Here is a 57,671-nt window from a genome sequence, read left to right as displayed (position 1 = left end):
ATGGCCGGGGAGTCGTTGACTAACGGCGCCCAACTGACCCAGTGGTCGGATTTGAATCTGAACAACCAAAAGTTTTACTTGGAGTCGCTATAGCTTTACTTAAACATTAACTTTCCACTAACTTCCAACTATGAATCCGCATAAATTTGTTGTCCATTCTAAAATGGAGGGATTTATGTGATGAAATCAAAAATTCGACTGGCGTTTACTTTGCTGTTGATCGGTTCGCTTGTCGGCTTGTCCATACCGGCTTACGCTTATAATTTGGTCGGGACCTGGAGCTCCGGAACCGTCGTGAAGAACGATTCCGCGCACAATGTAGAATACGGCAGGATGCTAAAGCTGTCCAACGGCAATTGGTTGTCGGTTTATTCCGTCTATTTAACGAACGTTCAGCTTGAAATCGCCAGAAGCACCGACAACGGCCGCACGTGGACGCCGATCGGCAGCATATCGGATCCCGGCCGGGACGTGGACAACGGCATGCTTGTTCAGTTGCCGAACGGCGACGTGCTTGTCGGCTCGCGATCGGTCATATGGGGGACCTCCTACCAGCTTAAGGTTTATAAAAGCACGGACTTGGGCGCGACCTGGAGCTATTTAAGCACGATCGATCAGAACAATGGATCGCCCGGCAGCTTGAGCAACCCGGATAAAGGGATGTACGAACCTCATTTTTATTTCCTCGATAACGGGAATCTCGCGGTCATGTACGCGAATGAAAAACATGTAACGGAAACCCCCTCCTACAGTCAAATCATATCCCAGCGCGTGTCGACGGATTACGGCGTCACCTGGGGCAACGAAATTTGGGTCGCATGGGATCCGAACAACGCGGCCGCAAGACCCGGCATGCCCGTGTGGACCAAGATGAACAATGGACAGTATATGGTCGTCTTTGAAGTATGCGGGACCGACAACTGCAACATTCATTACAAAACCTCGATGGATGGAACGACCTGGTCAAGCGGGATCGGCAGAACGATCCCGGGCCAATACTCGGCGCCCTTCTTGCTCTCTTTGCCCGACGGTCAGCTTGCCGTTACCTCCAACAGCGGCAATCTTTCCTTCAGCGACGACTACGGCACTTCGTGGTATTTGAACGGAGCTGCGCCCTGGACCCCGTTCGGCAAGGCCTGGAGCAGCCTTTATATGACGGGCCCGAATGAGATCGCCGCCATGACGAGCGTGGACCAGGGAAGCTATCGAAGCAATGTTCAGTTGAAATTCGGCACATTCGTCAGTAAAGGCTATGTGAAAAACGCCGGATTCGAGGAAAACGCCGGTCAAACGCCAAATGGCTGGAGCGTGTCCGGTCCCAATCCTTCGGCTAACTTCGTCGAGGCGTCCGGCGTGCCGGGCGGTAGCCAAAATGGCGCTTATCATAACGCCATGTGGAGCGCAACGCCTTATGAAACGTATGTCTGCCAAACCGTCGACCATTTGTCGAACGGCAGCTACAACATAAGCGCATGGACGGAATCGACCGGCGGATTGGCCATTTCCCAGATGGAGATCAGCAACTACGGCAGCTCCGTCAACGTACCGATACCGACCGGCACGTCGAGCTACCAGCAGATCAACTCGGGCCATATAAACGTGACGACGGGAAGCGTGAATATATGCTTTCACGCCAAATCGACGACAGGCAATCAGTGGATCCGAATCGACGACGTGAGCCTTCAAAAAAAACCAGGGCTTTGAATCGAACGACATCAGCGGCTGGTACGTGGCCGGCGCGAATCCCGATTTCAATTTCCCCGAATCGTACGGAGGCAGCCACAGCGGCTCGTATCACGATGCGATGTGGAGCGCGTCGCCTTTCGAAACTTGGATTTACAAGGACTTCGATCATGTGCCCAGCGGTACGCATACGATCACCGCATGGACAGAATCGACGGGCGGTTTGGCCATCAACCGGATGGAAGTCAGCGAATACGGAGGCGCCGTGAACGTCTCCGTTCCAACGGGAACTTCCAGCTATCAGCAGATCAGCAGCGGGACGATTAACGTAACGACGGGTAAAGTGCGCGTAGCCTTCCACGTCAAATCAACGACCGGCAATCAATGGACCCGAATCGACGATGTATCGTTGAATTAATGTCGCCGGACCATCCGCGACGGTAATCATTGTGACCGGCTCCCGATTCGTTCTTCGGAACGGACGGGGGGCTTTTTTGTGTTCTATCAAAGGGCGGGTAATGTAAACCATTTGTCAGCCCGTAAAAATAATATAAGCGATTGCCTTCCGCGCTTTCGCTATAATGGTCTCAGCGGGCATACAGCGTTGCGCGACAAAAGGAGATCTTAAAATGAAAAGCGCTTTCATTTTGTGGCGAAAATCGATTTTCACCCGTCTGATTCTCACGTTTATGTTGATCATCTCGCCGATTTACCTGGTCGGCTTTATGATTTACAACTGGGGGATCGCCAGCATGAAGGATGAGCTGGAAGGCACGATGAGGTCGCAAGTGAACTTCTACGGAAGCAATCTGGACACGGAGATTCAGCGCGTCAATGCCTTGTTGTTTAATTCGCTGTACGACAGCAATCTGACCGATCTCTCCAATCTCATCACCAAGATGTCGGATTACGACATTTACCATTCCGTCAACAATCTGCAGCAGCGATTGTTCGTCTTGCAGAACAGCAATATTTATGTGAAGGACGTGACTGCGCATATTCCCTCCGCGGATATGATCGTTTCCTCCAATACCGGTATCGGCGCCTTGGATCCGGCGGCGCTGCGGTTTTTTAATAGCGCGCTGACAGATTCGAAATCTCAGCTCATCTTCTACCGCGACGATATTTATTTGCGGGCCTTGCTTCCTCTGGATAAGGACTATCGGTTGGACAAGCGCGTACATCTGTTGACGGCGACGCTGTCCGTCGATCGAATCCGTGCAGCATTGAGTCAGTTGGAGACGCGGGAGGGCAGCGGTGCCGCATTGCTGCTGCCGAACGGCCGGCTGATCGCGAGAGAGACGGCCGATTCCGGCTTCGTCGATCATTTAAAAACCGCTGTCGAGGCAAGGTTGGGGGCGTCGCAGAGCGGGTCGTTTCAACTGAAAAACGAGGGGAAAAATTACTTCGCCGTGTATATCCAATCCGAATACTTGAAGACGGCTTTGGTTCAGTATGTTCCGAACGAGGCGCTGACGGACAAGGCCGATCGATTCAAGACGATCTTCGTCCTCTTTTTCAATTGCCGCGGTTATGATCGTCGTCTTGTATATGTTGTCCGCCTTCAAGTTTATTCAACAGCCGATGCTGAAGCTGATTCGGGTGCTGCGACAAATGGAAAAGGGCAAGCTTGACGTCGAGATCACCCACGCGCGCAACGATGAATTCGGATTTCTTTTTCAGCGGTTCAATGGCATGATGCGCAACCTTAACCATCTGATCGACCAGGTGTACAAGCAGCAAATTCTTGCGCAGCAGGCGGAGCTAAAGCAATTGCAGTCGCAGATCAATCCGCACTTTCTGTACAACACGTATTTCGTCCTCTACAACATGGCGATGACCGAAGATTACGACAACGTCAAGCTGTTCACCCACCAGCTCGGCTCATATTTCAAATACATTACGCGAAACGCCGCGGAGGATGTGCCGCTGCATGTCGAGGCAGACCACGCCAGGACTTACTGCGACATTCAGAGCCTGCGCTTCTACAACCGCATCGTCGTCGAATTCGGCGATCTCCCGTCAAGCTGCCGGGATCGACTTGTGCCACGGCTCATTCTGCAACCGATCATCGAGAATGCGTTCGAGCACGGCTTGGCCGACAAGAAGAGCGGAGGACTTCTTGCCGTCCGTTTCGAAGAGGAAATTGAAAACGGGAGGTTCTCAATTTCGGTGGAAGATAATGGTCCGGCGGTAACGGATGAGAGAGTGAGGGAATTAAACGGCATGCTGTCGATCGGAAGCGCCGACGCGATCGAGATGACCGCGATCGTTAACATTCATCGCCGACTGCGGCTCAAGTTCGGAGAGAATAGCGGCCTGGGTTTTCGTCATGGAAGCCATGGAGGGGTCCGAGTGATCATTAACATTCAAGAACGGGAGGCGACAAGCGATGAAACGACTCATGATCGTCGATGACGAGCCGTTTATCGTCAACGGTTTGTACGAGTTTATGCTGCTGGGGTCCGGACTCGAGCTTGACGTATACAAAGCTTACTCGGGCGACGAAGCGGCGGAGTGGCTGCAACGCACTAAAATGGATATTGTTATCTCCGATATCCGGATGCCTTCCATGAGCGGCCTGCAACTGCTCGAGCTGATCCGCAGAAGATGGCCGCATTGCAAAGTCATTTTACTGACGGGCTACAACGAGTTCGATTATGTCTATCAGGCGATTCGACACGACGGGGTTCGTTACTTGCTGAAGACGGAAGGGTACGATCGCATACTCGAATTTGTCCGGGCAGCCGTCGCGGAAATCGACGAGGCCCGCAAATCGGAGGATCTCGTCTCTACGGCCAATCGGCAGATGAAGCTTGCGCTTCCCGTTTTGCAAAAGGACTTCTTTGCGGGCCTGCTCCGCGGAGCGCCTTTTTCGACGGAGCAGCTCTCTGGCCAGTTTCGACAGCTGTCGCTGCCGATGAACGCGGGACGGGAAGTGCACCTGACCTTGGGCCGATTGGAGCGTGTCAATCAGGCGGAAAGCGCCTATCAAGTTAAAATGGCGGCTGAACGATACATGGGCCATGGATTCGCTTCCGCCTTTTTTTGTGGGAGAAGACGGCATGCTCGTATGGTTGCAGCAACCGTTAGCGGCCGACAAGGGCGAAGTTGCCGAAGAGGAAATCGGCGGGATTGCGCAGCTGAAAGGCATGCTGGAGCTTGTGCTGGAGATGTGCGAGGAAACGTTCGGTATATCGGTCCATTTTATCGTGGACAGCCATGCCGTCTCTTGGGATCAAATCGCCAAGCGCTATTCGGTCCTCCGGGCGGCAAGCGGCAGCCTGCCGGTCGTCGGCGGCAGGGGAAGCATCGCGGAATACCCTTTTGCGAATGCTGCCCGGACGGCTGCGGGGGAAAGCGAGCTGCTCGAAACGATCATGCGGCACGTGAAGCGGCTGGATTTGCTCGGCAGCTTTCTGGATACGGGGCGCAAAGACGAATTTCTATCTTTGCTGGAGGAGCTGCTGCTAAGCGCCGAGAAGGCTCAGGCATGTCATCTGACGCATGCAGCGCTCGGCATTTATTTTCCATTGTCGCTGCTCGTGCAGTCCCATATCCACACTTGGAACATGGAAGAAAGGCTGAACGGGGCGCCGGATGTTTATATTCAAGCGCTTCATCATCCGGCAGCCGCGCCGAATCGGACTTCGGAGGCGTTTCGTCATATCGCTCCGCTGCTTTTTGAATGGAGGCAGAACGCGCAGACCAGTCATGCGCATACGGCGATCGCCCAAGTGCAGGAATATTTGCTATCGCATCTGGACGGCGATCTGTCTCTCGTGCGGCTTGCGGAAGTCAGCCGGCTCAATCCGTCGTATTTATCCCGACTGTTCAAACAAGTGACGGGCGTTAACCTCAACGTCTACATCCAGGAGGCACGGATGAACAAAGCGATAGAGCTGCTGCGCGAATCAGACTTTAAAGTGTATGAGATCGCCAGAATCGCAGGCTTCGAGTATGCGCCCTATTTCACCAAGACGTTCAAGAAACACTTCGGATTTAGCCCGCAGGAATACCGAGATCGTATGGCGAGCGATGTCAATCGAATATAAGCAAGTCAAAAAGTTATGCGTTTTCAAAGCGAGCGCCTCCTGCCATAATTCGGACCATGGAGCAGCGGACTCACTCCAAATCCAGGAACGCGGGGGGATTGAAATTGAACAACGAGAAATGGAAAAAGGGAACGGGAATCGGGATGGCCGCGATTTTGCTGGCATTGACGGCGTGCAGCGGCGGCGATAATCCGGGCGGTAACGAAGGTGAGGGACAGCGCTCGTCCGGAAGCGCGGCTGCGGGTACGACGCAAGCCTCGGGGGCGGCTGAGGCGAAGGCCGACCCGCTCGGGAAATACGATTCGCCGATCGCGGTGACGACCGTCAAATCGCTGGACGACGGATCGATGAAATTCCCCGAAGGGGAAACGATAGACAACAACTTGTGGACGCAAGGCTTTGAGAAGGACCTCGGAATCAAGCTGAAGGTCGAATGGCTGGTGCCGGACAATCAATACGAGCAGAAGCTGAACGTGATGATCGCTTCCGACGATCTGCCGGACATCACGATGGTGAACGCGGTGCAGCTCAAGCAGCTGGTCGACAACGATATGGTGGCGGATTTGACCGGCGCGTACGCACAGTATAAGTCAGAGCTCGCGGATCAAATCATGACGGCCGATGGCGGAATCGGACTGAAGCAGGCCACCTTCGACGGCAAGCTGATGGCGATTCCCCAGATGAACGGCGCATCGGATTCCGCGCCGATTCTGTGGATTCGCAAGGATTGGCTCGATCGGCTGGGGCTGGACGTTCCCAAGACGATGGATGAGCTCTACGAGGTGTCGAAAGCGTTTACGGAAAACGATCCGGACCAAAACGGCAAAAAGGACACTTACGGTCTTGCCCTCGAAAAAGGGTTGTTCGGCGGCGAATTCGTGCTGAACGGCTTTTTTTAACGGCTACCATGTCATGACCGGCTCGCCGGGCAATCTGCTTTGGAACAAGGGCAGCGACGGCAAGCTGATCTTGGGCTACGTGCAGCCGGAAGCGAAAACCGCGCTGGGCAAATTGGCGGAGATGTACAAGTCCGGATACATCGAGAAGGACTTTGCGGTCAAGGACGTCGGAAAAGTGGGCGAGTCCGTCGTTTCGGAAAAAATCGGCATGTTCTACGGGCTTCACTGGAACGTCTTCTCCCCGCTGCCGAGCGCCGTGCAGAAAAATCCGGCTGCCGACTGGCGTCCGTACCCGATTCCGACGGCAGGCGGCACGGTTACCGCCGAAAATTTGCTTGGCGTAACGAATTTCTTCGTCGTGAAAAAAGGGGCCAAACATCCCGAAGCGGCGATCAAAATACTCAACTACTTCCTGCAAAAACAAAACCCGCTTAGTCCGGACTACGATCCAAGATATCATAACGGCCCGCAATATCCGGAAGGCTCCCATAACGAATACAAATATTCGCCGATCTTCGCGTTCCATCCGCAGCAAAATATTTTAATTCACAAAGGCTACGTGGAATACGGCAAAGCGCGGGATCCCGAAGTGCTCAGCGCCTGGAACCGGGGCAGCCAGCCCGACATCGAGCTGCTGGAGAACGGCTACAACGGCACGGACGGCGAAGGAAAAGCGGCCGGCGTCAAAACGGAAATATGGCCGGGCTGGATGTGGTCGGGGCCGATCGGCGCATACAGCGTCGTAAACGGCTACCTGGAAAATAAACAAATCGTCGAACCGCTATTCTACGGCGCGCCGACGCCGACGATGACCGCCAAACAATCGACGCTGGAGAAGCTGATTTTGGAAAATTACACGAAATTCATTATGGGCGTCCGACCGATCGGCGAATTCGAGCAGTTCGTAAAAGACTTCGATTCCCTCGGCGGCGCGGACATCGCAAAGGAAGTCAACGACTGGGCAGCGGCGCAATAATCGCACAAAGTCGGAGGAGGGCGTCTATGCGCCGCCTCCCATCGACCCGGAGAGGATGTTACAGATGAAGAAAGGCTACGCGAGCCGGATGTGGGCGCGCGAATGGCCGATGCATCTGATGATGCTTCCGGCCGTACTGCTCATCGTTTTATTCAGCTATATTCCGTTTGCGGGACTTGCGATCGCATTCGAGCGTTTTAATCCGAGCAAAGGTTTTTTCGGTTCGCCGTTCGTCGGGTGGGACAATTTCGAATATGTCGTGAAGATGCCGGGGTTCGGTCAAGTGCTGTGGAATACCGTCTACATCGCATGCATGAAAATCGCGGGGGGATTGCTCGTTCCGGTTGCGTTCGCGCTGCTGTTAAACGAAGTGGTGAGCACGAAGTTCAAGCGAACGGTGCAAACGCTCATTTATTTGCCTCACTTTTTATCGTGGGTCATTCTCGGAGGCGTACTGACGGACATCCTGTCGCCGTCCGGCGGACTCGTGAGCAGCTTGCTTGGCTGGTTAGGAGCCGATCCCGTCTTTTTTCTCGGCGACGAGAAGACATTTCCCTATGTGCTGGTCGTTACGGATATATGGAAGGAATTCGGTTTCGGCACGATTATTTACCTGGCGGCCATTACGTCGATTAACCCGGTGCTGTATGAAGCGGCCCTATGCGACGGCGCAAGCCGCTGGCGGCAGGTATGGCATATCACATTGCCGGGCATGGCGCCGATTATCGTGCTGATGATGACGCTCAGTCTCGGCAATGTGCTGAACGCCGGCTTCGATCAGGTATTCAATCTTTACAGTCCGGTCGTGTACCGCACCGGCGACATCCTCGATACGCTGGTTTACAGGCTAGGGCTCGTCGATGCGCAATACGGCGTGGCGACCGCGGTCGGTTTGTTCAAGTCCGTCGTTTCGTCCTTTTGCATCGTCGTCTCGTATATCTGCGCTTATCGATTTGCGAATTATCGCATTTTTTAATAGAAGGAAGAGGATGGCATGAACCGGACCGGCATGGGAAGATCCGCCTTTCAATTGCTCAACTACGCCCTGCTTGCTTGCGTCGCGATCGCCTGCGTGGCGCCGCTGGTCAACGTGCTGGCCATATCGCTGAGCGAGAGCGCCTATGCGGCGGCCGGCAGCGTGAAGCTGTGGCCGGTGCATTTTACGATAGAGTCCTATATCTACGCTTTCCAGGACAAACTGCTGCTCCCCTCCTATTGGATATCCGTTCAAAGAGTGGCGCTCGGCGTCGCGATCAATATGTTTCTGACGATTCTCGTGGCTTATCCGCTCTCGAAGGAGGTTCGGGAGTTTCGATTGCGGACGTATTACGTCTGGCTTCTGTTTATTACGATTTTGTTCAACGGCGGTCTAATTCCCTGGTATGTCACGATCCGGCAGTTAAACCTGATGGACTCCTTGTGGGCGCTTATCTTGCCGTCGGCCGTACCGGTATTCAATTGCATTTTGCTGTTGAACTTTTTCCGGCAGCTGCCCAAGGAGCTGCAGGAGTCCGCCCATGTGGACGGAGCGGGACACTGGACGATCTTATGGCGCATCATGGTGCCGCTGTCGAAGCCGGCGCTGGCGACGCTCGTGCTGTTCGCCTGCGTCAACCATTGGAACGCCTGGTTCGACGGGCTCATTCTGATGAAGCGGCCGGAGCATTATCCGCTTCAGACGTATTTGCAGACGAAGGTGATCAGCTTCAACGCCAATGCGCTCCTCGGCGCGACGAAGGAGGAGCTGGAATCGCTGATGGCCGTATCCGACCGTACGCTCAAGGCGGCGCAGATCTTTCTGGCCGCGCTGCCGATCATGTGCGTTTATCCGTTTCTGCAAAAGTACTTCGTGAAAGGCATTGTGATGGGAAGCGTGAAGGAATGAGCGGAGGAGAAGACATGACACATTCTGCGAGAGATGCACGACAGCATGAAGCCGCGCCGCTCGTATTCCATGCGAGCGAATTCGGCGCCAGAGGGGACGGCGTCACCGATGCGGGACCGGCCATACGCGCCGCGATCGCGGCTGCGATCGCCACGGGCGAAGAGGCGGAGGTGAGACTGGGACGCGGGCGCTACCGCGTAGCGAGCGGACACGGCAACGAAGCGGCAATTCGCATCGCGGGTGCAAGCAAGCTGGTCCTGACCGGCGAGGGCGACGACACGGTTATCGTCGTGTGCAATCCGATGGCCGGCGGCATCGAAGTCGCGGACAGCGGGGACGTTCTCGTGCAATCGCTGGCCGTCGATTACGATCCGCTGCCTTATACGCAGGGCACGGTGACGGAGGTGAACGGGGCCGCAGGCTGGTTCTCGTTTCGGGTAGACGCGGGCTACAGGCAGCTCGACGAGCGAAATTTTCACGAAGCGGAAGCGCGTTTTGGCTTGCTCGTCCGAGGGGCGGGCGGACCGGAGCCGCGTTACGGCCCGCATCCGCTGATTGATCTGACCTGGGAGCGGGTGAGCGCGGACGAGTGGCGCGTGAAAGCGCCCGATCGTAAGATGCTGCTGGCTTCGGGCATGCGCCCTGGCGACAGGTACGCTCATATGGCGAGGCGGCATTCCGAGAGCGCGATTAACTTCTGGCGCACGGAAACAGCATCCGTACGCGACGTCACAGTATATGCCGGACCCTCGCTGGCTTCGATATGGGGACAGAACGGCGACGTTGACATCGACGGCTTGCGGGTGGAGGTTCTCCCCGGCTCGAACAGACTGCTGTCCGCCAACGGAGACGGCATTCACAATTTGAACACGCGCGGACGATTGGACATTCGCAACTGCGCCTTTTCCGGTATGGCCGACGATGCCATTAACATCCACGTACGGGCGGGAACGGTGCGAGAAGTTCCTGCTCCGAACGAGCTGCTCGTGCATGGCGGCTTGTTCGAAGCAAGAACCGGCGACAAGGTACAGCTGTATCGTCCGCGAACCGGATGCATCTTGGCAGAGGCGACGGTGCTGCATGCCGCTGCGCGGCCGGACGGCTTACATGCGATTCGGATGGACCGAGATATAGCGGGCTTGCAAGCAGGCATTGGGCTGCACGACGCCGACCACGTCTACAATTTGTCCGCTTGCGGCCGCGGATTCGTCGTGCGAGGCAACCGGTTCGGACGGCACCGCGGTCGCGGTATTCTCGTTCGCAGTCCGGACGGTACGATCGTAGACAATGAATTTCTCAACGCGGAAGGCTGGGGAATCGCCGTCCAGCACGAGCCGGATTGGGAGGAAGGACCCATCGCGCGGAATCTGACGATAACAAGGAACACGTTCACAGGGGATGACGACAATGTCATGGCGTCCGTTCATATCGCCGCCGGCACGCCGGCCGGGATTTCTGAAGCGAATTGGGGCAAACCGATCACAGGCATTTTGATCAAGGACAACCGGTTCGTGCAGCCGCGCCGTCCGCTCGTTCATATTCAATCGGCGGCAGACGTTGCGGTGCGTCATAATGTCATGATCGGCGCATTGCCGGAGGCGCGATTCGGCGTTCCCGCGATTACGACCGCAAATGCGCAGGGAATCGATGACGGGGAGGCATGGCGCGAATGAATCCCGACGTTTGGCGTCATCGCGGGCCGCTTGCGAAGCTGCGCGAAAAGCTGAAATCTGGTGCGGCGACGATCGGCTTTCTCGGTGGTTCGATTACCGAAGCGGCACCGGGATATAACTGGCCGGAGAAGGTGCTGGCCTGGCTGACGGAGACGTATCCCGCCGTCCGCTTCACGGTCGAGAACGCCGCGATCGGCGCGACCGGCAGCGATCTGGCCTGCTTTCGCGTCCGGCGGGACATCATCGACCGACAATGCGATATCGTTTTCGTCGAATATGCCGTCAACGACCACTATGCGGACAAGGAAATCCGCAAGCGCGCACGCGAAGGACTGATTCGACAACTGCTGGCATGGGGCGAAGCCGATATCGTGCTCGTCTATACCTATTTGCAGGCGATGTACGCGGATATGTCGGGAGGCAGGGTGCCGGATTCGGTAGCCGAGCTGGAGCAGTTGGCCCGTCATTACGGGATCGGCTCGATCTGGGCGGGGCTGTACGCCTTCGAGGAAGTTCGCAAGGGTCGCATGGATTGGGACGAATGGCTGCCTGACGGCTTGCATCCGACCCACCGGGGGAAGCTTGAGCTACGCGCAAGCCGCGATCGCCTATTTGGAGCGCGAGCTGCAGCCGGAAGACGCGGATAGCAGCGGCGTAAGTCCGGGCGAGTCCGGTAATCGCGCGTCGACAACCGGCATGATGCCAGCGCCGTTAAACGACAAACACTGGGGTCGCGTGTCGCAGCTTTCCTTCGCGGATGTCGCGACGGAAGGGCCCTGGACGATCCGGCGCAGCAGCCGCAGCGTCTGGATCGACCGGATGCTGGCGACGTCCGCCGTCGGAGCGAAGCTGAGCTTCGCGTTCGAAGGGACGGGGCTGGCGCTCGCGTTCGACTTCGGCAAGCGTTCGGCCGATTTTCGCTACCGGATCAATGGGGGAGAGCCTGCCGTGCATGTCTTCGATCGGCAGGACTGGTGTCCGGACGAAGGGATGTTCCAGCTGGCCGTCGTGGCCGGCGATCTGCCGTCCGGCAAGCACCATGCGGAGCTGGAGGTCGTACATGGCGACGGACCCGGGTGCACGGGTACGCGGTTCAAACTGGCCTTCATCGGCGTCATACAGGAATCGAGGTGAAGCGCGGAAATGCAGGATAAAGGGTACGCAGGAAAGATTTACGGAAACGGCCTCGATGCGAGGATTGCCTACCCGCTAGGCGGGCTGGGAGCCGGGATGATTGCGCTGGAAGGGACGGGCGCCTTGTCTCATTTTTCCCTCCGGCATAAGCCGGATCTTCGACACAAGCCGATGACGTTCTCGGCGATAACGGTGCGCGGCGATAACGCGGTCGCCAAAGTGCTTGAAGGGCCGATACCGGCGCGCGCGATTTACGATCTAAGGGACGGCCCGCACGGCGGAGCCGCGGGCGGGCAGAACGGCCGGAATTACGGGCTGCCGAGAATGGCCGAGAGCGCGTTTGCAGCCCGCTTTCCGTTCGCAGAAGTGAGGATGAGTCACCCGTCACTGCCTGTGAATGTCGTATTGACGGGCTGGAGCCCGTTCGTGCCCGGCAATGCCGACGATTCCTCGCTGCCGGCGGCGGCGCTGGAATACCGGTTCCATAACGTCACGGACAGGCCCGTCGAACTGGTCTATTCGTTCCACGCCCGCAATGTGATGGCTTGCGGAGAAGGCGAAGCATCCGCCAGCCGGATCGACGGCGGCTTCGCGCTCGTTCAGGACGGCACGCCGGGCAGGCCATGGACGGAGGGGCGTTTCTGCGCCGCGACCGATCATCCCGGCGCCGTGACCGATACGGCTTGGTTCCGCGGGGACTACTGGTTCGATACGCTGACCATGCTGTGGCGAAACATCGAGGGTGCTGCCGCCGATCGGCTCCCGCAAGGGAGCGGAAAGGGCGGGAAGGGCGCCAGCCTGTATGTGCCGCTGTCGCTGCAGCCGGGAGAGAGCGTCACCGTACGGCTGCGGCTCAGCTGGTTCGTGCCGGCGTCGGGCCAGCGTCACGGCGAGTTTGCCGATGCGGCCGATCCAGGCTATTACAAGCCGTGGTACGCATCGGCGTTCGCGGACGGCGAGACACTGGATCGGTATTGGCGCAGCGAATACGACCGGTTAAGGTCGAAGACGGCAGCATTCTCGGACTGCCTCCACAGTTCGGGTCTGCCCGGGGATATCGTGGAAGCCGTATCGGCCAACCTGCCGATCCTTAAATCGCCGACGATGCTGCGGCAGTATGACGGCAGGGTATGGGCCTGGGAAGGCTGCTTCGACGAGGAGGGAAGCTGCTATGGGACCTGCACGCATGTCTGGAATTACGCGCAGGCGCTGGCGCATCTGTTCCCCGGCCTTGAGCGGGAAATCCGGCGCACCGAATTCACGGAGGGGCAGGATGAAGCGGGACACCAGAGCTTTCGCGTGCCGCTGCCGATCGCGCCGTCCGCCCACGCGGAGCAGGCTGCGGCGGACGGACAGCTGGGCGGTATCATGAAGCTGTACCGGGAATGGAGAATCGGGGGAGATACCGATTGGATGCTCGCGTTGTGGCCGAAGGCGAAGGCGAGCCTGCAGTACGCGATTCGAACGTGGGATCCCAGGCGCACGGGCGTGCTCGAGGAGCCGCATCACAACACGTACGATATCGAGCTGTGGGGGCCGAACGGCATGAGCGCCTCGCTGTATTTGGGCGCGCTGAAGGCGGCGGCATCGATGGCCGAAGCGGCTGGCGAATCCGCCGAAGAATACGAGACCTTGTACGCCAAAGGCCGATTGTATGCCGAATCGGCGTTGTTCAACGGCGAATATTTCGAACAGCAGGTTCGATGGAAAGGCTTAAACGCCGAGCTTCCCCAGGTGGGGCACAAGGCGAACAACGTCGATTATTCCGAAGAAGCCTATGAGATCTTCCTGCGGGAAGGCCCGAAGTATCAATACGGCGCGGGCTGTCTTGCCGACGGCGTGATCGGATGCTGGCTGGCCGCGGTATGCGGACTCGGAGATATTCTCGACCCGGCGAAGGTCGCCAGTCATTTGCTCAGCGTGTACCGCTACAATTTTAAACCGGACATGTCGGAGCACGTCAATCCGCAGCGTCCGGGCTTCGCGCTGGGGCAGGAGGGCGGATTGCTGATCTGCACGTGGCCCAGGGGCGGAGAGCCGACGCTGCCGCTGCAATACAGCAACGAAGTGTGGCCGGGATTGGAGTACCAGGTCGCTTCGCATCTTATCTATTTGGGCTATGAGGAGGAGGGGCTGTCGATCGTAAGGGCTTGCCGTGCCCGGTACGACGGACGCGTACGCAACCCGTTTTCCGAGTACGAATGCGGGGAATGGTACGGCCGGTCGCTATCGTCTTACGCGCTGCTGTGGGCGTACGGCGGCATCCGCTACGATGCGGTCGACCGGACGCTTTACGTGAGACGCGCTGCGGCTGAAAGGGACTTCTCCAATTTCATCTCGACGGCTTCCGGTTACGGAACGGCGGGCGTGAAGGGCGGCCGGCCGTTCGTCTCTTGCGCGGCGGGCGACATTGCGGTCGATCGCGTCGAATGGTATTGAAATCATACGGGAGCGTGAAGCGGGATGAGAGCATGGGTAAAGGGAACGACGGTCAGATGGTCCGTGGCGCTGCTGCTCGTATGGCCGATTTTACTGATTCAAAACTTTTCGAATGAACGATCCGCCTATGCCGATCCTTCCTCGGATGCCTACGTGAATTATGACGCCGGTACCGGTACATGGACGATGGGCACCGCCGCGGTCGAAAAGAAAGTACGGTTGAACGGCGCAGGCCAGTTCCTGCAAACCAGCTTCAAGAACAAATTGACGAACCGGGAGTACGTGCAGGGAACGCAAAATTCGGACGAATTCCAGATTAAGATCGACAGCATGGTCTACAACGGCTCCTCGACCGGATGGGTATACGATTCGCATGCCGTATCCACGCTTTCACAGGGAGAAAGCCAGCTCCGCATCACGATGCATAACGCCATCGTAAAGGTCCAACGTTATTATGTCGTCTATCCTTTCACCGGAGCGATCCGGGAATGGTCGGAATTCCAGAACGTGTCGGGCAGCGCGCAGCTCTTTTCCTCGCCGTACATGTTCAAGCAGCGGCTGATGCAAAACGATCGAGCCGATATCGATCTGCAGTACATGACGGGGGGAGGCAATTTTACCGGATCGGGTATGCTGAAAACGGTGCCGATGACGGGCAGCTACAGCCGAATCTTCGATTCGTACGATGCGCCAGAGGTCACGTCCGTCGACGGACACACCCAGAACGCGATCGGCACCTATGAGCAAGGCACTTCGGTCTACGACTCGTTGTTCGTGCTTCGCAACCGGTCGTTGTCCGAGGGCGTCTGGCTGTCGTTCGATTATAACGGGCATTGGCTTGCGCAAATCAGCGAGAGCGGCACGCCAATCAATCTGAGCGGCTATGCCAGCATGACCGATTACTCGGTCGCGAACAATGCCTCGATTCAGGGCCCGAAGAGCATCATCGGCGTATTCAGCGGCGATCTGGACGACATGGGCAATACGATCCTGGACTACACTTACCGCTATCTGTGGGATTATACCCGCGGCTCGGGCGGCGGCTCCTGGCAGAACCGGATCAGCCCGCAAATGCCGAACGCTTTCGAATCGGCCAACTACGCCCGATATGGCGGGGGGGACTGTCGTGCATGTCGACGACAACTGGTACGATCGCAAAGGCGACTGGAACGAGGCGCTGTCGGGCGAGAGCTTCGCCGATCTGAATGCATACGTGCAGAAGAGCGGCATGAAGATGAGGGTGTGGTCGCCGTTCTGGCATGCGGATTACGGTTCGGAGGTCGTCAATGACCATGTCGAATGGCTCGTCGACGGCGACGAGGTGACGTTCTACGGCCTCCATCTGAATCTGGCCAACGAAGACGCGTACCAATGGATTCTCGGCAAAGCATCGTTGAAGCAGGCGGAATGGGGCGCTTACGATTGGCGGTACGACGGAGCGCCTGCCTGGAAGACGGGCGGCAGCGACAACGACATGCTGCTGCAATCCCAGAACTTTTTCCGGCTGCTAAAAGCGTTTAAGGATGCCAACCCGCTGGCGACAATTCACGGTTGCGCCTCCGGCGGGGAGATCCTGTCGATGGAAGCCTTGCGGTACGTCGACGCGCAGCAATTGACGGACGGACTCGCCTATCATTATGCAGGGTACTATCAATCGCTGAAGCTGCCCCTGTCGAAACTCGGCCACAGCTTTTATTCGGAACCCGACATCGATGCGGATTTTACGACCTCGGAGCCGAAAAGCGCGGCGGCGAAAGAAAGATACCGCAAATTCGTGGAGATGCAGCGCTATATCGGCACGCAGGGCGTAAACGGCAGATGGAGCAAGGTGTTCCGCCCGACGATGGCCTCGGGAGATGCCACGTACATGCTGCAGACGACAAACGGCGATCTGACCAAAGCGATGATCATGTTCAGCGGATATGCGCCGTACTTTAACAGTAATATTACGGTATATCCAAAAGGGCTGCTCGATGCCACGAGCTACACTTTGAGTTGTCCGAAGGGAAGCTGCGTGTCACAGACCCGCTCGGGCAGCTATTGGAAAACAACGGGCGTATCGCTGACGAATCTGCAGGCCGGCGAGACTATATTTTTTAATATGACCGATTATCCGGGCGCCGGAACGGACGCGGCGAACCCGACGGCGCCAAGCGGCGTTACGGTAAAAAAAAGCATCGTATATGGGGAAATACGGCGTCGAGCTGAACTGGAACGCAGGAACGGACAACCGGATGCTGTCTTACTATGAGATCGAACGAAATGGCGTCGTCGTCGATAAAGTCTCGGTCGGTACGTTTGATTTCCTGGAAAACGGCGCTGCCGGCGATACGTACCGGGTCCGAAGCGTCGACGGCGACGGCAACGTCTCCGGTTATGCGACGGCGTCCTTGCAGGCGGGCGGCCCTGCTGCGCCCCCTCAGCCGGTCATTCCGGACCGCTACGAATTCGCAACCGGCTTCGGCTCTTCCCAAGGCGGCAACCAATGGGCGTATCAGCAGCAGTACGCGCCGTTCGCCGGCTACAATTATTTGACGAATCTTTTCTGGGACAGCGCCAACGGCCGATGGAAGGGGAACGATACTTACCCGCTGGTGGCGCCGGGCTGGGTTCATCCCGGCGATGCATATAATCCCGTCATCAAGTGGATCGCGCCCAAGGACGGAACCGTCCGGGTGACGGGTATCGTGTCGCTAAGCCAGTCCGGGCAAGGCGGTGACGGCATCGTCGCCCGCATCAAAGGTCCGACCGATTCCCCGTATACGATCGGAGATCTGTGGGGACCCCATACGCTGGCCGGCAACGATACGGCCGGCATCAGCCACGATCTCGTCGTGCAAGTAAAGAAAGGACAGGCGCTTTTCTTCGTCGTGAACAAAAACGGCAACTCTTATTTCGACGGCACCTACTGGAACCCGGTCGTGACCTACGGAACCTTTTACGACGCTTCATCCGGATTTTCTTCAACGCAAGGCAGCGGCGGCTGGTTCTATCAAGAGTGGAACGGTAGTGCCTATGCCAATCTGTCGACCTACAACGTTGGTTCGGCCACCTGGCAAAGCGCCGGAACGGATCTGCTGGTTGGAGCGAACTTTCAGCATCCCGACGCGAACGATTCGGTGCGCAAGTGGGTTGCGCCAGCCGGCGGGACGATCGACATTACCGGCACGGCGAAGATGTATCAATCCGGGGGGAGACGGCGTTATCGTCACCGTCAAGAAAAACGGTACGACGATATGGGGGCCCCAGACGATCGCGGGAACCGACACGACGACCGGCGTCAGCCACAATATCACGACGACCGTAACAGCGGGCGATGCCATCTATTTTATCGTCAACAAGAACGGTACGAAATATTTCGATTCAACTGTTTGGGATCCGATGATCCGGCTTTATTCCTGATCATCCAAAGCAAGCAGATTCCAGTGGGCTAACCTGCTTTTTGTATCTTTATTTGTTTTATTTTTGATTTCCGCATGGTATCTTGAGGATGTTCCTCGCAAGGGGGAATGGAAGGGGGAGATGCCGGTGGGATTTTCAATGGTCGGGACCTTGATCGCCGTCTTTATGCTGCTTCCCAGCCTTGTATTTTTTACCTGGTTTCCGCCCATCCGGGTGCCGCATGGGCTACGGGAGAGCAATCGAATATTTACGATCCTGGAAAAGGCCGGTCAGGTCGGCTCTCTGGTTTTCCTGGCGATCTCAAAGGACTTCTTTCCGCCTAGCCATGGCAGTACGATCGTTATGCTACTGATGGTCGTTTGCATCGTAATTTATTACGGCCTATGGTTCAGATATTTAAAGGACGGGCAATCCTTCGCTTCTTTGTATAAACCTTTTATGATCGTACCCATACCCTTGGCGGTATTCCCCGTGCTGGCCTTCGGCTTCGCAGCCTGGTGGGGACAATGCGTCTGGCTGGGCGTCTCGACCGCACTGCTTGCGATTGGGCATTGGACTGTTAGTTACACGATTTATAGACAATTGTGAACGGGACCGCAGGAGCCGATTTAAAATAAATGTGCCGCAGAGATTTCCGATCTCTGCGGCACATTTTATTTTAGGACGTCAATTCAAGCAATGCTTTCGCATTCCCGTCGCGGAAATCGCTCCCGCTACGATTTAAAGTTTGAATGCATCAATTGGATTTATTAATTAGTCAATCGCTTCCATGGAGACGTACAATGGAATAAAACCTACTGAAATAATAGGAATATAAAGCGAATAGGAGAGAAACGTAATGGCGAATCGCAGACAGGTCAAATTCGGCGCGGCGCTTCACGGCGTAGGCGGCAATGTGAGCGGGTGGAGGCATCCCAAGATTCAAGCGGATGCAAGCGTCAACTTCGATCTTTACAAGAGCTGGACGCGCAAAGCCGAGGAGGGCAAGCTTGATTTTATTTTTATCGCGGACGGCTTGTTCATCAATGAGAAGTCGATTCCGCACTTCCTGAATCGCTTCGAGCCGATCGCGTTGCTGAGCGCGCTCGCTTCGCAGAGTGCTAATATCGGACTTGTCGGGACGTTGTCGACGACCTACAGCGAGCCGTTCACGGTCGCGCGCCAATTCGGCACGATCGACAAGATCAGCGGCGGCAGGGCCGGCTGGAACATCGTCACCTCTCCGCTCGAGGGAACGTCCGCGAACTTCAACAATAAGGCGCATCCCGAGCACGACCAGCGCTACGAGATCGCGGCGGAATATCTGGAAGTTACGAGAGGTTTGTGGGACTCCTGGGAGGATGACGCCTTCGTTCGCGACAAGGAGACCGGCGTATTTTTCGAGCCGGAGAAGCTGCATACGCTGAATCACTCGGGCCGGTACTTCTCCGTCAAGGGGCCGCTTAATATCGCACGTTCTCCGCAAGGCCAGCCGGTGATCTTCCAGGCGGGATCGTCGGAGGTCGGCAAGAACTTTGCCTCGAAGGAAGCGGACGCCATCTTCACCGGACACGAGACGATCGAGGATGCGATCTCCTTCTATAATGACATCAAGGAACGCGCGCGCGCGTTCGGCCGTTCTCCGGATGAAGTGCTCGTGTTCCCGGGCATCGGACCGATCGTGGGCGAGACGGAAGCCGACGCCGAACGGAAGTACCGGGAGATCGCTGAGCTTGTCACCGTCGAAAAGGCACTCGAGCACCTTGGCCGGTTTTTCGAGCACCACGACTTCAGTCAGTATCCGCTGGACGAGCCGTTCCCGGATATCGGAGAGCTGGGGCGCAACAGCTTCCAGAGCGGTACAGACAAGATCAAGGCGGATGCCAAAGCCAATGGTTGGACGCTGCGCGAGGTCGCGCTGCGTGCGGCGACGCGGCGGAGCGAATTCATCGGGACGCCTGCGCAGGTGGCGGACCGGATTCAGCAATGGTTCGAAGCCGGCGCGGCGGACGGGTTCATTTTGTTCGAAGCCGTTCCCGGAGGGCTGGAAGACTTCGTTGACCTGGTCGTTCCGATCTTGCAGGAGCGCGGCCTGTTCCGCACGGAATACGAGAGCGACACGCTGCGCGGCAATCTCGGCCTGCCATTCCGGGAAAACCGGTATGCGAAGGAGAGCGCCGGTATCGGAAGCTGACAAACGAAGGAAAAGGCGCTGCGACACCGGCTCTCCAGAGGCGGCGTAAGGGAGAGCGATAACGAACAGGAGGCGTCGCATTGCCCGATTGGAAACGCAACATGTATCTGCTTTGGTGCGGACTGTTTATCAACGGCATGGCGGCCACGCTGTCCACGCCCTTTTACCCTTTGTTTCTGCGACAGGATCTTGGCGTAGCTCAACATGTCGAGACGTGGGCCGGCGCCGCGATCTCGATCAGCTTCCTGGTGAGCGGCTTATGCGCGCCGTTCTGGGGCTCGCTCTCGGATCGCTTCGGCAGCAAGCCAATGCTGATCCGTTCGGGCATCGGGCTTGGTCTCGCTTATTTCGCCAACATCTTCGTCTTCGATTTGATCTCGTTTCTGGCCGTTCGCGTCTTCCAGGGCGTCATGGCGGGCTTCTATCCGGCATCCATGACGCTGGTCGGGACCAATACGCCGGAGAAACATGTCGGGTACGCGCTCGGCGTCATGTCGACATCCACAGCCGCTGGAAGCATTATCGGCCCGCTGGCAGGGGGCTTGATCAGCACATGGATCGGCCTCCGGGGATGCTTCATCCTCTCCGGTGCGCTAATGATCCTATCCGCGTTGGTTGTCATGGGTGTCCGGGAAGCCAATCGACGGCGCGATACGGTCCGAACGACCATTCGGCAAGACTTGCGGCAGGCGGCGAAGGCGCCCATGTTGCTTCGTATTTATGGCATCATCGTCGTCGTCACGGTGTCGACCTACATGCTGGAGCCGCTGCTGTCTCTCTATGTCGTCGAACTCGGCGCGGACGAGAGCGATGCCATGCTTAGCTCGGGGATCGCATTCTCCGCTGTAGGGCTGGCTACCGTATTGACCGGCGCCTTTTGGGGACGAATGGGCGGGCGCTGGGGTTTGGGGAAAACGCTGATCGTCGGCCTTGTTGGCGGCGGGATCGGCAGTCTGCTGCAGCTCCTTGTTCCCGGCGTCGCGGCCTTCACCGGCTTGCGCTTCGGCTACGGCCTTTTCTATGCGGCCGTCTTCCCGTCGCTGAACGCGCTGATCGTGCGATTCGCCGACAGCGATTTCCGGGGAAGAGCCGTGAGCCTGAGCCAATCGGCGAATATGCTCGGCTTCGTGCTCGGGCCGCTGCTTGGCGGAATCATAGGCAGTGCCTTTGGCATCTCGCTCGTCTTCGCGTTGACCGGGGGCGTCCTGCTTGGCGCGGCCTGGTTCATCAAGGCAAGCGGGTTCGACCGGGCCGCGGTTGCGCGAACGGGCAGGTCCGCAGGTGAGCCTGCGAATGCGGCCAATCCAACGTAGCGTTGCAAAAAAACAAGGCCCAATCGTCATGAAAATGACGATTGGGCTATTTGCCACTAAACATGACCAAGTGGTCGGCCTCAACAGCAGCGCCTAAGAGACGCTGTACAGAGCTACTTTGCGGAACAGTGTGGCCAATCGAGCACAAGAGACGCTGTACAGCGTTACTTTGCGGAGTAGCGTCGACAATCGAGCGCAAGAGACGCTGTACAGCGTTACTTTGCGGAGGAGCGTCGACAATCGAGCGCAAGAGACGCTGTACAGCGTTACTTTGCGGAACAGCGTTGACAATCGAGCGCAAGAGACGCTGTACAGCGTTACTTTGCGGAACAGCGTCGACAATCAAGCGCAAGAGACGCTGTACAGCGTTACTTTGCGGAACAGCGTCGACAATCGAGCGCAAGAGACGCTGTACAGCGTTACTTTGCGGAACAGTGTGGCCAATCGAGCGCAAGAGACGCTGTACAGCGTTACTTTGCGGAACAGTGTGGCCAATCGAGCGCAAGAGACGCTGTACAGCGTTACTTTGCGGAACAGTGTGGCCAATCGAGCGCAAGAGACGCTGTACAGAGCTACTTCGCGGAAAAGTGTGGCCAATCGAGCACAAGAGACGCTGTAGAGAGTTACTTCGCGGAACTGCACCACCAACCGAGCCCAAGTGGCTCCGGATGGGACCTCTTGGGCTTGATTGAGCGATCGGCCGAAGGCACTCGGCGTCTTACATCTTTATCGACCCGCTGGAAATACCTTCGACGAAGTTCCGCATCAACAGCGAGAACAGCAGCAGCAGCGGGACGGCCGCGATCAGGTAGGCGGCCATCATGCCGCCGTAGTCGCTCAGGCCGTAGTTGCCGGCGGCGGCTTCGAACGCGACGAGCGCCATCGTGATCGTCTGATGACTGCGATCGAGCAGCAGCGAAGGCAGAAGGTAGTCGTTCCACAGGCTGGTGATATTGATGATGGCGACCGTCGTGCAGATCGGGACGGAGAGCGGCAGCACGATCGTCGAGAAGATGCGGATGTTGCCCGCGCCGTCGATGCGGGCGGCCTCGAAGATCTCGTCCGGCAACTGCTCGAAAAACGTCTTGAGGACAAAGATGCTGAACGCCTGCCCGCCGGCGATATACGGAAGGATAAGCGCCAGGTAGCTGTCGCTTAAGCCGAGCTTTTTGATCTGCAAATAAAGCGGAATGAGCGTCAGAAAGCCCGGAATCAGCAGAAGCCCGAATACGAGCAGAAAGAGCGTGTTTTTGAGCGGAAACCGAAGCTTGGAAAAGGAGTAGGCGCTCATGGCGGAAAAAGCGACGATGGCGACGACGCTGGCCGCGATGATGACGGACGTGTGGTACAGCGACAGGCCGACTTTCTCCCAGGCCGCGCCGTAATTGCTCCATAGCAGCGATTTCGGGAAGGACAGCGTGCTGGACGCGAATTCGAGCGGCGATTTGACGGAGTTTTCGACAATGAAATAAATGGGCAGCAGATTGAACACAAGCAGCAGCAGCAGCAAAAGTTGCCCCGCTCCTGGCAGGCGGAGAGCGCGCATCGTTGGACCTCCTGTCCTCAGGATTCGGATTTGACCAGCTTCATGTTGACCAGCGTCAACAGCAGGATGACGACGAACATGACCAGCGCGATCGACATGCCGTACCCGAACTCGCCGTTAACGGTCGAGACGTTGTACATATGCAGAATCGGCACGTAAGTGGAGTAGCCGGGTCCCCCCGTTGGTCATGATGAGCGGCGGGATGATGTTCTGCAGGCTGCCGATCAAGGTCAGGATGACGATCAGACGCAGCTGCGGGAAGGAGGAGGGGATGTCGATCCGCCATACGCGCTTCCAGCCGGTCGCGCCTTCCAGCCTGGCGGCCTCCAGCACCTCGGTGGAGATGCTCTGCAGACCGGAGTAGAAGATGAGCAGATTAAAGGCGCTGATCCACGGGAAGCCCATCAGGATGATCGAATAAAGCGCGATATTCGGATTGCCGAGCCAAAGCTGCTGAAGCGAGCCGAGTCCGATCAGCTCAAGCAGCTGGTTGATGGCGCCGTCCCCCTGATACAAAAACCGCCACAGCAGGATGGTGACGATGCCGGGGATGACGATCGGCAGAACGAAAAGCGTCCGGTAGATATACTGCGCGCGCGCTCGCCGCAGCTGGAAGATCAGTTCAGCAACAAGAAAAGGCGGTACGACGGCCAGCACGATCGACAGGACGACCCAGATCAAGGCGTTGATCGTCGATTGGCGCAGTACCTCGTCGCCGAATAGACGGACGAAGTTGTCCAGTCCGATATAGCGCGGCGCATTGAAGCCGTCCCAATCGGTGAAGGCGCCGATCAGCGCCTGGTAGACCGGATAATACGTGAACCAGATCAGGAAAATAAACGTCGGCAGTATAAAGGCGTATCCGGTCAGCGCGGTTTTCAGCTTGGCTTTTCCGGTCATGCGGCATTCGTCCTTTCATGGCTTCGGAGGATGAAAAAAAGGGAGCGCTGCGAAGCGGCGGCCCCTTTTTCTTGCAGCCTCTCGGCGCCTTAGTATTTTCCGAGATCGACGCTGTTTTTCGATTGGTATTCCTTGATCGCCCCGTCCAGCTCTTTTTTTAACGTCCGCGGTCGCTTTGGCGATGTCGATATTGCCGCTCAGATAGAGGCCGAAGATCCGCTGCATGTTTTTGTTCAGGTTGGGCGAGGAGCCGCCGACGCCGAGCGCCTTCAATTCATTGGACGCCTGATTGGCGAGCTCGGCCATGCTCTCCGCAGGCTTCGTATCCGGCCAGGTCGGTACGAAGGTGCCGTGCTCGTTGACGATGCGCTCGACGTTTTTCGGCGTGCCGACGAATTGCAGCCAGTCGATGACGGCGGCTTGCTTGCCCGCTTCCTTCATCGAGGCGTTGGCTTGCTTGGTCGCGACGGCGAATTGGAAGGCCGCGTTGGGACCGCCGACCGCGCCGGAGACGTCGGTGCCGGTCGTATACGGCGAGTCCGCCTGCGCCAGCACCGGGAAGTTGAAGGAGCCGAGCTCGAAGCTGACTTTGGCGTCTTTCGCGTTTTCCGGAAGCCAGCTGCCGTCGTAGAAAATCGCTGTTTTGCCGGCCAGGAAGTCGTTGCGGGCGTTGCTGCCGACGATGCCGGGCTCGGACGACAGATAGTCGGGCTTCCAGTTGTCGGTCAACGATTTGAACATCGGCCACCAGCCCATGAAGCGCGGGTCGGACGTGTTCAGCATGCCTTTGGCGATGGCGACGCTCTGATCGAGCGAGGAGACGCCCGGGCTTTGATCGAAGCCGGCGATTTGCTCGAACTCCTTGGCGTAGAAGTCCGACAGGAAGTGTCGCTGGAACCAGTCGTAGTCGGGCGCTTGCGACATCGCCGTAATGCCCGCGTCCTTGAGCTTTTTTGGTCGTCTCGATCAACTCCGACCAGCTGCCCGGCGGCTGGGAGATGCCCGCTTTGGCGAACAGATCCTTGTTGTAGAAAAACGCGGTGGCCACGTAGTCTCCGTTGATGTTGTAGCTCTTGCCGTCGGGAGACTTCGTCTCGCTCACGACGGTGGCGTTCATCGCTTCGCCCCAGGTGGCTTTGCCGGGAATATACGGGTTCGGCTGGCTGAAATAGGGAGTCAGGTCCTCCGCGATGCCTTTGGGGAAGGTGTTGTTCAATTCGGCCCATTGACCCCAAAATACGTCGAACAGCTCGCCGGCAGCGGCTTTGACCCGCACCGTTTGCGTGTAGTCCTTGAATTCTTCGTCGACGAATTCGATCTTGATGCCGGGATGCGCGGCTTCGTATTCGCCCGCGACTTCCTGCAGCGCCGTTTGCTGCTTCAATCCGGCGATATTTTTCGAGTTGGGCGTATACACCTGGGCGTACATCGTGATCGTGCCCTTCCAGCCGTTCGCAGCGCCGGAAGCGCCGCCGGCCGTGCCGCTAGCCGTGCCGCTAGCTGTGCCGCTGGCTGCCGGAGCCGTCGAAGCGGACTGCCCGTTTTCGGCGTTGTTGCCGCCGCAAGCGCTAAGCACGAGACCCAGCGCGACCAAGGCCGCGGAGCTTTTGGCGAGTTTGTTCGTTATCATGGCCATCCCCCCTCGAGATCGTTGTTTTTGAAAGCGTGCTCATTCCTGTCTTCATCTTAGTTCAGGCGTGTGCGCGCGAGTAGTGGGGGGAGATTTTACTTTCGGATGAATTTTTTTACCTTGGCGCGCTCGGTAGCCGGTGCGCTTAGAAGCCGTGCCGCCGCTTGTACTCGGTGGGGGAGTACGAGGTGTATTCCTTGAATACCCGGTAAAAATGCTTGAGGTCGGCATAGCCGATCAGCTCGCTGATCTCCTGAAGGCTGCGCTCGCTCTGCTCGATCAGCGTCTTGGCCCGCTCCATGCGGCATTCCTTGAGGAAAACGACGAAGTTCCGTCCCGTCTCGTACTTGAACCGCCGGCTGAAGTAGCTCGCGTTCATGCCGAAGCGGTCGGCGACCGACTGCAGGCTGACGCCTTCGGCCAGCGATTCCGACACGTACTGCTGGACTCGCTGCAGCAGCGGGGCGTCCTGCCCGCTGCGCTCCTGGGCGATCGTCTGCGCGAGGCTGCGCAGCAGCGTGCCGATCATGCCCATCAGCGTATCTCGCGTCACCGCCGTCTCCGCCGCCTGCAGCCAGTCCTCCATCGATCTGCCGCTGATGGCGGACAGGTCCAGTTCCATCAGCCGAATCTGCGCGCCGAGCCGCAGCAAATAATGGGTCGTCATCCGGCGCAGCTCGACCGGCAGCATCAGGTCGGCGCCGGCGAGCCGTTCGAAAATCGCAAGCGCCTCCTCGCCGTTGCCGAGCAGCAGCTGCTCCAGAGACAGCTCGATCTGCTCGGCAGGACCCGAAGACAGATTCATTTTTTGATCGGCGCGCAGCTCCGGCAGCGAGAGCAGCTGTCCGCCGCCGCAGACGAGCCGGTAGGTGACGGCGAGCGAGGCGTCCCGGTACGCGCCGGATGCCGCGGCGAAGGGATACAGCCCGCTCATGCCGATGGTCGCGGCGCGGCGGAAGCTCTGTTCGATCGCCTGCTTGAGCGCCGCGGCCCGGCCGCGAGCTTCCGAGGCGAACGCCGAATCGCCGGCCGTCCGGCTCATCAGGACGACGACCTGGCCGATATGGTCCTGCAGCACGCAGCAGCGCGGATCTTCGGCGCACCACTCCTGAACGAATTTGGTCAGCGCATAGCGGAACAGCTCCTCGTCGGACGGGCGGAAGCGCTGCGGCTCGATCCAGTCGGGACTGACGGCCAGGACGATCAGATCGTGCCCATCGCGGTCGTGCAGGGGCGGATAACCGGCTTCTACGAGCAGTTGGGCGATCTCCTGGTCATCCTGTCCGAAGAGGAAATGCTGATAATACAGCTTCTCCGCCAGCGGCGCTGCTTTTTGGAGCGACTGCCGCAGCGCGTCCAGTCTGGCCCGTTCGCCGCGCTCGTGCTCGATCGCTTGCGCGATCTTGTCCAGCGTGCGCAGCAGCTCGCCGCGGTCGAGCGGCTTGGTGATGAACGCGGCGACGCCGTGGTCGATCGCCTGCTTGGCAAGCTGAAATTCCTGATAGGCGGTCAGCAAGATCCGGTGGATGTGCGGCGAATCCGCCGCGATCCGTTCGCAGCATTCGATCCCGGTCAGCCCGGGCATCCGGTAGTCGAGGATGACGAGATCGGGCTGCAGCCGGGCGATCTCCCGCATGGCGGCCTCGCCGTCCTCGGCTTCGGCGACGAGCTCCCATTGCGGCGCAAAGCGCTGCAAAATTTTGCGGATGCCTTGACGAATCGCGGATTCGTCATCCGCGATGATAACGCGATACATAACGTTCGACCTCGCTTTCATTTGCAATAAGGGGCAGCAGCAGCGTAACTTCCGTGCCTTGACCGGGCCGGCTGTCGATGTTCATGGCAAAGGGAGGACCGAAATACAGCTGGATGCGGGCAGCTACGTTGACCAGTCCGATGCTGCCGCCGTCCTGCTGCGGCCTCAGCGTCTCCATGCCGATCAGCCGCCGCAGCTCCAGCAGCCTGTCGAGCGGCATGCCGAGCCCGTCGTCCGCGACGAGTACCTTAATGGCGCCCGGTTCGGCGGTGATCGCGACGGTCAGCCTGCCCTTGCCGGGGTTCATCTCCAGTCCGTGATAGAATGCGTTCTCGATCAGCGGCTGCACGAGCAGCCGAGGTATATAATGCGACAGCAGCGCCTCCTCGACGCGAACCGAGATGTCGAAGCGTCCGCCATAGCGGTTTTCCTGGATCAAAAGGTAGTTCATCAAATCATCTTTCTCTTCCTGCAGCGTGATGAAGTCGCTGCCGGACCGTAGCGACGACCGGACGAGCTTGCCGAGCGCCGTGATCATGTCGACGGTGTCGTCGGCCTCGTCGAGCTCCGCCCGCATCTTGATCGTCTCCAGCGTGTTGAACAAAAAAATGCGGATTGATCTGCGACCTGAGCGCCTGCAGCTCGCTTTCCTTGCGGACGATCTCCGCCTGGTACAGATGGCGGATCGACTCGTCCAGCCGCCGGCTCATGCGGATGAAGCTGCGGATCAGCTGTCCGAGCTCGTTGCGCGGGGGGATTGTCGTAGTCGATCTGGAAGTCTTCGCGCTCGACCCGCTTGATGAGCGAGATGAGCCGGTAGATGGGCTTGGTCATGCTATAGGAAATGCCCGTGGACACCGCCAGGGCGATCGCCATGCAAACGATGCCGATCAGCAGCATGGAGTTGCGGACCGAGGCGATGCCGGATACGATGCGGGAGACGGGAACGTAGCCAACGACGGTCCAGCCCATCTTTCCTACGGGATGCTGCACGACGATCGTTTTTCGTTTTTCCAGATCGATGATCCGCGGACCGTCGCCGCCCGCTTGATGACCTGCGACGGACGCCAGCAGTTCGGGATTCACCGGATCGTCGGCGTATACGACCTGGCTGTCCGCGTCGAGAACGAAAAAAGGAACCGTTTTTCTCGCTGTTGACCCGGCTCATGATGCGCTCGATATCCTCGAGCGTGAAGTCGACCTGAAAATACCCTGCGGTTTTCAATATGGTAGAGGTGTAGTAAATTCTGCGAATGAGGGAGAAAACCTGAAGCGGCTCGCCGTTTTGAACGAGCTGGCTGGCTTCGGGCCGGTGCAGGCTTAGGGTGGCCAATAGCGCGTCGGAGCTGTCGAAGGTTTTATACCAGGGCATTTGCTCGATGGAAAGGCCGGGCAGCAGATAGCTGAGACTGTAGATCCGTCTCGCGCCTTCGCCCGGCTTGCTGAAGTACGTAATATTTTCGATGCTGCCTCGCTGCGACTGCCAGAAGCTGAAGTTTTTTTCCAGCGTCAGCTTGATGTCCGCGTCAGGCGATTCCCCCGGTTGCGACCCCGGCCGTCAGCATATCCTGCAGCTCGCGATTGTAATAGGGCATTAGCGTGAACTGTTCCAGCTCGCGGATGTACATCTCGATGTTCGACGAGGTGCTTACGGCGACCTGCTGCACGAAATCGCTTACCTTTTTTTCCATGGCCTCGCTGTACAGACGGTAGGCGCCCAGACCGAGCACGGACATGGGAAGCACGATAAAAATGACATACGTCAGCACCAGCTTCTGCTTGAACGTCCATATTTTTTTCAAAGCGTTCCCGTCCTTCCGCGCGTCGGCCGCCGAGGCGCCACGACTACCTGGCGTTAGTCGTATGTTAACGGGGGATCGTCCAAATTTCAATAGGCGCGAGCAATCCGTAAGACAGCAGATCATAGTCTTCCGCCGGCGGCGGCCCTTCGAGCGGCGAGCGCTTCCAGGCGCCGGGCCACGCTATATTGCGCGGCTTGGAGGCGTCGAAATGCGGTCCCAGCAGGTTGCGGAAGGTGCCGCTCAGCCGGCAGTCGAGCGTGTGGACGGCGCCCGGACGCACGAGGGAGGTGAGCCCCAGCTCGTCGCCGCGCTCCAGGCCGAGCAGACCGGCATGCTCGCCGTCCACCGTTACGGAGATCACCGAACCGTGCCAGGACGGCGCGGACATAAAGACGCGCGAGGCGTCGTCCGGCAGGGTGAACGTATGGCGGTAGCGAACGGCGTCCGAATAGAACGGGTAGCCCTGATCCCGCCAGGCGCCGAGCCCTAGCGGCTGGTTGGCTGCCAGGCGCCAGCCCCCATCCGCATTCGGCGCGACCGCGAACTGTCCGAACAGATAGAGCGGCTCCAGCTCCATCCGGATCGAGAACGGGCGGCCCTCCAGCCGTATCGTGTTGCGCCCCGGGCGCAGCGCGCGCGTAATATCGGCGGCGCCCATGTGACGGTCCAGCCTTGAGGTGCCTGGAGCGGCTTCGACCGGGATGCCGTTGACGGCGATTCGGTAACAGGAAGGCCGCTCCAGCTCGAGCCGCACCGGTCCGACGTCGTCCGGGCTGTCCACGTGGAAATAATAGTCGGCCGTAATTCCGCTGCGTGCGTCGAAAGCGGCTTCGCGGTCCAGCAGCCGCCGCTTGAACTGGACGGCGTTGTCCCACGGATTGTTCTCGAAGCCGTGATGCTCGAAGGCGAAGCGGGCGGCGTGCACCGTGTGCAAGCCGAAATATTGCTTGCTGCCGGCGTACAGGTCGCAGTGCAGGATCGGGAGCACGTTGTCCCGCTCCGGCACGATCTCCGGCGCGGAGAGCGCGACCGGCCTGCGCGCGGCTTCGTCCGATCGGCGCTGGAGCGGCTGAAGGCGCTGCGCCACTGGCGCCGCGGCCGAGACTGCGCTAGCCGTCGTGTCCGCGCGATCCGGGTCTGTTGACGCAGCGTCCCTGGCGTCGCTCCTTTCCAACGCCGCCGGCGCCTCCTCGTAGACGCGCAGCAGCAGCGACCCCGACGCGTTCAGCGCCAGGTCGAGCGTCAGACTGCCGGCGTCGTCCGGCGACAGGTCGAGCGCCGTCGCCGAGCCGTCCAGCGGATTCCACAGCTCTGCCCGCCGGCCGCGCAGCGTCGCCGTGCCGTCGAAGCGGGCGCTCCGGGAGTTGGCGAAGAAGTAAAAGGCCGAACCGTCGCCCAGCTCGCGGCGCAGATGCGCGATCCCGCTCGGCGCCGCCGCCTCATCGCCGGCAAGACGAAGACGCGGCGCGGCGAACGCAGACAGCAGCGCGAGCTGGCCGGCCGCGTCCGCAGCCGGATGCCAGCCGGGAAGGCGGGCAAGCGCCGCCGCTTCCACGCTAAGTGCGCCGTCCACGCGATCCGGCGCCCGGTCCGCGGCGATCACGATGCCGCCGCCTTCCAGGAAGCGGCGCAGCAGCGCGACGGTCGAAGCCTTCATATGCGTCATCGCCGCAGGTACGATGACGATCTCGTAGCGGCAAAGTCCGACGCGCAGGCTGGCCCCCCTCGGCGGAAGCATGTCCCGCCATGATGTATTCGTCGCACAGATCGTAGTCCCATTGATCGTCGGACAGCGACTGCACGAGCGCCAGCATGTCGACGATGCCCTGCTGGTAGCGCGGATCGCCTTCGACCGCCTCGGCCGTCGCGACGAAGCTGGACGTCGTCGGATTGAGCAGGGCGATCCGGTTGACCGTCCGGCCCTGGGAGAGCGCATAGGAGAGCCGGCCGAAGTAGTCGTTCTGCCGCGCATACTCGTCCCACCATGGCTGGCGCCAATCGAACGATTGGGGATGGTCCCTTTTTCTCGCGCCGACGATCGTGCCGTAGGTCAGATGCTGGTTGAGGAAATTGATGCCGTGCACGTACAGCCAGTCGCCGATTCGCTTGTAATCCTCGAACGTCGAGTCCCAGCCGCCGGCGCCGTAGGCCTCGCACAGCACGCGCTCCCTGCCGAACTGGTTGGCGGCGCTGTGCGCCTCGCGCACGGTCAGCAGGGCGGCGGGATCGTTGTACGCCCCTTGCGCGCGCTGCGCCTCGTTCGGCGGCATAAACGGCAAAAAGGCGGAGCCGGGGCCGGTGGGATCGGCGCGGAGAAGCTTGGTCTCCAGCATATCGATGGCCGGCCAGTGCATGAATTCGTAGAGCGACATGACGGCCGGGGACGTGCGGTGAAACGGATGGGGCCATTGATGCTCGATATAGTGGCCCGTATAGGCAATTCCGTTCGCTTCGCACCATTGTGAGATCGGGCGCACCGAATTGTTCACCCACAGCTCGCGGATCGTCTCGAAATAATCGAAGCGCACCTTGGCCGCATCGACGGCGGGCGCAGTCTCGAAGGCGATCGCGGCGTCGCGGAACAGAAAAGGCAAATAGTCGCGCAGGTCGTAGCCGTTGCGGCGCTCGAACTCGCCGGCGAACCAGAAGCTGAACGGCAGCGGCGAGCCGTGCTCGAACAGGTTGCCGGGCGATATCTCGGGCTCGTCGGTGAACAAGGCGGGGATCTGCGCGCCGAACCGGTCGCCGAAGCGCTCGCGGTACGCTTCATGCGTGACGGCGAGGAAGCGCGCCGTCACCTCCGGCCGCAGCAGGTCCGCATACGCGAAGCCGCCGAGCCAGTTGTTGGTCATCGGCGTGCCGAGCTCGAATACCCAGAATCGGTCGCCGTGCGCCTGCCACTGCGTCATCGGCAGCAGCGTGACGTCGCGGACGATCTCCCAGGCCGGCGTCCGGTCGGGCGTCTCCCGCACGGCGAACGCTTTGATCGGGTGACCGGGGCGGTTCAGCATCGGCGAGGCGTTCGCCAGTTTGCGCGCGACTTCGTCCGCCCCGTATTCGTTGAACAGCACGGAATTCGCGAGGCAGTCCGGCAGCTCCGACGGTACATGCCCGCCCGCGAAGCCGGAGGGATACGAATTTTCGTCGTAAATGTACAGCTTGAGTCCGAGTCGGGAAGCCTCCTCGAGCGCGTCGCCCCAGCGTTCGAACCACGCGTCCGACAAATATTCGGTCACGAGGCCGGGACGGGGATGGACGAAGGCGCCGCCGAAGCCGTGCGAGGCGAGCTCGCGCAGCTGGAAGCGGATCGACGCGGGCTCCATGTCGTCGTTCCATACCCAGAGCGGGGCGGGGCGGTAGATGGCGGCGGGAGCGGCGAAGCACGGCAGGTGCTTGTCGGCCGGATCGGCCGGTGCGGTAATATTGGCAGATATTTGGGCAGATGTGGCAGATGTAGCAGATGCGACAGGCTTTCGCATGCGGACGCAACCTCCTTGGCTATGTTCCAGCCCAGTTTAACCGGCGGTTTGCCGGCTGTCTTTGCAGCCGTGCCGGGAATGAGGTGCACTTTTGACAGGCGATGCTTTATAATACGCCCATAACGGGAAGGGGCGATGCGGATGCAAGCGACAGAGGGCGTACGGCCGATCGAGCTCGCGTCGATCCGGCCGATCGTACACTTCGCCGAACGCGCAGCGTATGAACGGATATTCGTCTGGGGGCCGCGCGTCAACCCCGACTGCCAGCTGCTTTTCGTGCTGTTCGGACGCGCGGAGCTGACGCTTGGCCCGCATCGCTATTCGCTGTCTCCGGGCAGCTGCGCCTTTTACGGCAGCGGCAGTCCGCACCGCATCGAGACGGCGGCGAACGCGCCGGCGGGCTTTTACAGCATCCATTTCGACTGGGACGGCGATGCGCCCGTATCCGTGCATCCGGCGTCGGCGATTCGCGCATGCGCCGGGCCGGAGCGGGAGGCGCCGCCGGTTGAATACCGGATCGACGCCGGCGGCGGACGTTCGCCGCTTTTACTGGCAAACGTGCTGCATGCGCCCGAGCTCGAACCGCTTTTCCGGCCGATCGTCGAGGAATACCGGGAGCAGCGTCCCGGCTGCGAGGCCGCGATGCGCGGCGGCATGACCGCGCTGCTGGTCGCGCTGGTACGGCGGCAGCTGCAGGAGCGCCCCGATCCAACCGCGCGGCGGATCGCGCCTGCGCTTGCGGCGATCGCCCGCGAGCCCGCGCGCAGCTGGTCGAGCCGTGAGCTGGCGCAGCTGTGCGGCTACCATCCGACGTATTTTGCCGAGATTTTCAGGGAAGCGACGGGATTGAGCCCCAAGGCGTATGCGATGCGGGAGCGCATCGCTTGCGCCAAGCGGCTGCTTCTGACGGGGGAGCGGATTACCGAGATCGCGCAGTCGCTCGGCTACGGCGACGTCCATTATTTCTCGCGGAGCTTCCGAGAAGCGACGGGGCTGACCCCGTCGGCGTTCCGGCTGCGCCCCGAGCCGGAGACCGAGCGCGAGCCGCATGCGCGGCGCGAAGAAAGCGGACCGTGAAGGCCCGGACGAAGGTCGGGAGACGCCAATATTTTCTCTCTTTGCGTGCGCGTGACGGTATATGGAAATAAGTGTTGAAAAGCAGTTAATCGGCGCGCTGTTCCGGACTTCGGGAGGAATAAGTGTTCAACCGCAATTATTTTGTTCAAAACCGGGTCAAAACGTTCGAATGCTAGCAATTAATTGCGCTTCGACACTTATTTGCTCAAGCATGTCGCGATCAAGCAAAATAACTGCTTTTTAACCGTTATCGAATTGATGACGCCGCCTCATCGCACCACGCATTCGAACCGCTCCGGGGAAGTTGGCGCGGTTTGACGCACATTCAGGTGGTCAGGAGCGTTTGTCTGGCCGCCGATTGTACACGAGACTGCCGCAAAAGATCGTCAAGGCGTGCCCTTTGCACCTCGCGCAGCTCCCCCGTGCGAGGTGAGGCGGCGCGTGTCGGCTACCAACCTCACGTTCTTCCCTCATTCTTCCCTCATTCTTCCCTGACGGCTTTTCTTATGGCAAGAAAAATGGAGAAATCGGAAGGAAATGCGAGCCGGAGTCCGCAATTTATACCTTTTTGCTCATCCTTAGGGCTTAAGGGACATATCGCGCCAATAAGGAAGGTTGAACAGTTCTGTCTTTTTAAATTATCATAATGATAATATCAAAATGAATATAACAACGAATGGAGGCGTTCGCCATGTTCGGAATCCGATTCGTCAAATTCCAGCCGAGCGAGTACGTGATGAAGGTCCAGAACGGCAAGGTCGTGAAGGAAGGGCTGGGATTGTCCTTTTACTATTACGCGCCGGTCACGACGGCCGTGGTCATGCCGGTGTCTTCGATCGAAGCGCCGTTCATGTTCGAGGAGATTACCCGCGACTTCCAGAGCGTGACGGTGCAGGGGCAGCTGACCTTCCGGATCGCGGACTTCCGCCAAACGTCCCGCATGCTGGATTACACGTACAATTTGCGGAAAAAAACGTATTTGTCCGACGATCCCGCCAAGCTCGGGCAGCGCGTCATCGGTCTGGTGAAGGTGTTGGTGAAGCGGCATCTCGAACGGATGCCGCTGCGCGAAGCCATTCAATCCGGCGATCGCCTGGCGGCCGCGATCGGCCAGGAATTGGACGCGAGCCCCGAGCTGGCGAAGCTCGGAATCGAAGCGATGGGGGCCGCGATATTGGCCGTGCTGCCGAACAAGGAGACGCTGCGGGCGCTGGAGGCGCAGGCACGCGAGGAGATTTTGCGTCGAGCCGACGAGGCGTTGTACGAGCGGCGCAACGCGTCGATCGAGCAGGAGCGGATCGTACGCGAGAATGAGCTGAGCACGGAGATCGCGGTCGAGGCCAAGAAGAAGCAAATCCGGGAGAGCCAGCTGGCGGCGGAACGTCTCGTTCAGCAGAAGCGCAACGAGATGCAGCAGGAGCAACTGCGGTTCGACACGGACTACGAGGAGGAGCGGAAGGCGCTGCTCGAGCTCTCGGTCGGCAACAGGCATTCGGAGGCCGACGCCAAAGCGTACGAGCTGACGGCCGTCATGCGCGCGCTCGGCGGCGCGGACAATCAAGTGCTGCAATCGCTGACGCGCGCAGGCATGAATCCGGGCCAACTGATCGCCGTCGCCTTCCAGGACCTGGCCGGTCAGGCGGACAGAATCGGGCAGCTGAATATTTCGCCGGATCTGCTTCAGGGACTGCTGCAAGGCGACGCGGCGAAGCCGGCGGGCAGGAAGGAGCGATGATCTATGAGCGGCGCAAGCGGGATTCGGCTGGTGCTGGTCAAGCGGCGTACGCGCCTCGAAGAGCTGGTCGCGCGGTATAATACCGTCCGGCAGGCGCAGTTCGTCATCGAGTCGATGGGCGAGGATTTTTCCGACTACCTGCGCGAGGATGAAGCCTACCGCAAGGCGCTCTCCCGGACGCAGCAATCGCTCGGCGAACTGGGCATCGTGCAGCTGCTGGACAGGGCGCACGTTCCCAATTATTTGTTCGGTCCGTCCGATACGGTCGTGGCGTTGGGGCAGGACGGCCTGGTGGCGGGAACGCTGAAATATCTGGACGGCCAGCCGCTGATCGGCGTCAATCCGGACCCGATGCGCTGGGACGGCGTCCTGCTGCCTTTTCGAGTGGGAGACCTGCCCAAGATCGTACCGGAGACCGCCGCGGGACGGCGGCGGGTCCGCGAGGTGACGATGGCAAAGGCGGCGCTGAACGACGGACAATCGTTATACGCCGTGAACGACTTCTACATCGGACGGAGGACGCATGTATCGGCACGCTACCGCATCGCTTCGGGAGGCAAAGCGGAGCAGCAATCGTCGAGCGGCATCATCGTATCGACCGGCGTCGGCTCCACGGGATGGCTGAAGAGCGTGCTGGCCGGCGCGTCGGGTATTGCAAGGCGAGCGGGCTTCGTCGGTGCCGGAGAGACGATTGTCCCGGGAAGCGGGAGACATGATGGCAAAACGGATGCGGATGCGGAGCGGTTGGAGTGGGAGAGCGACTGGCTTCGCTTCACGGTCCGCGAGCCGTTCCCGAGCCGTACGACCGGGACCGAGCTCGTGTATGGCCGCATCGAGAGCGGTCAAGCGCTGGAGGTCGTGTCGCAGATGCCCGAAGGCGGCGTCATCTTCAGCGACGGCGTCGAAGAGGATTACCTGGCGTTCAGGTCGGGACTTCGGGCAACGATCGGCGTGGCGGAGAAAAAGGGGCGCTTGGTCGTGTAGGCTGCGCATGTATCCCGTTCTTTCGCGTGAATGACAATTAGTAGGCACGATTCCCAGGGATTAACCTTTCGGCCGCATTCACCGATAAAAGGCCTATATGAATCCTTTGAGGTGAGTCGGGCATGGCTTTGTTTCTGGTCAATCATGTACAGGCCGGCATGAAGGTCGGCATAGATATATTTTCGGACAGCGGGATCAAGCTGCTGGCGAAGGGCACGGCGATCACCGCGCAGCACATTCAAATGCTGCAGAGCCACAAGATTCGGGAGATCGACATCGACGGGGAAGCGCCGGGCGGAGAGCCCAGGGCGGACAAAGCCCGTCAGCTCGACCCCGCCCGGCAGGCCAAAGCGGAAAAAGAGAAGCTGCGCCAGCTGATGAAGCACATTCCGCTCTTCTCGAGTCTGGCGCCCGAGCATATCGGGCTGCTCGCCGACCGGATGGAAAAGCGGGAGCAGGACGCCCAGACGATTCTGTTCCGGGAGAACGATCCGGGCGATTCGTTTTTTATCGTCCTCTCGGGCACGGTCAAGATTTACAGGACGAGCCCGGAGGGCGACGAGAAAATATTGGCCGTATTCAATGCCGGGGACAGCTTCGGCGAGCTGTCGCTGATCGACGGCAAGCCGCGTTCCGCCACGGCGCAGACGCTCGAAAATACGGAACTGGTCGTGATGTCCAGGGCGCACTTCCTGGACATGCTGAAAACCCATTTCGATCTGAACCTCGTCATTATGGCCGAGATCGTGCAGCGGATGCGCGATACGAACGACCAGGTGTCCGACCTGATGTTCTTCGACGTGCGTACGCGGGTCATCAAGAGCCTGGTCAAGCTGGCGAACCGGTTCGGCGAGCGGAGCGATCACACGATCGTCGTTCAGATGCCGCTCGACAGGCACGAGCTGTCCCAGATGGCGGGCGTCAAAATGAAGGAGCTCAATGAGGTGCTGTACGATCTCGAAGACCGGCAGCTCGTCAAAATGTACGCGAGCTACTTCGAGCTCAATCTCATCAAGCTGCGCTCGCTGCTTCGTTGACGCGGAATTTTAAGAAATATTTAATATCCGTCCTTCATTTTGTTTAAAATGTTTGTCCTATTCTGGATTTCGGAATAGGAGGAGACCGAACCTATGAAATCGCGACTGCTGCTTCTGCTGCTCATCGTCGGACTCGTATGCGCGGCCGCCCGGCACAAGGCCGATCTGGCCCGCGCGGCGGATACGCTCCTGGGCCATCCGCCCAATGCCGGTACGGCGCGATCCGTGGCGGCGACCGCCGGTGCGGGGCCGGCTGCGAACCCGGCAGTCGCTCTTGAGCCTGCAACGGCGCTGCCCGCCGAATCTGCGCGAGATCCGCAACCTTCGGCGTCCGGCGAGGACGACGCGTCCGCGAGCGCGGACCTCAAGCTCGCCGCCGCCGGGCTGCACAGCGCCCAAGCGATCCTCGTCCGTCTGGACGACGGCAAGGTGCTGCTGGACAAAAACGGCGAAGCGCGCGTATATCCCGCCTCGCTCACGAAGATCATGACGGCCATCCTTGCCATCGAGCGCATCCCCGACCTGAAGAAGACCGTTAAGCTCGATCCGGACATGTTCGAGACGCTGCGGCAGCAGAACGCTTCGATGGCGGGCTTCCTCCCCGGGGAGCGGGTGCCGGCCGTCGACCTGCTGTACGGGGCGATGCTCCCGTCCGGCGCGGACGGGAGCGTCGGGCTGGCGATGCGCGTCGCCGGCTCGGAGAAAAAGTTCGCGGCGCTCATGAACGAAAAGGCGAAGGCGATCGGCATGACGGACACGCACTTCGTCAACGCGACGGGACTGCACGATCCCGCTCATTATACGACGGTCAAGGATCTGTCCGTCCTGCTTGCCTACGCGCTCGGGAACGAGACGTTCCGCGAGGTGTTCACCGCTTCGCGCCATTCGACGACGCCGACGGACCAGCATCCGGACGGCATCACGCTGCGAAGCTCCATGTTCAAGGAGCTTGGCGGGTCGGGACTGGCGGGCGGAGAGATTCTGGGCGGCAAGACGGGCTATACCGACAAGGCCGGTTTGTGCCTTGCGAGCCTCGGCCGCCTGAACGGCGAAGAATACATTCTTGTCACGACCGGCGCCAAAGGGAACCGCAAAACGACGGAGGCCTACGACATCGCGGATGCCGTGAGCGTCTACAACGAATTAGGCAACGCGCTTTGACATCCGTTACAATGGGAGTTGTGAAGGAGCGCGATAAGGCATGAACCCCGTCACCATCTTGATCGCGGACGACGAGAAGGAGATCGCCGATCTCATCTCGCTGCATCTGCAAAAGGAAGGCTATAAAATCGTGCTCGCGCACGACGGCAAGGAGGCGGTTCGGGCGATCGAGACGCAGGCCGTCGATCTCGCGGTGCTCGATATCATGATGCCCGAACTCGACGGCTTCGAGGTCGTGAGGCAGATCCGCGAGCGGCACCGGCTGCCCGTCCTGTTCGTGAGCGCCAAGACGTCGGACTTCGACAAGATCTCGGGCCTCGTCATCGGCGCGGACGATTATATGACCAAGCCGTTTAATCCGATGGAGCTGGTCGCGCGCGTGCAAGCGCTGCTGCGGCGGACGACGCGGCTGAATTCGGCCAGGGCGGACGAGCCGATTACGATCGAATCGGGCGGACTCGCGATCGTCCCGGACCAGCGCCGCGTCTCCATTTACGGCGTGCCGGTCGAGCTGACCCCCAAAGAGTTCGACATTTTGTGCCTGCTCGCGAGCCACCCCCGCAAGGTGTTCGGCGTGGAGCAGATTTTCCAGCAGGTGTGGGGAGAAGCCTATTACGAGGTCGGCAACAATACGGTCATGGTCCACATCCGTACGCTGCGCAAGAAGCTCGGCGAGGACAACAACAAGGACAAATGGATCAAGACGATTTGGGGAGTGGGATATACGTTTAATGGCTAGCGGCATCAGTTTCAGATCCAAGATGATCGTGCTGCTCGGACTCAGCTTGCTGACGTCCTTCCTCATTACCTATCTCGTCTACCGTGCATTGCAATCCTACTATCATCAGAATGCGTATCGCGGCGACTCTTTGAACGCGTTCCGCAACATGATGGGCACCATCGGCGACGTCAACGTGTTTCTGATCATTTTTATCCCGCTGTCGGTGCTGTTTTTTTTCTTGTATACGAAGCCCTACGCCACATACTTCGACCGGATATCCAGCGGCATCCACCGGCTGGCCGTCGGCGACTTCGACACGCCGGTCCGCATCTCCTCGCAGGACGAATTCCAGGCGATCGCGGAGGATATCAACATGGCGAGCGACAAGCTGCGCCAGGCGATCGCGCGCGGCGACTTCGCGGAGACGAGCAAGGATCAGCTGGTGCTCAACCTCGCGCACGACCTCCGCACGCCGCTCACCTCCGTGATCGGCTATTTGAATTACATCTTGCAGGCAGACAGCCTGTCCGACGAACAGGTGCGCCATTTTACGTCGATCGCCTATACGAAGTCCCAGCGGCTTGAGAAGCTCATCGACGAGCTGTTCGAGATCACGCGGATGAATTACGGCATGCTGCCGGTCAAGCGCGAGCCGATCAACCTCGGCGAGCTGCTCGTCCAGCTGGGCGAGGAGCTGTATCCGATCCTGGAGAAAAACGGGCTGACGCTTCGCTCGGACGTGATCCCCGACCTGAACATTCGGGGAGACGGCGAGCTGCTCGCGAGAGTGTTCGAAAATCTGCTCAGCAACGCCGCCCGCTATGGGGCGGACGGCCGCTACATCGACGTCCGCGGCGAGTGGGACGGCCAAACGGCGGTCGTTCGGGTCGACAACTACGGCGATCGAATCCCCGAGGCGGAGCTGCCTCATCTATTCGAGATGTTCTTCACCGGCGACCGCGCGCGGGTGCAGCGGGAGGGCGGCACGGGCATCGGCCTCTATATCGTCAAAAATATCGTGGAGCGCCACGCGGGCACGGTCGAGGCGGAGAGCGGCCCGGTAATGACGCGGTTTACGGTCCGGCTGCCGAAGGCTTGAACGTTCGCGCGCTGCGCCGCGCTCCGCGCCTACGCGCCGAAGCTCATGTCCGGATAAACGTAAGGATCGTCGGCCGGCTCGATCCCGGTCGCGGCGTCCGCCTTCAGCAGGAGCACCTCGCTACCGCCGACCGTCGTCTTGGCCAGTATGCCCGTGACGGTCATCCATTTATCGCTAGCATACTTCGCCGCATCCGGCGATTCGACGACGATGCCGTACGGGATCGCGTCGGCCGCGCAGCATTGAACTGCGAATCTTCCCAGCACGAACTGCCCGTCTCCGATCGTATCGTCCCGGTAGACGAACCCCGCTATCGACGCGCGGCGCCCGACGAACGAGTCCGGGAAAAAGGAAAGCGTCGTAAGCGTCTCGAGGAAACGCGGGGCCGCAATCTCGATCACGGGTTCGGCATACAGCAGCTTGCCGTAATCCGCGTAAGGCTTGGTGAGCGAGTCGTGCGGGAACAGCCGGTCCAGCTCGTCCGCGTCAGGCGGGGCGGAGGCGGCGGTCGGATCGGAGGCGGCAGGCTTCGCAGGCGGGACGGCCCCGCCGCTCAGATTCATCCCCTTCTGCGCGGCCATCGCGCTGCCGATCGTCGTATCCGGCGTCAGGAAAAACAAGGCGAGCGGCAGCGCGAACAAGGCGACGGCGCGAAGCTGGCGCAGCCAGTTGCCTGTCGGCGCATGACGGCAAGCCGTTCCGCAGCCTTCGGCGCCGTCGCCGTCCCATGCCTTCAGCGCTTGATAGACGAGCGCGGCGGCGATCAGATAGAGACAGGCGGCGGCAAGCTTCGTGTATACGGCCATGCGCGGCGAGATGTACAGACTTAGGCTGCCGATCGCGGATAGTCTGGCGACATACACGCCGATGCCGGCCAGGACCGCGGCACGCGACAGATGACGGGCGATCAAGCTGCGACTCGTTCGTTTTGTCATGCGGACACTCCTTTCGAATTCAGCTCGTGGCGCCGCCAAGCTGCCATCCGGCGAGCAGCGACAGCGCGAGGACGACCGCCGTCACGAGCGCGAGAAGAAGCAGTACGAAGCGGGCTTTGAAGGCGGAGAGCAGCATGAGCGTGTTTTTAAAGTCGACCATCGGACCGTATACGAGAAAGGCGAGCAGCGCGCCGGCGGGAAAAACGCCGTTGAAGGAGGCGGCGACGAACGCGTCCGACGTCGAGCAAAGCGAGACGACGTAGGCAAAACCCATCATGAGCAAATGCGAGCCGAACGCGCCGCCTCCGATCGCGAGCATCTCGTCGTGGCTGACGAAGGTTTGGATCGATGCGGTCAGAAAAGCGCCGAGCATCAAAAATTTTCCCATCTCGAAAAATTCGTCGGCCGCGTGCGAGCAAAAGGAGAGCAAGCGCGACGGCGGCGCGGAACGGGACGGATGACGGACATGGTCATGGTTATGGCCATGCGCAGCGCCTGCGGCATGCGCGCCTTCCGCTTGAAGTCTCAAGGGGCTGGCAGCAGCGCCGCCGCGAACGCGATACAGCAGCAAGCCGACGGCGGCCGCCGTCGCGAAGCCGAGCGCGGTTCGGTACAGCGCCATCTCCGGCGCGGCGCGGAAGGCGCTGTAGGTTGCCAGCACCGTGACCGGATTGACGATGGGGGCCGCCAGGATGTAGGCGATGCCGATATAAGCCGGCATCCCTTTGCGCAGGAGCCTGCGCACGACCGGGATCATTCCGCATTCGCAGACTGGCAGCACGATGCCGAGCAGACAGGCGCAGAGTACGCCGAGCAGGGGATTTCGCGGGATGAGACGGGCGAGCGCCGCTTCGGATACGAACGATTGCAGCGCCGCAGAGACGAGTACGCCGAGCAGCATAAAAGGGGGAGCGCCTCCAGAAACAGGCTGACGAACACCGTTTTGACCGATCGCCACTCCGCTGCGCCGATGTCCGGCACGCCGACCTGCCAAGGGATTTGTCGCCATGAAACAAGTAGACAGAGTATCGCCAGCATGAAAACCGCAGACAGCATGATCGTCCATTTGGAAGCGGCGTTCGTCATGCTTTTTCACCTCGATCATCGTAACGTTCACTTCTCTCAACTTATGCGAGTCTTTGACGATCAGAACCGCTAGGCTGCTAGTTTTGCAGAATGGCAGAAAAAGACGGCATGTACAGGTATTATTTTTAGCTTGCGTTTATTAAACGTAATAATTACAATAAGGAAGCGGTCTTGGTTCCTATACATAGTTGCTTTTTTTAAATCTCTATAGTGTAAAAATTACGAATAAAGGCGGGGGATAGGAGCATGAAGACGAGCATGAAGACGAGTATGAAGAAAGCGGTGGCGATATCGGCGAGTCTGGCGCTGCTGCTGGCGGCTTGCGGCAAAGGCGAGGGGTCAGGCGCGAATGGATCGGACGCCAGGCTGAGCGTCGTGACGACGTTTTATCCGATGTACGAATTCAGCAAAAAGGTCGCGGGCGATCTCGCGGACGTCGTCGCGCTGATCCCGGCGGGGACGGAGCCGCACGATTGGGAGCCGAGCGCGCAGGATATGGCGAAGGTGAAGGAAGCGGACGTGTTCGTCTACAACGGGATCGTCGAAGGCTGGGTCGATGCGGCGCTCGCGAGCGCGCCGAACGACAAGCGCGTCGTCGTGCGGGCGAGCGAGGGACTGACGACGCTTGAAGGGACGACGGAGGAAGAAGAGGGAGCGGCGGACGAAGACGCGCACGAACACGGGCATGCGGAAGGCGAACATGCGGAGGATCCGCACGTTTGGCTCGATCCGGAATTGGCGCAGCGGGAGGTTGCCGCGATCGAAGCGGCGTTCGAGCAGGCGGACCCTGCGAATAAGGACGCTTACAAGAAAAACGCCGATGCCTATATCGCCGAATTAAAGTCGTTGGACGAGGCGTTCGAGACAGGCTTGAAGGATGTCAAGACGAAGCAGTTCGTCACGCAGCATGCGGCCTTCGGCTATCTGGCGCATGCCTATGGCCTGGAGCAGGTGCCGATCGCCGGACTGTCGCCCGAGCAGGAGCCGTCCCCCGGCAAAATGGCCGAGATCGTGGAGTTCGCGAAGGCGCACCAGGTCAAGACGATCTTTTTTCGAGACGCTGGTCGATCCCCAGGTTGCGCGTACGGTAGCGGACGAGATCGGAGCGAAGACGGACGTGCTAAACCCGTTGGAGGGGCTGACGGAAGAAGACAAAAAAAGCGGGACTCGATTATATCGGCGTCATGAAAAAGAACCTCGAAGCGTTGGTAAACGCGTTAAACGCGCAATAAGAAATTTGGACGGCCCGCAGCAAAAAGGGGTGAAGCAGATTCGAAATCTGCTTCACCCCTTTTGCTATTTTGGCCGGCACCGCCGTGCCGAAGCGCCGCCGAGAGGTTACTCTAGCAAGCGAGAAAAGCGCGGTTTCACGGCAGCGGACACAGCATCGAGCCCCTGCAGGCGTGGAAAACAACGCTGTACTAAGCGCGGAAAGCGATGGTTAGCCGGACAATCCGCCCAAAAAAAAGGGTTGACATATTGCCTTTGGGTAATTATTTTGTAGTTAACAACAAAAGTTTCCCAAAGGAAACAAAATTGTTGTTGTACAAGTGTTTGCCATGCCAGATTTCGCAAGAGGAACGACCAATACGGGGAGGACCGCAATGCTGACCAAACGGCTGGAAAGAGTAGCGATGGTATTTTTATTTTTGGCGATTTTAGTTGCGCTGAACACCGCTTGCGCGAATGGCGGGGACCGGACCGGCGAAAACGGACAATCCGGCAAAATTCGAATCGTCACGACGATCGCGCAGATCGCGGAGCCGCTTGCCGTCATCGGCGGCGACAAGGTCGCGGTAGACAGCCTGATGGGGCCGGGCGTCGATCCGCATCTGTACGCGGCGACCCAAGGCGACATCAAGAAGCTGCAAAGCGGCGATATCGTGTTTTACAGCGGGCTCCATCTGGAAGCGAACATGGTAAAAGTATTCGAGCAGATCGGCAAGGAGCGGCCGGTGCTCGCGATCGGGGAGACGCTGCCGAAGGAGCGGCTGCTGAAGGATCCGAAGGGCGCGACTGATCCGCACATCTGGTTCGACATCGATCTTTGGAAGCAGGCGCTCGGCGCGGCGACGGAAGAGCTGAAGAAATATTCGGAGGCGGATGCGGCATACTTCGAGGCGAACAAGAAGGCCTACTTCGAGCAGCTCGACGCGTTGAAGGCGGAAGCGCTGGAGAAGCTGGGACGCATCCCCGCTGAGCGGCGGGTGCTCGTCACCGCGCACGACGCGTTCGGCTACTTCGGACGTCTGCTCGGGCTTCAGGTGATCGGCCTGCAGGGGCTCAGCACGGAAGACGAGATCGGACTGTCCGATATCGAAAAAACGATCGACCTGCTGGTCGATCGCGGCATCCCCGCCGTTTTCGTGGAGAGCAGCATCAATCCCGCGTCGATCGAGGCGGTCGTCGAAGGCGCGAAGAAGAGAGGGCACGACGTTCGGCTGGGCGGTCAATTGTATTCGGACGCGATGGGGGCCGGCGGCACGGCGGAAGGCACCTATCTGGGCATGTACAGGCACAATGTGGACACGATCGGCGAGGCGTTGGCCTCGAAGGAGGGCTGAAGATGGCGGCGGTGCTCGAGGTAAGGGATTTGTTCGCTTCGTATCGGAAAAACGCGGTGCTGGAAGACGTGACCTTCGAGATTCGGCCGGGAACGCTCACGGCGATCGTCGGACCGAACGGGGCAGGCAAATCGACGCTGCTCAAGACGCTGCTGGATCAGCATCCGCGGCTTTCCGGCGACGTTTCGTTTTTCGGCTCGGCGTTCAGGAAGGTGAAGTCGCGGATCGGTTACGTGCCGCAGCGCGGCTCGGTGGATTGGGACTTCCCGACCGACGCGCTTGATGTCGTGACGATGGGATTGTACGGCAAGATCGGATGGCTGCGGCGTCCCGGACGGACGCACAAGGAACTGGCGATGCGCGCGTTGTCCGAAATGGGGATGGCCGACTATGCGGGGCGCCAGATCAGCCAGCTTTCCGGCGGGCAGCAGCAGCGGGTATTCCTCGCGCGGGCGCTCGCGCAGGACGCCGAGCTGTATATGCTCGACGAACCGCTGGCGGGCGTGGACGCCGTGACGGAGCGGGTCATCATGGATACGCTGCAGCGACTTAAATCGCAGGGCAAGACGGTGATGGTCGTCCATCACGACCTGCAGACGGTGGAGGATTACTTCGACCGCGTTCTGCTGCTGAACCGGACGGTCGTCGCGCACGGCACGACGGCGGAAGCTTTTACGCGGGAGCGGCTAAGCGCTGCCTACGGGGGCATGCTTCGCTGGCTGGAGGGCAAATCGGGATGAACACGATACTTTCGCACAATGCGCAATGGGTGCTTCTCAGTACACTGATTCTCGGGATGGCGGCGGGTATCGTCGGCAGCTTCGCCTACTGGAAACGGCAGAGCCTCATGAGCGATGCCTTGTCGCACGCCGCGCTGCCCGGCGTCATCGTCGGCTTCGTGCTGACGGGCACGAAAAACTTGCCCGTCATGATCGCGGGAGCCGCCGTCAGCGCGCTCCTCGGGGCGCTTCTGATCGATTGGATCCGCTCGGCGACGCGGATCAAGGAGGATGCCGCGATGGGCATCGTGCTTTCGGTGTTTTTCGGACTCGGCATCATGCTGCTCACGTTCGTGAACCGGACGGCGGGCGGCAGCCAGAGCGGCCTCGACAGCTTTATTTTCGGCCAGGCGGCCTCGATGGTCGGCGACGATGTCCGGCTGATGGCGGGAACGGCGGGTATCGTCCTGCTCGTCGCGCTGCTCGGCTACAAGGAGTGGAAGCTGTTCCTGTTCGACCCCGCCTACGCCGCGGGACTCGGATTGTCCGTGCGGCTCATGAACGGCATCTACCTGGCGGTTCTCGTGCTCGTCATCGTCGTCGGCATCCAGGCGGCCGGCGTCGTGCTGATGGCGGCGCTGCTCATTATTCCCGCGGTCAGCGCCCGTTATTGGACGCACTCGTTCAAATGGACGGTCGTGCTGGCGGCCGCGTTCGGCGGCGGCGCGGGCGCGGCGGGAACGCTGCTCAGCGCGGCGGGGTCCGGCTGGCCGACAGGACCGTTCATCGTGCTCGCGGCATCCGCGACCTTTGCGGTATCGCTATTTTTCGGCGCCAGCAAAGGACTGCTCATCCTATATATCGGAAGGCGGGCGAGCCGCAGACGGCTGTCTTCCCAGCCTGTCGGCCGCGTCGCCGCGCGCGAGGGGGGGCGGACGATGAGCTATTCGGGTTGGATTCTCCTCACCGCTTCGCTCGTCGGCGTCTGCTGCGGGCTGATCGGCGTGCTGCTCATCCTGCGCCGAATGGCGATGATGGCCGACGCGATCAGCCATACCGTGCTGCTCGGCATCGTGGTGGCTTACATGGCGACCCGCGAGCTGAGCGGCGTGCATATGCTGATCGGCGCAGTGTGCGCCGGTTTGCTCACCGCCGTGCTCGTGCAGTGGTTCCAGTCCCGCGGCGTACAGCAGGAGGCATCGATCGGCATCGTGTTCACGACGCTGTTCGCGGTCGGCGTCGTGCTGATCGCCACGCAGGTCGGCAACGCGCATCTCGACGTCAAGCATACGCTGATGGGCGAGATTACCTTCATCCCATGGGAAACGATGACGCTCCCGCTCGTCGGCGAAGTGCCGGAGGCGGTGGCGATGCTCGCGCTCGTGCTCGCGATCGCGCTTGCGGCGATCGTCGCCTTCTATAAGGAATGGAAAATTACGTCGTTCGACCCCGCGTTGGCCGCGAGTCTGGGCATTCCCGCCGTGCTCATGCACTATGCGTTCATGTCGCTCGTATCGGTGACGACGGTCGCATCGTTCGACGCCGTCGGCGCGATCATGGTCGTCGCGATGCTGATCACGCCGGCTTCCGCCGCCTATCTGTGGACCGACCGGCTGTCCGTCATGCTGGCGCTCGGCGCCGCCTTCGGCGCGGCGTCCGCCTGGATCGGCTACGGGATCGCGACCTGGCTGGACACGTCGATCTCGGGCTCGATGGCGTTCGCGACGGGCCTTCTGTTCGCGGCGAGCTTCCTCGGGTCCCCGCGGTACGGCGCGCTCTCGCGGCTTCGAAGAGGGCGCTCGGCAAGCCGCGTTCAGGCGGCTTCCGACAGCGCGGACTGACGCTGCAAGGCGATAACGAAGAAGCGGCTGAGATACGTCAATAAAATGACGCATCTTAGCCGCTTTCTTTTATATAAATGCATTGACACCTAAAATGAACGCTCCTATAATGCTTAATATTGAGAATCATTTTCAAGTAGAGCGGATTAAGGCGCGTGGAGGCGACGATTTACATTGAAGGAGCATAGATGGTCTTCCGCAAAAGCGATCTTCGCGATGCTCGTGCTGCTTGCCGTGCTCGGCTGGGCGATGGGACCCGCCGCGTCCCTGGCGGCCGCGGCTGAGCCGGCGCGCGCGGACGAGGCGGCCTCGCAGGCGGAAGCGCTCGTCACGCATCTGGATGCGGGCGATGCCGAAGCGGCGGCGCGGGATCTGGCTGCGCTCAAAAAGTGGTGGGCGAAAGACAAAAACGAAGTCAAGCGGCAATCGCTCGATCTGGCGCTTGAGATCGACGGACAGATGGCGGCGCTCTCGCTCGCGATGCTGGGCGGCAAGCTGGACGAAGCGTCTTCGCAGGCCGGCAATCTCCGATTTTCGGTCGCCAATTTGCGCGACGGCGCATTCGAGGACAACGAAGGCAAAAGCCGGATGACGCTGTCCGCCTACATCCTCAAGCTGCGCGAAGCAGGGAATCTGGCCAAGCGGGGGGAGCTGGGACGAGGCGGGGCAAAGCGTCAAGCAGCTTCAGCGGCAGTGGCTGTCCGTCGAAGGGGACGTGGTGAGCCAATCGCAGCGCGTGTACAACGATACCGAACGCGACCTGGTCATGCTGGACGGCTATTTGAGCAATCCGGATCAAAGAGCGCTTGCCGCGCCGGTTATCGACAGGCTGGTGGAAGGGCTGGCGCCGCTCGCCGATGCGCAATATTCATGGTGGGACGCGGCGCTCATCCCGATCCGCGAGGGGCTCGAGGCGCTGCTGGTCGTCGGCGCGCTGCTCATGTACGCCAAGCGAGCGGGCTCCCGGAAGGCCAAGCTTTGGGTTGCCGGAGGCTCGGCCGCGGGACTTCTCGCCAGCATCGGCGCTGGCTTCGCGGTCGTGCTGCTGCTGTCGTCGAGCGCCTTCGGGCACAACAATCTGCTCATTAACGGCTGGACGGGCGTTTGCGCCAGCGTGATGCTGCTGTACGTCAGCTACTGGCTGCACCGCCATTCGGACGCGAAGCGCTTCAACCGGCTGCTCGCCGAGCGGAGCACGCGCGCGCTTTCCGGCGGACACATGTTTACGCTTGCGCTGCTTTCGTTTTTCGCGATCGTCCGCGAAGGACTCGAGACGGTTATCTTCCTGATCGGCATGGCCAGCAAGATGTCCGGCGCGGAGCTTGCCGCCGGCATCGCCACGGGATTTTTCGTACTGGCTGCCGCTGCCCTAGTCATCGTCAAGGCCGGCGCGAAGCTGCCGATCCGCCCCTTCTTCCTCGGGTCCAGCCTGATCGTGTTCTATCTTTGCTTCAAATTCATGGGCTCCGGCATTCATAGCCTGCAGATGGCGGGGATCCTGCCGTCCACGGTGAACGAAGCGCTGCCCGACCTTACGACGTTCAGCCTGTATCCTTCGTGGTACAGCACCTTGCCGCAGCTCGTCTTCCTGGCTTGCGGCTGCATCGCGGTCGTTCTGTCGCTGTGGAAGGGCAGGCGCGGGCGCGATGTCCCGGTAGCTTAAGCCTTCACAACCTAATTTTGCGCATAGCGCTAGATGATCGGAGACCGTTATCATGATGAAGAAAACGTCCATTGGCATCGTTACGATCGCAAGTATGCTGGCCTTATCCGCTTGCGGCGGCTCGAAAAACGACGATGCTGCCGGCGCATCGTCGTCCGCTTCGCTCACTGCCTCTTCCGCCGCAGCTTCACCGGCGTCCGCCTCCGCAAGCGCAGACGGTTCGAGCGCGATTCGCGCGGGCACGGCTCAAATGCTCGATCAAACGAAGCAGCTGCAAGACCTTATCGGCAAGTCGGACGCGGACGGCGTCAAGACGCTCGGCAAGACGATCAACGAGACCTGGCTGTCGTTCGAAAACGCCGTTCGTCAAACGTTCCCGCTCGAGTATACGGACGTGGAAAAGTACGAAATGCCTATTTTTTCCGCATCGGCCTACGATAAGGTCGACTTCGACGCGCTCAAGGCGAACGCAAGCGGATTGGCGGACGCCCTGACGAAGCTGCAAAACGCCAAACCGTCCACGGCGAGCTCCTCCGAGCTGCTGAAGGAAGCCGTCAAAAAATATCAGCAATACGTCGTCGACCAGACCAACAAGCTGACCGACCAGACCCAAGCGTTCGTGGATGCCGTCAAAGCGGGCAATATCGACGCGGCCAAGGCCGAGTACGTGAAGGCGCGCGTCTATTACGAGACGATCGAACCGATCGCCGAGAGCTTCGGCGAACTGGATCCGAAGATCGACGCCCGGCTGGCCGACGTGGACGATCCGAGCGCGTGGACCGGCTTCCACGAGATCGAGAAGGCGCTTTGGGTCGACCATTCGCTGGCCGGTCAGGATAAATACGCCGATCAACTCATTACCGACGTAAAGGCGCTCCAAGCCGAGGTGCAGAAGCTCGAGCTTGAGCCGAAGACGGTCGTCGCCGGGGCGATGGAGCTGCTGAACGAAGCGGCAACGTCCAAGATTACGGGAGAAGAAGAGTTGTATTCGCACATCGATCTCGTCGACCTCGCGGCGAACGTCGACGGCTCGAAGACGGTGTACCTGTCGATCATTCCGGCGCTTAACGAGAGCAACGTCGAATTGGCCGACAAGCTCGACGAGGCGTTTCAGGAGATGGAAAAGGCGCTGTCCGGGTTCGTCAAGGACGGTCAGTACGTCGCCTACACCGAGTTGACGACGGAACAGATCCGCGATATCAGCGACCGCCTCGCCGCGCTGTCCGAACTGATGTCTCAGACCGCCGCCATCCTCTAAATAACGGAGGGAGCACAAGCTTATGACGGAACCGAATCCGACAGGCATGTCGCGCAAAGACTTTCTGAAGCTGTCGGCCACCGTAGGCGCCGGAATCGCGATCGGAGCCTCCGGCATCGGCGCGATTCTGGGCATTCCCAAGGCGCAGACGGAACGCTCGAAGGCTGCGGCCCAATCGGACGAAGACATCGTACCGCTGTACGCCGACCACCAGCCCGGCATCGTCACGCCGCAGCAGACCTATTTGTATCTGGCGGCGTTCGATATTACCACGAGCAGCAAAAAAAGACTTGATCGGGATGCTGAAGGACTGGACGAGGTTTTGCGATCTGAGCGCGAAGGGCGGGACGATGAGCCTGGGCGACAATCCGCTCGTACCGCCGACCGATACCGGCGAGACGCTCGAGCTGCCGCCTTCGAGACTGACGGCCACGCTCGGCTTCGGGCCTTCCTTTTTCCTCCGGGAAGGCGTCGACCGCTTCGGCATCGCGCCGACGATGCCGCTGCATCTGAAGGACATTCCGCGCATGGCGCGCGAAAATATCGATCCGGGCATCTCGGGCGGGGACGTCTGCCTGCAAATTTGCGCGGACGATCAGCAGGTCGCCTTCCACGCGGTCCGGAACCTGATCCGGCTGTCGACCGGCCGCGCCTCGCTCAAGTGGATGCAGGAGGGCTTCGCCAGCGGGACGGCGGGCCAGACGCCGCGCAATTTGTTCGGTTTCAAGGACGGCACCGCCAACCAGCTTCACGACTCCGCGCAAGGTCACGACGAAGTCGTGTGGGCGGGGAACGACGAGCCCTCGTGGATGCGCGGCGGCTCTTACATGGCATACCGCAAAATCCAGATGAAGCTGGAAAGCTGGGATCGCACGTCGCTCTCCGACCAGGAAGCGACGTTCGGCAGAAGCAAAGTGTCGGGCGCCGCGTTCGGCGCGCATGCCGAATTCGACAAGGTCGATGCCGCTAAGCTGCCGGAGCGTTCGCACGTTCGGCTGGCCAAAGAATCCAAGCAGCAAATTCACCGGCGCGCGTACTCCTATACCGACAAAGTGGATCCCCGGACGGGCAACGTCGACGCAGGCTTGCTGTTCATCAGCTACCAGCGCGACCCGGACCGGCAGTTCGTGCCGATGCTTCGCCTGATGCAGAACAACGACGCCTTGAACGCCTACGTATCCCACGTCGCCAGCGCGATGTTCGCCTGCCCCGCAGGCTTGCAGCCCGGACAATATTTCGGACAGCGTATCCTTGAGAGCTAGTTCGCTTTTTTAAGCTCGCCTTAGGTGGGGCTTTAAGCTCGCCATTGGCGGGCTTTTTTCTTTGCGGCGCACCTAGCCAAGCTAGGCACAACTAGCCGGTGGAAGTCCGGTCGAGGTAAGAGCCAAGTCGCCTCGTAGCTGGAGGGCAACTGGTGGAGAGATCCTAAGGTTGAAGCCCCGTGACAAAGTAACTCTGCGGAGTGCGAGCAAATCGACAGGCCGTAACATGAAGTGAATCCTGCCGCACCGTCAAAAAGAACCTGAAAAGGCCAAGAGAGTGCCGAGCCTCGGTGTTATGGGCGAAGGCCATGGAACGCGTGAAGCCCCTTGGAAGCGCAGCGCGGAAGAACTCTCCGGTGTATGGGGAACGGCATGCCGAGAAAGTTGTGTCTGGAACTAGGGAGACCCTCCCCCCGCACGAAATTTTTTTTTTCGTAAGGAGCAGACCTATAAGCCCCAAAGGTGAAGTGGCGAGCTGCGGGAAGGGAGTCGGAGGGGGCCATAGTACCGATGAAGTGAGGACAACAAAACCTCATGGAGGGAAGGGCCCCTGCTTTGTTCATGTACTTGGAGGAGGTAAGAGTCAGTGATTGCAGCTCAACCTGCTAACGATACCAAAGCTAAAGCTCAAAAACTCCAACAAGCACTAAGCCTTGCAGCCAAGGAAAATCCGCGGCGGCGATTTCATGCGTTATACGACAAGGGGCACCGCAGCGACATCCTATGGGAAGCATCAAAGCGGAAGGCAAGATGCGACCGCTGGGCATTCCGGCGATCCGGGACAGAGTCGTGCAAATGGCGACGAAAATCGTGGTGGAGCCCATCTTCGAAGCCGACTTCAAAGACTGCTCGTACGGATTCAGACCCAAGCGCAGCCAACACGGGGCGATCCGGCATATCCGCCGAGCGGTGAAGAAAGGCGTCTACTGGGTGGTCGACATCGATATTCGCGGCTACTTTGACAACATCGACCATGACAAACTGATGCAACTGGTGGAGCAGCGGATCAGTGACCGACGTGTACTGAAGCTGGTTCGGCAGTGGCTAAAGGCAGGGTTCGTGAAAGATGATCAGTTTCACGAAACCGACTTGGGAAGTCCGCAGGGCGGCGTCATTTCACCCTTACTTTCGAATCTGTATCTGAACTACCTGGACACGATCTGGGAGAAGAAAGTTTACAGAGACGGGAACGCTGGTGAGATTCGCCGATGATCTTGTGATCTTGTGCAGAACCAAGGAACAAGCGCTAAGAGCGATTGACGTGCTCAAGGCGGTATTCGGTATTCGGAAAGCTGGAAGTCGAGATGAACAGGGAAAAGTCGAAGCTCATCAACCTGTGGGACGATAAAGAGGGATTCGATTTTCTGGGGATGCATCACCGGAAAATACCGAAGAAGCTGAAAGGGAACAAAACGGTGCCTATCCTCCGCAGTTACCCGTCCAAGAAAGCTATGAAGGGCATGAGACAGAAGGTGAAGGAAGCGACCGAGCCGAGAAACCGCCTGTACTGGACAATGAACCAGATGGTGGCGGAACTGAACCCCAAGATACAGGGGTGGAAGAACTACTATGGGCTTGATTCCTTTGCCGACCCGTTCGTGAACAAAATCGACCGGTACATCCGAAAACGCCTCACGCTGTTCTGGAACAAGAAGCGAAACCGTCGTAAGAAACACAGCAAGTCCAAGCAAGCCGCCATGGCGGCACAGTTAGCCAGACTAAAGAAACTCGCCAGCTAAAGAAAGTACCGTAACGCTGAAGGACGAAGAACATCGGAAAGCCGGATGAGGGAAAACCTCACGTCCGGTTTGATGCTGGGGGGAGCTGGAAAAGTAAAGGAGGGCGTGCGCCCTCCGATGAAATTTCAGTTCTCTACTCTATGCAACCCTCAATCGTAATGTAAATATTTGTCGTTAAACAGACTTATAGTTCCTAAACTTTCCATGTATGATTGGGGCAATACATATGGGGAGTGGTTAGATTGAAGAAGTGGATAAAAAAAGACGGGATTGGTTGTTGCAGGTGTTGTGGCGCTGACTTCAGTAGTATCGGCGGTTCCGGTATCCGCAGATGTAAGCAGAGTAGTTTATTTTCCGGTCCAAAGTAATACTGTTTGTGACGACACAAATTATCAATATCATTTTGAATTAGATATCTCCAATATCAGTAATGTTTCTGGAGAAGTAACTCTTTACTTATACAAAAAGGATGGGACTTTACTTACTCAAAAACAGCCTGCCGGTTATGGGCTAAATTCTGATATCACCCCGGGAACACCAATTAACATTAATGGAAATTCTACTCTTCAATATACCGTAAGATCTGGACTATCGGGTGTTTTACCATGTGAAGCGCGCCCATCTTATGGGAAGATCGAAGTGAATTCCAATAGTGCTCAATTTGTCGCTACTGGGGAGGTCACCTCCAGTCGATCTGTACCGGTTGGAACGACTACATTTTGGGCAACTTACAACAATACTACTGTTACGATTAACGAAGGAAAGCCCTTCTAAACTACTAAGCCGGATCTTCGGACTCGGCTTTTTTCTTTTCTTAAGAACAATAACCCTCAATCGTAATGTAAATATTTGTCGACAAACAGTCTTATAGTTCCTGAAATTTCCTTGTATGCTTGAGGCATTACATACGAGGAGTGGTTTGTTTGAAGAAGGTTCTATTAATGCTGTTTGCGTTAGCTTTGTTAATTCCGTTTATCGGAACTCAGAAGAAAGTTGATGCTGCGACACTTGGGCAACAACTTACAGCTCCAGAAGCAGGATGGACTAGATACGATGATTTAAATCCGGGATTCAAATACAACGGTACATGGAGGGTAGATTCAGCATCCTCGACATCTACTACAAAACCATTTTTGAATGCAGAACATTGGGTTTTTTCTGGAGATACCAATGGGTTGAATACCAGTATTGATTTTGAATTTGTTGGAAAATCTCTTAGGATAGTAACATCCATTAACAATGTCGATTCTTCAAATATTGTTGTTACTATTGATGGGAATAACTACTCCTACAATGCAAAGAGTAGTAGCTCTACAGCCGTTTACCAAATTCTTGTTTTTGAAAAGAATGACTTGGCATTTGGTTTGCACACTGTTCATGTACAACCAACCATAAGTGGACAATGGGGATGGGATGCAATTGATATTGATAATACTGGTTACTTAGTCAGTTCAAACGTTGAAGCTCCGCTTGATCTCCAAGCTGCCGTTGAAAATGATTCAGTTGTTCTCAACTGGTCATCAGTAACAGGCGCCAGTGGTTACAATATCAAGCGCTCCACAAGTTCAGGTGGGCCTTATTCGACGATCGCATCAGGTGTCACTGGTACAACGTATACAGACAACGGTCTCACTTATGGAACGACGTATTACTATGTTGTAACAGCAGTTAACGCTAGCGGAGAAAGCGTATCTTCTAACGAAGCAAGCGGTACTCCGATAGCACCAGCACCTTCAGGGCGAGCTATTTTAACGCTCCATCTCTCCGATGGAAATGAAAAGGAATACGATCTTTCTGCTAATGAACTCACCAACTTTTTGGACTGGACCGAAACTGCCACTCAATCGTCCAAATATAAGTTCGTGAAGACTTGGAACAAAGGTCCGTTCAAGGCCCGCGCAGAGTACATTGTTTACGGCAAGATCGTCAACTTCGATGTGGATGAATATGAGCCAGAACAATAACGAATCCGCCCGGGGGCTTCGGCTCCGGGCTTTTTTTGTTAATATACGCGCCTAGCCAAGCTAGGTACAACTAGCCGGTAGAAGTCCGGTCGAGGTAAGAGCCAAGTCGCCTCGTAGCTGACGGGCAACTGGTGGAGAGATCCTAACGTTGAAGCCCCGTGACAAAGTAACTCCTTGGAGTGCGAGCAAATCGACAGGCTGTAACATGAAGTGAATCCTGCCGCATCGAGAAAAGAAACCTGAAAAGGCCAAGAGAGTGCCGAGCCTCGATGTTATAGGCGAAGGCCATGTAACGCGTGAAGCCCTTGGAAGCGCAGCGCGGAAGAACTCTCCGGTGTAAGGGGAACGGCATGCCGAGAAAGTTGTGTCTGGAACTAGGGAGACCCTCCCCCCGCACGAAATTTTTTTTTCGTAAGGAGCAGACCTATAAGCCCAAAAGGTGACCTGGATACGATCTGGGAGAAGAAGTTCAAAGAGACGGGAACGATGGTGAGATTCGCCGATGATCTTGTGATCTTGTGCAGAACCAAGGAACAAGCGCTAAGAGCGATTGACGTGCTCAAGGCGGTATTCGGAAAGCTGGAAGTCGAGATGAACAGGGAAAAGTCGAAGCTCATCAACCTGTGGGACGATAAACAGGGTTTCGATTTTCTGAGGATGCATCACCGGAAAATACCGAAGAAGCTGAAGGGGAACAAAACAGTCTCAATCCTCCGCAGTTACCCGTCCAAGAAAGCCATGAAGAGCATGAGACAGAAGGTGAAAGAAGCGACCAAGCCGAGAAACCGCCTGTACTGGACGATGAACCAGATGGTGGCGGAACTGAACCCCAAGATACAGGGGTGGAAGAACTACTATGGGCTTGATTCCTTTTGCCGACCCGTTCCTAAACAAAATCGACTGGTACATCCGAAAACGCCTCACGCTGTTCTGGAACAAGAAGCGCAACCGTCGTAACAAACACAGCAAGTCCAGGCAAGCCGCCATGGCGGCACAGCTTGCAGGACTAAAGAAACTCGCCAGCTAAGGAAAGTACCGCAACGCTGAAGGAGGAAGAACATCGGAAAGCCGGATGAGGGAAAACCTCACGTCCGGTTTGATGCAGGGGGGAGCTGGAAAAGTAAAAGGAGGGCTTGCGCCCTCCGATGAAATTTCAGTTCTCTACTCTACAGTAACGTTATATGAGCATGTTGGCAAGAGCGTCAACCTTGGGCAGCGTTAGTCAGGGAGAGGCATAGTGGCACGCGGTGCCGTTATGAGCGCCGGCGGTAGGCAAGTTGAGGGTCTTAGCGGCACGCGGTGCCGTTATCGGAGATGGCGGTAAGCAGGTAGAGGGGGATAGCGGCACGCGATGCCGTTATAGGTACTGGCGGTAGGCAGACGGAGAGGAATAGCGGCACGTAATGCCGTTATGAGCCCGGGCAGTAAGCAGCCCATAGGGCTTAGCGGCACGCGGTGCAGCTATCATTTTTTTGATCAAGCAGGTTGACTTCGGCACACATCGTTTGTTATCTTTTTAAATAGTAATAATTACGATTAAGGAGCGAATAAACATGTCTAACGAACGAATCATTCCCGTCACGGTGCTCAGCGGGTACTTGGGCGCTGGGAAAACGACAATACTGAATCATGTGCTGAACAATCGGGACGGACTAAAGGTCGCGGTCATCGTCAACGACCTGAGCGAGGTGAATATCGACGCGGACCTGATCAGGGACGGCGGAGGCGTATCCCGAACCGACGAGACGCTCGTCGAGATGTCGAACGGCTGCATCTGCTGCACGCTGCGCGAGGATCTGCTGCGGGAGGTGGAGCGCCTGGCGCGGCTAGACAGGTTCGACTACATACTGATCGAGTCGACCGGCATCGGGGAGCCTTTGCCTGTCGCGCAGACGTTCAGCTACATAGACGAGGCGCTCGGCATTGACCTGACGAAGCTGTGCCGGCTGGATACGATGGTCACGGTCGTGGACGCGAACCGCTTCTGGCACGACTATTCCTCCGGCGAGACGCTGCTCGAGCGCAGCCAGGCCGCCGGCGACGACGACATCAGGGAAGTGTCCGACCTGCTGATCGACCAG

Annotated in this window: 52 protein-coding genes and 4 pseudogenes (2 of these 56 running past the window's edge); 41 read left to right on the top strand and 15 right to left on the bottom strand. The window is 58.8% G+C overall.

What is annotated here, in order from left to right; all coding sequences use genetic code 11:
- The 20 genes and pseudogenes from OMP40_RS32305 to OMP40_RS32215 all read left to right on the top strand — a co-directional run.
- Positions 1–93, top strand: the end of a protein-coding gene (locus tag OMP40_RS32305; protein WP_277537413.1) for an RICIN domain-containing protein. The gene continues 141 nt to the left of window position 1, outside the view; only the last 93 of its 234 coding nucleotides appear in the window; its start codon lies off the left edge, out of view; the stop codon is at positions 91–93.
- Positions 94–177: 84 nt separating this feature from the next.
- A complete protein-coding gene (locus OMP40_RS32300; protein ID WP_277537411.1) occupies positions 178–1,704 on the top strand; it encodes a sialidase family protein in 1,527 nt (508 codons plus the stop codon).
- A 25-nt stretch (positions 1,705–1,729) separates the two neighbouring features.
- The gene (locus tag OMP40_RS32295) at positions 1,730–2,101 is read left to right on the top strand and encodes a hypothetical protein (RefSeq protein ID WP_277537409.1); all 372 of its coding nucleotides are present in this window, start codon (positions 1,730–1,732) and stop codon (positions 2,099–2,101) included.
- Positions 2,102–2,312: 211 nt separating this feature from the next.
- Positions 2,313–3,317, top strand: a complete 1,005-nt coding sequence (locus OMP40_RS32290) for a hypothetical protein (RefSeq protein WP_277537407.1) — start codon at positions 2,313–2,315, stop codon at positions 3,315–3,317.
- Entirely contained in the window at positions 3,298–4,101 is an 804-nt protein-coding gene (locus OMP40_RS32285; RefSeq protein ID WP_277537405.1) for a sensor histidine kinase, read from the top strand. Before OMP40_RS32290 ends, OMP40_RS32285 begins: the two co-directional genes overlap by 20 nt.
- Positions 4,076–4,363: pseudogene (locus tag OMP40_RS42610) on the top strand (response regulator); the annotation flags it as partial. The gene OMP40_RS32285 and the pseudogene OMP40_RS42610, both read left to right, overlap by 26 nt.
- Before the next feature lie 385 nt (positions 4,364–4,748).
- Positions 4,749–5,738 carry a helix-turn-helix transcriptional regulator gene (locus OMP40_RS32280; protein ID WP_277537403.1) on the top strand — a complete coding sequence of 330 codons (990 nt, stop codon included), beginning with the start codon at positions 4,749–4,751 and terminating at the stop codon, positions 5,736–5,738.
- A gap of 104 nt (positions 5,739–5,842) precedes the next feature.
- Positions 5,843–6,637, top strand: coding sequence for an extracellular solute-binding protein (locus OMP40_RS32275; RefSeq protein WP_277537399.1), 795 nt, complete (start codon positions 5,843–5,845; stop codon positions 6,635–6,637).
- Positions 6,638–6,650: 13 nt separating this feature from the next.
- Entirely contained in the window at positions 6,651–7,613 is a 963-nt protein-coding gene (locus tag OMP40_RS32270; protein WP_277537397.1) for an extracellular solute-binding protein, read from the top strand.
- 64 nt (positions 7,614–7,677) lie between these two features.
- Positions 7,678–8,589 carry an ABC transporter permease gene (locus OMP40_RS32265; protein ID WP_277537395.1) on the top strand — a complete coding sequence of 304 codons (912 nt, stop codon included), beginning with the start codon at positions 7,678–7,680 and terminating at the stop codon, positions 8,587–8,589.
- A gap of 18 nt (positions 8,590–8,607) precedes the next feature.
- Positions 8,608–9,498, top strand: a complete 891-nt coding sequence (locus OMP40_RS32260) for a carbohydrate ABC transporter permease (RefSeq protein ID WP_277537393.1) — start codon at positions 8,608–8,610, stop codon at positions 9,496–9,498.
- Positions 9,499–9,512: 14 nt separating this feature from the next.
- Positions 9,513–11,171, top strand: coding sequence for a right-handed parallel beta-helix repeat-containing protein (locus tag OMP40_RS32255; protein WP_277537391.1), 1,659 nt, complete (start codon positions 9,513–9,515; stop codon positions 11,169–11,171).
- Positions 11,168–11,818, top strand: a complete 651-nt coding sequence (locus OMP40_RS32250; RefSeq protein WP_277537389.1) for an SGNH/GDSL hydrolase family protein — start codon at positions 11,168–11,170, stop codon at positions 11,816–11,818. The genes OMP40_RS32255 and OMP40_RS32250 overlap by 4 nt, the downstream gene beginning before the upstream one ends.
- Positions 11,754–12,305 (top strand): hypothetical protein, encoded by a 552-nt coding sequence (locus tag OMP40_RS32245; protein ID WP_277537388.1) that lies wholly within the window; start codon positions 11,754–11,756, stop codon positions 12,303–12,305. The genes OMP40_RS32250 and OMP40_RS32245 overlap by 65 nt, the downstream gene beginning before the upstream one ends.
- A gap of 9 nt (positions 12,306–12,314) precedes the next feature.
- Positions 12,315–14,744, top strand: a complete 2,430-nt coding sequence (locus tag OMP40_RS32240; RefSeq protein WP_277537387.1) for a GH116 family glycosyl hydrolase — start codon at positions 12,315–12,317, stop codon at positions 14,742–14,744.
- Between the two features lie 24 nt (positions 14,745–14,768).
- Complete coding sequence (locus OMP40_RS32235) at positions 14,769–16,034, top strand: hypothetical protein (RefSeq protein ID WP_277537385.1); 1,266 nt, start codon at positions 14,769–14,771, stop codon at positions 16,032–16,034.
- A gap of 893 nt (positions 16,035–16,927) precedes the next feature.
- Positions 16,928–18,178, top strand: a complete 1,251-nt coding sequence (locus tag OMP40_RS32230) for a hypothetical protein (RefSeq protein ID WP_277537382.1) — start codon at positions 16,928–16,930, stop codon at positions 18,176–18,178.
- An 88-nt stretch (positions 18,179–18,266) separates the two neighbouring features.
- Positions 18,267–18,734, top strand: coding sequence for a hypothetical protein (locus tag OMP40_RS32225; RefSeq protein WP_277537381.1), 468 nt, complete (start codon positions 18,267–18,269; stop codon positions 18,732–18,734).
- A gap of 250 nt (positions 18,735–18,984) precedes the next feature.
- On the top strand, positions 18,985–20,319 hold the full coding sequence (locus tag OMP40_RS32220) for an LLM class flavin-dependent oxidoreductase (protein WP_277537378.1): 1,335 nt from the start codon (positions 18,985–18,987) through the stop codon (positions 20,317–20,319).
- Between the two features lie 80 nt (positions 20,320–20,399).
- Positions 20,400–21,632 (top strand): MFS transporter, encoded by a 1,233-nt coding sequence (locus OMP40_RS32215; RefSeq protein WP_277537376.1) that lies wholly within the window; start codon positions 20,400–20,402, stop codon positions 21,630–21,632.
- A 342-nt stretch (positions 21,633–21,974) separates the two neighbouring features.
- Here OMP40_RS32215 and OMP40_RS32210 read toward each other — a convergent pair whose 3' ends face one another.
- From OMP40_RS32210 to OMP40_RS32155, 12 genes and pseudogenes are all read right to left on the bottom strand, one after another.
- The gene (locus OMP40_RS32210; protein ID WP_277537374.1) at positions 21,975–22,178 is read right to left on the bottom strand and encodes a hypothetical protein; all 204 of its coding nucleotides are present in this window, start codon (positions 22,176–22,178) and stop codon (positions 21,975–21,977) included.
- A gap of 172 nt (positions 22,179–22,350) precedes the next feature.
- A complete protein-coding gene (locus tag OMP40_RS32205; RefSeq protein WP_277537372.1) occupies positions 22,351–23,178 on the bottom strand; it encodes a carbohydrate ABC transporter permease in 828 nt (275 codons plus the stop codon).
- A gap of 17 nt (positions 23,179–23,195) precedes the next feature.
- On the bottom strand, positions 23,196–23,318 hold the full coding sequence (locus OMP40_RS32200) for a hypothetical protein (RefSeq protein ID WP_277537367.1): 123 nt from the start codon (positions 23,316–23,318) through the stop codon (positions 23,196–23,198).
- Positions 23,296–24,078: a carbohydrate ABC transporter permease gene (locus OMP40_RS32195; RefSeq protein WP_277537364.1), complete on the bottom strand. Its 783-nt coding sequence runs from the start codon at positions 24,076–24,078 to the stop codon at positions 23,296–23,298. Before OMP40_RS32195 ends, OMP40_RS32200 begins: the two co-directional genes overlap by 23 nt.
- 15 nt (positions 24,079–24,093) lie before the next feature.
- Positions 24,094–25,002, bottom strand: coding sequence for a type 2 periplasmic-binding domain-containing protein (locus OMP40_RS32190; RefSeq protein ID WP_277537362.1), 909 nt, complete (start codon positions 25,000–25,002; stop codon positions 24,094–24,096).
- A 67-nt stretch (positions 25,003–25,069) separates the two neighbouring features.
- A pseudogene (locus OMP40_RS42605) lies at positions 25,070–25,507 on the bottom strand (extracellular solute-binding protein); the annotation flags it as partial.
- Between the two features lie 346 nt (positions 25,508–25,853).
- Positions 25,854–27,464, bottom strand: coding sequence for a response regulator (locus OMP40_RS32180; protein WP_277537358.1), 1,611 nt, complete (start codon positions 27,462–27,464; stop codon positions 25,854–25,856).
- Positions 27,439–28,041, bottom strand: a complete 603-nt coding sequence (locus tag OMP40_RS32175; protein ID WP_277537357.1) for a sensor histidine kinase — start codon at positions 28,039–28,041, stop codon at positions 27,439–27,441. Before OMP40_RS32175 ends, OMP40_RS32180 begins: the two co-directional genes overlap by 26 nt.
- Complete coding sequence (locus tag OMP40_RS32170; RefSeq protein WP_277537356.1) at positions 27,999–28,550, bottom strand: hypothetical protein; 552 nt, start codon at positions 28,548–28,550, stop codon at positions 27,999–28,001. Before OMP40_RS32170 ends, OMP40_RS32175 begins: the two co-directional genes overlap by 43 nt.
- Before the next feature lie 440 nt (positions 28,551–28,990).
- Positions 28,991–29,266: a hypothetical protein gene (locus tag OMP40_RS32165; RefSeq protein WP_277537355.1), complete on the bottom strand. Its 276-nt coding sequence runs from the start codon at positions 29,264–29,266 to the stop codon at positions 28,991–28,993.
- A gap of 64 nt (positions 29,267–29,330) precedes the next feature.
- Complete coding sequence (locus OMP40_RS32160; protein ID WP_277537354.1) at positions 29,331–30,923, bottom strand: hypothetical protein; 1,593 nt, start codon at positions 30,921–30,923, stop codon at positions 29,331–29,333.
- Positions 30,823–32,745 (bottom strand): glycosyl hydrolase family 2 protein, encoded by a 1,923-nt coding sequence (locus OMP40_RS32155; protein WP_277537351.1) that lies wholly within the window; start codon positions 32,743–32,745, stop codon positions 30,823–30,825. The genes OMP40_RS32160 and OMP40_RS32155 overlap by 101 nt, the downstream gene beginning before the upstream one ends.
- A 141-nt stretch (positions 32,746–32,886) precedes the next feature.
- Between OMP40_RS32155 and OMP40_RS32150 the strand changes: the two genes are divergently transcribed.
- From OMP40_RS32150 to OMP40_RS32120, 7 genes are all read left to right on the top strand, one after another.
- A complete protein-coding gene (locus tag OMP40_RS32150; protein WP_277537348.1) occupies positions 32,887–33,822 on the top strand; it encodes an AraC family transcriptional regulator in 936 nt (311 codons plus the stop codon).
- Between the two features lie 691 nt (positions 33,823–34,513).
- A complete protein-coding gene (locus OMP40_RS32145; RefSeq protein WP_277537346.1) occupies positions 34,514–35,557 on the top strand; it encodes an SPFH domain-containing protein in 1,044 nt (347 codons plus the stop codon).
- Positions 35,558–35,560: 3 nt separating this feature from the next.
- Positions 35,561–36,541, top strand: a complete 981-nt coding sequence (locus OMP40_RS32140; RefSeq protein ID WP_277537345.1) for a diacylglycerol kinase catalytic domain-containing protein — start codon at positions 35,561–35,563, stop codon at positions 36,539–36,541.
- Between the two features lie 122 nt (positions 36,542–36,663).
- Positions 36,664–37,578, top strand: coding sequence for a Crp/Fnr family transcriptional regulator (locus OMP40_RS32135; RefSeq protein ID WP_277537343.1), 915 nt, complete (start codon positions 36,664–36,666; stop codon positions 37,576–37,578).
- A 93-nt stretch (positions 37,579–37,671) separates the two neighbouring features.
- Entirely contained in the window at positions 37,672–38,739 is a 1,068-nt protein-coding gene (locus OMP40_RS32130) for a D-alanyl-D-alanine carboxypeptidase family protein (protein ID WP_277537340.1), read from the top strand.
- 40 nt (positions 38,740–38,779) lie between these two features.
- On the top strand, positions 38,780–39,478 hold the full coding sequence (locus OMP40_RS32125; RefSeq protein WP_277537338.1) for a response regulator transcription factor: 699 nt from the start codon (positions 38,780–38,782) through the stop codon (positions 39,476–39,478).
- Positions 39,471–40,559: a HAMP domain-containing sensor histidine kinase gene (locus tag OMP40_RS32120; protein ID WP_277537336.1), complete on the top strand. Its 1,089-nt coding sequence runs from the start codon at positions 39,471–39,473 to the stop codon at positions 40,557–40,559. Before OMP40_RS32125 ends, OMP40_RS32120 begins: the two co-directional genes overlap by 8 nt.
- Before the next feature lie 29 nt (positions 40,560–40,588).
- Here OMP40_RS32120 and OMP40_RS32115 read toward each other — a convergent pair whose 3' ends face one another.
- Positions 40,589–41,494, bottom strand: a complete 906-nt coding sequence (locus OMP40_RS32115; RefSeq protein ID WP_277537333.1) for a TIGR03943 family putative permease subunit — start codon at positions 41,492–41,494, stop codon at positions 40,589–40,591.
- Between the two features lie 19 nt (positions 41,495–41,513).
- Positions 41,514–42,395, bottom strand: coding sequence for a permease (locus tag OMP40_RS32110; protein ID WP_277537330.1), 882 nt, complete (start codon positions 42,393–42,395; stop codon positions 41,514–41,516).
- Between the two features lie 443 nt (positions 42,396–42,838).
- Between OMP40_RS32110 and OMP40_RS32105 the strand changes: the two are divergent.
- From OMP40_RS32105 to OMP40_RS32085, 5 genes and pseudogenes are all read left to right on the top strand, one after another.
- Positions 42,839–43,812 (top strand): annotated as a pseudogene (locus OMP40_RS32105) (metal ABC transporter substrate-binding protein).
- A 372-nt stretch (positions 43,813–44,184) separates the two neighbouring features.
- Positions 44,185–45,144, top strand: a complete 960-nt coding sequence (locus OMP40_RS32100; RefSeq protein WP_277537328.1) for a metal ABC transporter solute-binding protein, Zn/Mn family — start codon at positions 44,185–44,187, stop codon at positions 45,142–45,144.
- 2 nt (positions 45,145–45,146) lie between these two features.
- The gene (locus OMP40_RS32095) at positions 45,147–45,884 is read left to right on the top strand and encodes a metal ABC transporter ATP-binding protein (protein ID WP_277537326.1); all 738 of its coding nucleotides are present in this window, start codon (positions 45,147–45,149) and stop codon (positions 45,882–45,884) included.
- Positions 45,881–46,765, top strand: a pseudogene (locus tag OMP40_RS32090) (metal ABC transporter permease); the annotation flags it as partial. The gene OMP40_RS32095 and the pseudogene OMP40_RS32090, both read left to right, overlap by 4 nt.
- 36 nt (positions 46,766–46,801) lie before the next feature.
- The gene (locus OMP40_RS32085; protein WP_277538173.1) at positions 46,802–47,704 is read left to right on the top strand and encodes a metal ABC transporter permease; all 903 of its coding nucleotides are present in this window, start codon (positions 46,802–46,804) and stop codon (positions 47,702–47,704) included.
- A gap of 132 nt (positions 47,705–47,836) precedes the next feature.
- On the opposite strand, the gene OMP40_RS32080 is transcribed toward OMP40_RS32085, so the two are convergent.
- Positions 47,837–48,382: a hypothetical protein gene (locus OMP40_RS32080; protein ID WP_277537324.1), complete on the bottom strand. Its 546-nt coding sequence runs from the start codon at positions 48,380–48,382 to the stop codon at positions 47,837–47,839.
- Between the two features lie 40 nt (positions 48,383–48,422).
- Between OMP40_RS32080 and OMP40_RS32075 the strand changes: the two genes are divergently transcribed.
- The 9 genes from OMP40_RS32075 to OMP40_RS32035 form a co-directional block, all read left to right on the top strand.
- Positions 48,423–49,367 (top strand): FTR1 family iron permease, encoded by a 945-nt coding sequence (locus OMP40_RS32075; protein WP_277537322.1) that lies wholly within the window; start codon positions 48,423–48,425, stop codon positions 49,365–49,367.
- Positions 49,368–49,419: 52 nt separating this feature from the next.
- Positions 49,420–50,625: an iron uptake system protein EfeO gene (gene efeO / locus OMP40_RS32070; RefSeq protein ID WP_277537321.1), complete on the top strand. Its 1,206-nt coding sequence runs from the start codon at positions 49,420–49,422 to the stop codon at positions 50,623–50,625.
- A gap of 299 nt (positions 50,626–50,924) precedes the next feature.
- On the top strand, positions 50,925–51,887 hold the full coding sequence (locus tag OMP40_RS32065) for a Dyp-type peroxidase (RefSeq protein WP_277538172.1): 963 nt from the start codon (positions 50,925–50,927) through the stop codon (positions 51,885–51,887).
- A gap of 723 nt (positions 51,888–52,610) precedes the next feature.
- On the top strand, positions 52,611–53,099 hold the full coding sequence (locus tag OMP40_RS32060) for a reverse transcriptase domain-containing protein (RefSeq protein WP_277537319.1): 489 nt from the start codon (positions 52,611–52,613) through the stop codon (positions 53,097–53,099).
- A 92-nt stretch (positions 53,100–53,191) separates the two neighbouring features.
- Positions 53,192–53,626 (top strand): group II intron maturase-specific domain-containing protein, encoded by a 435-nt coding sequence (locus tag OMP40_RS32055; protein ID WP_277537317.1) that lies wholly within the window; start codon positions 53,192–53,194, stop codon positions 53,624–53,626.
- A 270-nt stretch (positions 53,627–53,896) separates the two neighbouring features.
- Positions 53,897–54,400, top strand: a complete 504-nt coding sequence (locus OMP40_RS32050; protein WP_277537316.1) for a hypothetical protein — start codon at positions 53,897–53,899, stop codon at positions 54,398–54,400.
- A 149-nt stretch (positions 54,401–54,549) separates the two neighbouring features.
- Complete coding sequence (locus tag OMP40_RS32045; RefSeq protein ID WP_277537314.1) at positions 54,550–55,590, top strand: fibronectin type III domain-containing protein; 1,041 nt, start codon at positions 54,550–54,552, stop codon at positions 55,588–55,590.
- A 426-nt stretch (positions 55,591–56,016) separates the two neighbouring features.
- On the top strand, positions 56,017–56,547 hold the full coding sequence (locus tag OMP40_RS32040; RefSeq protein ID WP_338131345.1) for a group II intron maturase-specific domain-containing protein: 531 nt from the start codon (positions 56,017–56,019) through the stop codon (positions 56,545–56,547).
- Positions 56,548–57,143: 596 nt separating this feature from the next.
- Positions 57,144–57,671, top strand: partial view of a GTP-binding protein gene (locus OMP40_RS32035; protein WP_277537311.1) — the start only. The gene runs 675 nt beyond the window's last position; 528 of the gene's 1,203 nt are visible here — the first part of the coding sequence; the start codon lies at positions 57,144–57,146; the stop codon falls past the right edge of the window.

This window comes from Cohnella rhizosphaerae, assembly GCF_029525575.1.
Lineage (GTDB): Bacteria > Bacillota > Bacilli > Paenibacillales > Paenibacillaceae > Cohnella > Cohnella rhizosphaerae.
Note: the sequence above shows the minus strand (reverse complement) of the source record. Positions and strands in the feature narration are given on the sequence as shown.

What these genes read in the sequence shown, in the direction of transcription:
- OMP40_RS32290 (WP_277537407.1), top strand. Translation starts at nt 2,313, where the DNA reads ATGAAAAGCGCTTTCATTTTGTGGCGAAAATCGATTTTCACCCGTCTG.
- OMP40_RS32285 (WP_277537405.1), top strand. Translation starts at nt 3,298, where the DNA reads ATGGAAAAGGGCAAGCTTGACGTCGAGATCACCCACGCGCGCAACGAT.
- OMP40_RS32280 (WP_277537403.1), top strand. Translation starts at nt 4,749, where the DNA reads ATGCTCGTATGGTTGCAGCAACCGTTAGCGGCCGACAAGGGCGAAGTT.
- OMP40_RS32270 (WP_277537397.1), top strand. Translation starts at nt 6,651, where the DNA reads ATGACCGGCTCGCCGGGCAATCTGCTTTGGAACAAGGGCAGCGACGGC.
- OMP40_RS32265 (WP_277537395.1), top strand. Translation starts at nt 7,678, where the DNA reads ATGAAGAAAGGCTACGCGAGCCGGATGTGGGCGCGCGAATGGCCGATG.
- OMP40_RS32260 (WP_277537393.1), top strand. Translation starts at nt 8,608, where the DNA reads ATGAACCGGACCGGCATGGGAAGATCCGCCTTTCAATTGCTCAACTAC.
- OMP40_RS32255 (WP_277537391.1), top strand. Translation starts at nt 9,513, where the DNA reads ATGACACATTCTGCGAGAGATGCACGACAGCATGAAGCCGCGCCGCTC.
- OMP40_RS32250 (WP_277537389.1), top strand. Translation starts at nt 11,168, where the DNA reads ATGAATCCCGACGTTTGGCGTCATCGCGGGCCGCTTGCGAAGCTGCGC.
- OMP40_RS32240 (WP_277537387.1), top strand. Translation starts at nt 12,315, where the DNA reads ATGCAGGATAAAGGGTACGCAGGAAAGATTTACGGAAACGGCCTCGAT.
- OMP40_RS32235 (WP_277537385.1), top strand. Translation starts at nt 14,769, where the DNA reads ATGAGAGCATGGGTAAAGGGAACGACGGTCAGATGGTCCGTGGCGCTG.
- OMP40_RS32230 (WP_277537382.1), top strand. Translation starts at nt 16,928, where the DNA reads ATGGGGAAATACGGCGTCGAGCTGAACTGGAACGCAGGAACGGACAAC.
- OMP40_RS32225 (WP_277537381.1), top strand. Translation starts at nt 18,267, where the DNA reads ATGCCGGTGGGATTTTCAATGGTCGGGACCTTGATCGCCGTCTTTATG.
- OMP40_RS32220 (WP_277537378.1), top strand. Translation starts at nt 18,985, where the DNA reads ATGGCGAATCGCAGACAGGTCAAATTCGGCGCGGCGCTTCACGGCGTA.
- OMP40_RS32205 (WP_277537372.1), bottom strand. Translation starts at nt 23,178, where the DNA reads ATGCGCGCTCTCCGCCTGCCAGGAGCGGGGCAACTTTTGCTGCTGCTG.
- OMP40_RS32200 (WP_277537367.1), bottom strand. Translation starts at nt 23,318, where the DNA reads ATGTACAACGTCTCGACCGTTAACGGCGAGTTCGGGTACGGCATGTCG.
- OMP40_RS32195 (WP_277537364.1), bottom strand. Translation starts at nt 24,078, where the DNA reads ATGACCGGAAAAGCCAAGCTGAAAACCGCGCTGACCGGATACGCCTTT.
- OMP40_RS32190 (WP_277537362.1), bottom strand. Translation starts at nt 25,002, where the DNA reads ATGTCGCAAGCGCCCGACTACGACTGGTTCCAGCGACACTTCCTGTCG.
- OMP40_RS32180 (WP_277537358.1), bottom strand. Translation starts at nt 27,464, where the DNA reads ATGTATCGCGTTATCATCGCGGATGACGAATCCGCGATTCGTCAAGGC.
- OMP40_RS32175 (WP_277537357.1), bottom strand. Translation starts at nt 28,041, where the DNA reads ATGCGGGCGGAGCTCGACGAGGCCGACGACACCGTCGACATGATCACG.
- OMP40_RS32160 (WP_277537354.1), bottom strand. Translation starts at nt 30,923, where the DNA reads ATGAAGGCTTCGACCGTCGCGCTGCTGCGCCGCTTCCTGGAAGGCGGC.
- OMP40_RS32155 (WP_277537351.1), bottom strand. Translation starts at nt 32,745, where the DNA reads ATGCGAAAGCCTGTCGCATCTGCTACATCTGCCACATCTGCCCAAATA.
- OMP40_RS32150 (WP_277537348.1), top strand. Translation starts at nt 32,887, where the DNA reads ATGCAAGCGACAGAGGGCGTACGGCCGATCGAGCTCGCGTCGATCCGG.
- OMP40_RS32145 (WP_277537346.1), top strand. Translation starts at nt 34,514, where the DNA reads ATGTTCGGAATCCGATTCGTCAAATTCCAGCCGAGCGAGTACGTGATG.
- OMP40_RS32140 (WP_277537345.1), top strand. Translation starts at nt 35,561, where the DNA reads ATGAGCGGCGCAAGCGGGATTCGGCTGGTGCTGGTCAAGCGGCGTACG.
- OMP40_RS32135 (WP_277537343.1), top strand. Translation starts at nt 36,664, where the DNA reads ATGGCTTTGTTTCTGGTCAATCATGTACAGGCCGGCATGAAGGTCGGC.
- OMP40_RS32130 (WP_277537340.1), top strand. Translation starts at nt 37,672, where the DNA reads ATGAAATCGCGACTGCTGCTTCTGCTGCTCATCGTCGGACTCGTATGC.
- OMP40_RS32125 (WP_277537338.1), top strand. Translation starts at nt 38,780, where the DNA reads ATGAACCCCGTCACCATCTTGATCGCGGACGACGAGAAGGAGATCGCC.
- OMP40_RS32120 (WP_277537336.1), top strand. Translation starts at nt 39,471, where the DNA reads ATGGCTAGCGGCATCAGTTTCAGATCCAAGATGATCGTGCTGCTCGGA.
- OMP40_RS32115 (WP_277537333.1), bottom strand. Translation starts at nt 41,494, where the DNA reads ATGACAAAACGAACGAGTCGCAGCTTGATCGCCCGTCATCTGTCGCGT.
- OMP40_RS32110 (WP_277537330.1), bottom strand. Translation starts at nt 42,395, where the DNA reads ATGCTGCTCGGCGTACTCGTCTCTGCGGCGCTGCAATCGTTCGTATCC.
- OMP40_RS32100 (WP_277537328.1), top strand. Translation starts at nt 44,185, where the DNA reads ATGCTGACCAAACGGCTGGAAAGAGTAGCGATGGTATTTTTATTTTTG.
- OMP40_RS32095 (WP_277537326.1), top strand. Translation starts at nt 45,147, where the DNA reads ATGGCGGCGGTGCTCGAGGTAAGGGATTTGTTCGCTTCGTATCGGAAA.
- OMP40_RS32085 (WP_277538173.1), top strand. Translation starts at nt 46,802, where the DNA reads ATGAGCTATTCGGGTTGGATTCTCCTCACCGCTTCGCTCGTCGGCGTC.
- efeO (WP_277537321.1), top strand. Translation starts at nt 49,420, where the DNA reads ATGATGAAGAAAACGTCCATTGGCATCGTTACGATCGCAAGTATGCTG.
- OMP40_RS32065 (WP_277538172.1), top strand. Translation starts at nt 50,925, where the DNA reads ATGCTGAAGGACTGGACGAGGTTTTGCGATCTGAGCGCGAAGGGCGGG.
- OMP40_RS32060 (WP_277537319.1), top strand. Translation starts at nt 52,611, where the DNA reads ATGGGAAGCATCAAAGCGGAAGGCAAGATGCGACCGCTGGGCATTCCG.
- OMP40_RS32055 (WP_277537317.1), top strand. Translation starts at nt 53,192, where the DNA reads ATGAACAGGGAAAAGTCGAAGCTCATCAACCTGTGGGACGATAAAGAG.